The organism is Rhizobium leguminosarum bv. viciae (assembly GCF_012276115.1).
Taxonomy (GTDB): domain Bacteria; phylum Pseudomonadota; class Alphaproteobacteria; order Rhizobiales; family Rhizobiaceae; genus Rhizobium; species Rhizobium leguminosarum_T.
In genome coordinates this window covers 168,283-225,953 of the sequence record NZ_WIEU01000007.1, presented here as the reverse complement: position 1 = coordinate 225,953, position 57,671 = coordinate 168,283, and the positions used below count along the sequence as shown (strand labels likewise).

The following is a 57,671-nucleotide window of genomic DNA, read 5'->3' as shown; positions in this document are numbered from 1 at the left end:
CGTCGCCCTGCCAGCGGTAATCGATGCCGTCGACGCCATTGCCAAGTGCCTTGATCTTGCCGCCGAGCGCGATGACCTCATCCCAGGTCTTCGGCGGATTTTCAGGATCGCCGCCAGCCGCCTTCACGAGATCGGCGTTGTAGTACATGATCGGGTTGGAGGTCGCGAAAGCCAGGCCGACCTGCTTGCCTTTGACCTGGGCGAGCTTGAGGATCGTGTCGGAGAAGCCCTGCTCGGCCATGTTGCCGTCCTTCTGGACGAGCGGACCGAGGTCGATGGCGACGTCACGTTCGTCGAGCATGCGCAGGCGGTTGAGGCCGATGAAGGTGATATCGGGCATTTCGCTGGTGCCGACCTGGCGAAGGATCGTCTGGATGCCTTCTTCATAGGTGGCCGACGGGCTGGCGAACTGGATCTTGATATCGGGATTTTCTTCCATGAACTTCTTCGAGATCGTGTCCATCACGTCCTTGAAGAAGCCCGGCATCGGGTAGTGAACCGTCAGCGTCGTCTCGGCATGCGCGGGAAGCGCGATTGCCATTGATACGGCCGCTGCGGCGAGAAGCTGGGTGATATGTTTCATCGCTCGTTCTCCTGGGTTGAAACCGGTCAGCCTTTGAGACCGGTCATGGTGATGCCCTCGACGAAGCGCTTCTGCGCAAGCAGGAAGGCGATGACGAGGGGAAGGGTAATGGTGAGGGTCGCCGCCATCAGCGCGCCGTAGTCGTCGCCGGCCTCGGCGGCGCGGAAATACATCAGGCCAAGCGGCGGTGTGGCATAGTCCTGCTTGCTGATCACGATCAGCGGCCAGTAGAGATCGTTCCAATGGGCGACGACCGAAAAGATGGCGAAGGCCGTGACCGCCGGCCAGGCATTCGGCACGATGACGCGGGCGACGATTCCGAGTTCCGACATACCGTCGAGACGCGCGGCATGGATGAGATCATCAGGCATGGCGCGGAAGAACTGCAGGAACATGAAAATTGCGAAGACCGAAATGGTGAAGGGCGCGACCAGGGCGGCATAGCTGTTGAGCAGCGCGGCGCGGTCGAAGGCGACATAGAGCGGCAGCGCGGTCGCATGGATCGGCACTAGCAGGCCGAGCATGACAAGCACCATCATGGCGCGGGCGGCGCCGAAGCGCAGCTTTGCCATGGCGTAGGCGCAAGGGATCGCCACCAGCACCTGGAAAAAGAAGATCAGCCCGCAGACGACGACGCCGTTCCACAACAGCTGCGCCATCGGTACCCGGCTCAAGGCCTTGGCGAAATTTTCGGCATAGGTGAAGTGCGCCGGGATCAGCGACAGCGACGAGGTGAAGATGTCGCTTTGGGCCTTGCCGGCCGTCGAGATCATGAAGACATAGGGCGACAGGAAGATGATTGCGCCGAGCGAAAGCAGCGCCAGGCGGATGATCCTGCCGAGGGAAGAAGCGTTCGTCATCATGTGTAATGCACCCGGCGATCGAGAACGCGGTACTGCAGGAACATCAGCACCACCAGGATCAGCAGAAAGACCACCGTCATCGCCGAGGCATAACCGACGCGCAGATAGACGAAGCCTTCCTGGTAGATCGTGAAGAGCAGCACCTCCGACGCCTTGTTCGGGCCGCCCTCGGTCAGCGTCTTCACCGTCTCGAAGACCTTGACTGAATTGGTGATGCTGATGGTGATGACGAAGAGCGTCGTCGGCCCGAGCATCGGCCAGGTCACCAGCAGGAAACGGTCGAGGGAGGATCTGGCGCCGTCCACCTCGGCGGCCGCGTAAAGCTCGCGCGGGATCGCCGTCAGTCCGGCCAGGAACAGCACCATATTGAAGCCGGCCGATTGCCAGACGCCGATGATCGAGAGGCTGTAAAGCACCGTGCCGGAGCTGCCGAGCCAGTTCGGGCCGGGAATCCCGACGAGGGCGAGCAGTGCGTTGAGCGGGCCGATTGTGGGGTGGAACATATATTGCCAGACGGTCGCCATGGCGACGATCAGCGAGGCGACCGGGAGGAAATAGGCAGTGCGGAAGAAGCTGCGCGCCTTCGTCTCGCTCTCGATCAACATCGCGATGCCGAGACCGAGAAGGATCGAGATGGGTGCTACGATCGCGGTATAGACCGTCGTATTCCAAAGCGACTTGCGAAACGTGCGGTCGGTGACCAGATGCGCGTAATTCTCGAAGCCGACGAAACGGAACTTGCCGTAGCCGAGTTCGAAATCGGTGAAGCCGAGCACGATGACTGATGCAACCGGCAACAGCACGAAAAGGAACAGCAGGACCATCGCCGGCATCACCAGCATCCAGGCGATGCGGGCCTCGCTGCGCCGATGCGCAACGGCGGCATCCTGCGGCAGGTCCATGGAGACGATACTAGCCATGCGCCCTCTCCCGCTGGGCGTCGCCTATCTCGGCATCGGCAGCGCCGAGCCCGGCATCACCCGTTGCAACGCCGCCGGCCAGCCGGCTGCCGTCTTCGGCAAAGATCAGCGTGCGACCGGGCGAAAGCCGCAGCCCGACCGGATCGCCGGCCACAAGGCCGGAGGCTTCGGCCGGTTGAACCTTGGCGATGATAGTCTCGCCGATCGCCTCGAGTCGGCAATGGAGGATGACTTCGGAGCCCAGGAATTCGACGCGTTCGATCCGGGCGGCAAGGCCGTCATGCCGGCTCTTGGAGACAAAGACGAATTCCGGGCGAATGGCGAGCGTGACCGGCATCTTGCCGCCGGGCGCATTCTCAAGCGCCAGGCGCAGGCCGCCGCAGAGAATGACGCCGCCTTCGGCAAAGGCCGGCAGCAGATTGATGCGCGGCTGGCCGATGAAGCGGGCGACCTCGATATGGGCGGGATCGTCGTAGATGACCTCGGGGCTGGCGATCTGCAGCAACTTTCCGCCCATCATCACGGCGACACGGTCGGCCATGGAAAGCGCTTCCGCCTGGTCGTGAGTGACATAGAGCGTCGGCACGCCGGCGCGGCGATGCAGGTCGACGATCTCGCCTCGGGCGTGAACGCGCAGATTGGCATCGAGATTGGAGAGCGGTTCGTCCATCAGGAAGATGCTCGGCTGGCGCACCATGGCGCGGGCCAGCGCCACGCGCTGACGTTGGCCGCCCGACATCTGGCCGGGCTTGCGGTCAACCAGGTGGTCGATCTTCAGCGACGTCGCCATATCCCTGACGTCGCGGGCGATCGCCGCGCGGGTGGCGCGCTGGCCCGGCATCAACGACCCGATGAAGGGCAGCCGCTGCATCCTCGACAGCCGGCGCATCGCCAAAGGCACGGCGATATTCTCAGAGGCCGTCAGATGCGGATAAAGCGCGTAGGACTGAAAGACCATGGCGATGTTGCGGTCGGCGGCTACGACGCCGGACATATCCTTGCCGCCGATCAGGATCTCGCCGCGATCGGCATGGTCGAGGCCTGCAAGGACGCGCAGCAGCGTGCTCTTGCCGCAGCCGGAAGGGCCGACCAGCGCGATGAATTCACCGGCGGCGACATCCAGGCTGACGCCATCAAGGATCTGGTTGCCGCCGAACGCCTTGGTGATGCCGCGAAGCGAGAGCGCGCTCATTCGACGGGTTCCCGCTGCTTGACCGCCTGCGGATAGACCTCGTGCACGACATCGTCGAGCACATGCGCGGTCATGCCGGGAACGGCGACGATCGTGCTTTCGACACCAATATCGAACTCGTGGACGACAGCGCCGATCAGGCGCTCGCCCGGCATCTCGCGCTCCATCTTGTCGATGATGAAGGCGGCCGACGGACCCCATGTCAGCTGGGTATTGCCGAAGCGACCCTGCCAGGCCCAATGGAGATGGCCGCTTGCAAACAGCGCCACGTCATGAGCAGCGATCAGATCATAGAGCCGCCGGCGCTGAGCCGGGCGAACGCTCCAATATCCGGTATCGCCTTCGTCGGGTGCATCGACGAATAGCGGCTTGTGCGCGAACAGCGCCACGCGCCGCCCCGCCCTATTGGACAGCGCCTGGTGGAGCCATTCGAACTGCGCCTCTTCCTCGTCATCCTCATGACCGAGAAGCAATGAGTTCAATCCTATGAAGCGCCAGCCGGCCGCATCTTCCAGCCAGCGGTCGTCGCCGGCAAGGCTGCGCCAGCGGGACAGCCGCTCGGCAGTGACAGGCTGATCCGATCCCTTGAGGTGGCCGACATCGTGATTGCCGGGGACGATCAGCATCGGGATCGACACCTGACGCATCAGGTCCATTGAAAAGGTGATGTCGTCGCCCTTGTCGGCACCGTCGACAGTGAGATCGCCAGTATGGACGATCAGGTCCGCGCCGGTCGCTTCGATCCAGGTCAAAAGCGGCGCCCAATTGCCGTTGAAATGCGGCTTGCCGGGGCTGAAATGGGTGTCGGTGATCTGAATGATTTTCATGGGGGCGCGTCTCCGAGACGTCGGCAGCGCCTCACGGGCGCTCCCTTCTCGTGCCCTCTCTAGAAGGCTCCCATGTCAATCACACAGCTGGAGTTTTCACCAGCTTCTCAGTTTTGACATCAATCTGTCATGTAAGAAGAAGGCTGCCCGCGGGAACCGGGGCAGCCTTCGCCTGCATTTGGAATTGAGATCGCAGTGAAATCAGTGCCGTCGTGCGTTGGCGGGAATGGATGATACCGTTGCCGAGACAGGGTCGCTGGCAGGAAAGCTGTCCTCGAGGCCTTCATCGAGTTCCTCTTCCAGCGTTTGCCTGTCGCCGGCCGAACGCGCACTCGGCTGGCCGATCAGGCCCTTGCTGCCTTCGTCGAAATTGCCGTTGCTCAAGGCATCGTAACGGTTGATGCTGCCGTCTGCTTCCGCGCCGGCAAAGGCGGTCACCTGAACCATCATAACCTTGGCGTGGTCGACCGCCGTCGTGTCGTCGAGCTCGCCATGGGAGTTGTCGATTTTGACGGAAATCGATTCTCCTCCCTCGCCCAGGAATTCGACGGTGAAGATGTCGCCGGCCTGCGTCACCCGAGTATCGATCAGTTGCATGGAAACCTCCTGTGTTCATGCTCCTCAACGGCCATCCAGGTCCGGAGTTCCATTTCAATGCAAGCGGCCGGCCCTCGCGACGATTGACCGGCTCGGGAACAAATAATGCGGATGCGAGTTCGTTCGAGGTTCAACAGGTCGCGTCCATGTCGAAGTCACTACTGTCGCCCTCGGAAAAACGCTCGTTCTGCGATATTCAGCAGATCGGAAACGCGCATTGATATCGAGCTATTCGGAGGCGTTGCGCAAACTCGCCAGATCGGCCGAAGCGATCGGACGGGCCGACATGCTGCCAGCGCTGATTGAGGTGGCGGACGGATTGGAGAGCATGGCAGCCACGATTGCCGAGACAGAGGCCGGCGCCGAAGTGCTGGCGCGCACGGCGCGGCTGGTCCGCGCGACCGAGGGAATGCTGGCGTCGATGTCCTCGTCGTCAAACGTCCATTGAACGTTCCTGAGAACGATCGCGGCTGTCCCGCTAGGCCGATGGCGATCTCCTTTGCCGAAGACCGGCATTTATGGTTAATTTATTAATAATTGCGGGATTATGAATGGAACCAGACAACCTTTCCAACTGTTGATGCTGCGCCGTGGAGGAACCCCGATGATCCTGAAAATCCTTGCACCCAAGATCGACGCCGATTGCCATGATACCGGCACCTATCCCGATGGGATCTTTGCCGAAAACCGGATCGATCTTTCCGCTCGCCGCGACGGCCGTCGTCGCTCGCCGCATGAGCGCGACTACGGCAATGACAGAAAAGTGGAAAATCTGCCGCTCGGGTTTGTGTGACCGTTCCGCATTCGTCACAGCCTGCGAAAGACCAGAACGCCTGATGCCGGCAACACCGCATTCAGCACTCCCGCTCTTGCTCTGATTCTTCCGCCACCATTACCGACGTTCCAGCCGCCATATGTGTGAGCATCGGTATTGAAGATCTCCTCCCAGAGATCATCGCCCAGACGTTCGCTGTGCAGCCGATAGCCGTGTTCGAAGGGAGCGTCGTTCAGTGATCCCACGACGAGGAAATCCTCGCCGTCATTCCATCGATGAAACGCGATCACCCGATTTTCGTCGTGAACCAGGGGAATGGCGATGTTGCGGGAGCGAATGGCATCCTGATGGACGCTGAGCGCGATCAGATCGCGATAACAGCTGAGCATACCTGCCCCGCTGCCATCAGCTTCGCCGAGAATATTCTCCCGGTTCTCGAGGAAATCATTGTAGCGATAGGGCTTCTGGGCGCCGATTTCCTCGCCCATGAAAAACATTGGCGTACCCGGTGATAGCAGCGTCATCGCCGCCGCGAACCGGGATCTCGCCTCCGCCCACGTCCTGGTCTCACCGGCGATCGGCGCGAAATTGACGGCGATAACGGCGGTTCGCGCCGACCCTTCGCGATTGCCGCAATCGTCGTGCGACTGGTTATAGACCACCTTGGATCGCGCGCTCGTCTGCAGCGCGCCTGCAAGGGACGACATGGTCAGCGCCCGCTTGTCCCCGAATCCGGCATTCTTCAACAGCTGCGCCTGTGCGCCGCCGTGGTATTCGACGAGGTTGTGATGAAAATCGCCGTACCAGGTCGCATCGAAGCCGAGCCCGTCGCCGGTCAGGCTCGGCTCGGTCATCGCCGACCAATCCGAATAATCCTCGGCCGTCAGGAAAAGCTGCGGCTTGATCAGCCGCATCGTGCGGGTCCACTGCTTCAGGAACTTGGTCCCGAAGGCAGCGGCCCGATCGGCGCGCCGGCCATCGGCATGCAGCACCGGATATTGATGGATCGAACTGGTCTGATCGAGGCGGAAGCCATCGATATGGCAGACGGAGACGAGAAATGCCGCGCTCGAGATGAAAAGCTGGCGCACGGCTTCCTCATCGAAGCGGGGCGCCCATCCCGTGGAGATGTTGTCGATGTAGCCGCCGGTCGGATCGGCGTAATCGCCGGGGCGTCCCTCGTACCAATAATAGATGTTGCGGGTGTGATCGGTGGAATCATAGGCCCATTGCGCCCGCTCGCCATCCGGATCGAAGTGGTTGTAGCAGACATCGAGGATGACGGCGATGCCGCGCTGGTGGCAGATCTTGACGAACATCTTCAGCCGATCGGTACCGCCAGCCCCCTGGTCGGCGGCAAAGAAATGCGACGTGCCGTAACCCCAGTTGGCCCGGGTCTCGAATTCCGCAATCGGCAGCAGTTCCACGGCGTTGACGCCGAGCGCCGACAGATGCTCGACGAAGGCGATGGCATCATCAAGTGTGCCGGGCGCGGCCTTGCCGAAACCGAGTGCGCCGACGTGCAATTCATAGATCACCAGATCCTCGAGCCGCTCCGGAAGTGTTCGGCCGCCAACGAATTCGTCAGCCCAGAACGTCTCGGCGGCAACCTCCTGCCCGGATGGAAATACGACCCGCTTCGGATCGCAGACCACCGAACAGCTTTGCGGTCCGTCCAATGCCGCCGGCGATCCGTGATAGACGGCTCCATCCGGATCGAAGTCTCCGGCGCCGATCTGCATGAGGGACCAGATGTCCGTCCGACAGGCAAGCGATCCATCGTCCCTGGTGATGCGGTACATATAGGGTGTGCCGACCATGCTGTCGAAATCGGAAAGGCCGTGGTCCTGGCCGGTTTCAGCGCTCCAGAATCCATCAACGGTCCTTCGCATCCCGATGGTTGCGACCGTTCCGGTGCCGTCGTCGGCGACGTAGCCGATGGCAGGATCGGCTATCACGAGCGAAATCGCCCTGGCGTTTGGCGCCCAGACCGAAAAGCGGATGCCGTCGGAACTGTTGGGCTTCTCAACCCGGTTCGCTCCCAGACGGCCGATCCACGTCAGATAATAGGTCTGCGGCCCGATCCCCTGCTGGAGATGGAAGGAGCATTCGCGGCGCGAGGAGGCCTCATCGTCCAATTCAGCGGCGATCGCCCATAGGTCTGGAATGCCCGGCCGATCGAGTTCGATCCCCCAGCGAAAATGCGTACCGATCTCGCCATCGGGAAAGGGCACGCGGGCGATAAAAACATCATAGCCATCCTCGTCACGAGAGCGCTGCATCGGATGAGACGTCCACCCGTTCGAGGGACGGCCTTGCTCGTCCCAACTGCCGCGGAGACGGACATTGTCGAACGCCATCGAGGGCAAACCGCCACGAAACCGGAATTGAACATTGACGGTCATCGGATCCTCCAAGCCGTGTCGGATTTGCGGTCCCCGCTCATGCGGCCATCTCACTCGGGCATGATCGGCCGGCTGAATACAAAAATGCAAGCATAGATTCGGCATTCAATGCGATCCGGAACGGGCCACATTCAGGACAACATATCATGGTTAACGGGCAACACTGCGCAGCCCTCCTTCTGTATTAAATCGAATCGGCATCAGAAATGGGGATAAATTCCCATCGCCAATTCCCTCATGAACTGGGAGAGAAAAATTTGGCTCAAGCCGTTAGAATAAACGATATTATTCGTTCCTTTGGAATTGATACGCATATCGACTATACCGACGGAAAATATTCCAATGTCGGAGAAGTTGTTAAGGCGCTCGACTATCTTGGCCTTGATACGGTCCGCGATCACGCCCCCAACTCCGCTTCCGATCCCAACGGTCAAACGCATCTGGGCGATGCCGCCGAGGCCGGCGTGCAATTCGTCTTCAGTGCCCAGCGGGAAGTCGACCCCGCCACCGTCGCCCAACGGCTGCATGACTTCGTGCAGGCCCATCCCGGATCGGTCGTTGGCATCGAAGGTCCGAACGAAGTCAACAACTGGCCGGTCACCTATCATGGCCTGAGCGGCCAGGCCGCAGCAGTCGCCTATCAGAAAGACCTGTCTGCCACGGTCAACGCCGATCCCTTGCTGAAGAATATCCCCGTCCTCGGCTTTACCGGATATACGGTCGCGTCGGCCTCCGACTACACGACAATCCACACCTATGCGAAGGATGGCGACCAGCCATTCTCGTGGCTTTCTCGAGAATCCGGCGTTCAGCGCGCTGCCGATCCGGGCAAGCCGCTGGCGATCACCGAGACCGGTTACCACACCTCACTCACCGCCGACACCAATGGCGGCTGGGAAGGGGTCAGTGAAGCGACGCAGGCAAAGCTCCTCCTCAATACGCTGATGGACGGCGCGGCACTCGGATCGAAACAGACATTCATCTACGAGCTGCTGGACGCCTATTCCGATCCGCAGGGCACCAATCAGGAAAAGCATTTCGGCCTTTTTCATCTCGACTATTCGGCCAAGCCGGCTGCGACGGCGATCCACAACCTCACCGAAATCCTTGCGGACGACGGCGCCGCGAAGGCGAGCTTCAGCGCGGGGACTCTCAATTATTCGATTGACGGCATGCCGTCCTCCGCCCGCAGCCTGCTGACGGAAAAATCGGACGGAAGCTACCAGATCATCCTCTGGAACGAGCCTGATATCTGGAACCAGTCCTCTGACACCGCCATTCAGGCCGCGGCAACAGCCGTCAAGGTTAATCTCGGCTCCTCGTTCGGCTCCGTTAAGGTCTTCGACCCGGTGACCGGAACGACGGCGATCAAAAGCCTCAGCAACGTCTCGTCGCTGACACTCGATGTCGTCGATCATCCCTTGATCATCGAGGTAGCAGGCAGCGGCGCCAGCACGCCGCCGCCGGCCAACAACCATCTCTATGGCGGCACCGGCAACGACACCTTCACCGTGACCAATGCCAACCAGATCGTCGACGAAAGCCGGGGCGGCGGAACAGATACCGTCAAGGCTTCGATCAGCTTCAGCCTGGCCGATCAGAAGCATACGGTCGGAATGATCGAAAACCTCACCTTGACCGGGACGGCCAATCTCAGCGCGACAGGCAACAATACGGCCAACATTCTGACCGGCAACGACGGAAACAATTTCCTCAACGGTGGGAAAGGGAACGACCGATTGATCGGCGGGCTCGGCAACGACAAGCTGATCGGCAAAACCGGTGCTGACGTTCTCACCGGCGGAGGCGGAGCCGATTCCTTCGTCTTCGATGTGAAGCCCAGCAATTCCAGCGTCGACAAGATCGTGGATTTCTCTTCAGCCGCAGGCGATAAGCTTGTGTTCGACGATGCTGTCTTCACCGGGCTCAAGCCATCGAACTTTTCGGCCGAGAATTTCGTTCTGGGAACAAAAGCGCTCGAGGCTGATGACAAGCTGATCTACGATCAGGCCAGCGGCATTTTATCCTATGATGCGGATGGAAGCGCAGCGGGCGGGGCAATCCATGTCACCGATCTCGACAATTCCGCCGCACTTCACTTCAAAGATCTCCTGCTTGTCTGACCCTGTCGGCCCGTCTCCTTGGGGGGGGCCGGTCTCCCGCTCTTAGCCTAGATCCCGGCCACATTCTCCATTGACGCCACTCGTGCCGCAACGGTGAGGCCTTTGAGGGCGACGTTTGATATAACTAACTTGCATGATGATAGTCACTGCTGTAGTGACATCAGCCATGCAGCGGACGAGCTTCAGCGACTTCAAATGCCCGGCGGCGCGCGCGCTCGACAGCGTCGGCGACTGGTGGAGCATGCTGATCCTGCGCGATGCCTTTCAGGGGCTTTCGCGCTTCGACGAATTTCAGAAAAGCCTCGGCGTGGCGCCGAACATCCTGACGCGGCGGCTCAAACATCTGACGGAAAAGGGGCTGTTCGAACGGCGGCTCTACCATCAGCGCCCTGCCCGCTACGAATATCTGCTGACGGAAAAGGGCCGTGATTTCTTTCCTGTTCTGATGACGCTGTTTTCCTGGGGAAGCCGGCACATCCCGGAAGAGGACCTCGCCTTTCTCTTGGGCGATGCCGCTTCCGGCAGAGAGCGCCAGACGATGCTGGTCGATGCGCGGACCGGCGAAGAAGTGACACCCGAAAACACCAGCCTGCTTGCAGGCCCCGCCGCCGACGACGAGGTGCACGAGCGGATCAACCGCATGCGCGCCTGGTATCTCGGCATCGACGCATAGAAAGGACAAAAGAATGGATCGCATTGTTGTCACCGGCATGGGACTTGTCTCGCCACTCGGCACCGGTGTCGAGCCCGCCTGGAAGCGCCTTCTCGATGGTGGTTCGGGGCTGCGGGTGCTGGCGGAGGATATCGTCGGCGAGCTCTCGGCCAAGGTCGGCGGCATCGTTCCCGGTATCGAGGAAGATGCTGAGGCTGGTTTTGATCCCGACCGTTACATCACCCCCAAGGACCAGAAGAAGATGGACCGCTTCATCCACTTCGCCATGGCGGCGACGGAGGAAGCGGTGAGGCAGGCCGGCTGGATGCCGACCGACGAAGTCGAGCGCGAGCGCACGGCAACGATCATCGCGTCGGGCGTCGGCGGATTTCCGGCGATCGCCGAAGCGGTGCGGATCGGCGAAACGCGCGGCGTTCGGCGGCTGTCGCCTTTCACCGTGCCGTCCTTCCTCGTCAACCTCGCCGCCGGCCAGGTCAGCATCCGCTATGGCTTCAAGGGGCCGCTCGGGGCTCCGGTGACGGCGTGTGCGGCCAGCGTCCAGGCAATCGGCGATGCGGCGCGGCTGATCCGCTCCGGCGAAGCAGATGTGGCGATTTGCGGCGGTGCAGAGGCCTGCATCGACAAGGTGAGCCTCGGCGGCTTTGCCGCTGCACGTGCCCTTTCCACCGGTTTCAACGAGACGCCGGAGCTGGCGTCACGGCCCTTCGACACGGCGCGCGACGGTTTCGTCATGGGCGAAGGTGCAGGCGTCCTGGTCATCGAAACACTGGAGCATGCGCTTGCCCGTGGCGCCACGCCGCTCGCCGAACTCGTCGGCTATGGCACCGCTGCGGACGCCTACCACATGACCTCAGGCCCAGAAGACGGCGACGGCGCCCGCCGGGCGATGGAGGCAGCACTCAGGCAGGCGAAGATCCCCGCTTCGGAGGTCAGGCATCTGAACGCGCATGCGACCTCGACACCGGTCGGTGACAGAGGCGAGATCGCGGCGATCGGCACGGTCTTCGGCCGCAATGGCGATATTGCCGTCAGCGCGACGAAATCGGCGACCGGCCACCTGCTTGGCGCCGCCGGCGGCCTGGAGGCGATCTTCACCATCCTTGCGCTGCGCGACCAGATTGCACCGCCGACCCGCAACCTCGATGCGGCTGATCCTGATGCCGACGGCATCGATATCGTCGGCAAGACGGCGCGGCCGCTAGCGATGAACTATGCGATCACCAACGGTTTCGGCTTCGGCGGGGTGAATGCCAGCGCCCTGTTCCGCCGCTGGTCGTAAAGTCCACTTTCCTTGCGCTGAAAATCGCCTACACTTCTGCTCTATCGGCGATCCTTTCCCCGATAGAGCCGGAGGTACACCATGCGCGCCTTCTTCGCAGTTCTTATTCTGTGTGCCGCGTCCTTTCTCTCCCCTGTCTCGGCCCGCGCCGAAGATCCGATCGACACGACGCGGACGATGATCGAGGACCAGATCAAGGCCTTCCTCAAGGACGATGCCGAGACCGCCTATTCTTTCGCTGCTCCCGGCATCCGGGCACTGTATCCCGACAAGAACCTGTTCTTCGCCATGGTGAAGAAGAGCTACGAGCCGGTCTATCACCCCGGCAATTACGCCTTCGGCCGCAGCCGCTCGATCGACAATGGCGCGCTGATCTATCACGAGGTGCTGATTTCAGGCCGCGACGGCAAGGACTGGACAGCGATCTACCAGATCACGCGTCAGCCGGACGGCAGCTACAGGATCAACGGCGTGCAGATCATGCCGGACGCGGACAGCAAGGGCATCTGACGCGCTGTTTCCACTCTTCGGTGGAAACTCGACAGATTACACGGTTTCGTTGCAATAACGATTTCGAAATCCTCCTGGAGTAACAACGTGCCAACGGAGGGTTGTTGCGTTGAACGCCGGCAAACAATTTTTTACAGCTCTCGAGGCGTTGCGAGGAATTGCGGCTATCATGGTCATGTTCCTCCACACGGCTGGTACGCTGGGTCCGATCCCGGCGAATATCAGTTACCTTGCCGTTGACCTCTTCTTTCTGTTGAGCGGCGTCGTTCTTGCAAATTCATATGAGAAGCGGCTGACGGCGGGGCAGATTTCGCCCGCCGGGCTTCTGCTGCAGCGTATCATTCGGCTTTACCCTCTTTATCTCCTTTCGCTTCCGATTGGTCTTTTCAGCTATGCGCTTAAAAACGGGTTGGACTATTCCACCCTGGCGGACCTTCTGCTGAGGGCAATCCTGTTCATTCCAAGCGCAAGCCACGAAGGTATCTTTCCCTTCAACGGGCCCAGTTGGTCGCTCTTCTTCGAGCTCTGGGTCGGAGTGCTGTTCTCCGTGCTTCTGATACGACTGTCATTCAGAAGCTTGCTCGCCATCGCACTGGGAGCGGCCGGCATCACCATCTTTGGGGCATCGGTCGGAGGTAACTTCGATATTGGTCCCGAGGCAGGCGACTTCAGATTTGGCTTTTCAAGAGTGCTGTTCTCGTTCTCGCTCGGAATCTGCCTTTACAGGTTATATGACGTCCAGAAACCGAATACAGCCAATAACGGCAACGTTATCGGCCTTCTTCTCTGTGGTTGTCTGATCGTCATCACCAACATACCAGCCCGCATATTCTTCGGTTTCCCGTGTTTTGATTTCTTAATATGCCTCGTGGTCTTCCCGGCCATTGTCTGGCTTGCGATGCGCACGAGACAGACCGGCCTGGTCGAGCTGGTATTCCGTTGGCTGGGGAGGCTTTCCTATCCGATTTATATCCTGCATGGCCCCATCTTCAGTCTGCTGCAGTCGCTGCGGCAAAAGGGCTTTGACCTTCCTACCTCTCCGGCAGCCGGTATGGTCGTCGTAGTCGGAATTTTCATTGCGGCTGGCATCGCCGCCGTCCACTTCGACGAGCCAGTGCGAAAAAAACTTAGAATAATGGTTGCGCCAAACCCGGCGTCCGCAGTCCCCGCGGTAAACAACGCGGGGACGGAGTAGCCTTTACACCGGTTCGAGATCGCCCCTCGCCCATTGCTCCTGCGTTTCCGCCATGAAATCGGCGAAGCGGCCTTCGGCGATCGCCTTGCGGATGCCCTGCATCAGCTCCTGGTAATAAGCGAGATTGTGCCAGGAGAGCAGCATGCCGCCGAGCGCCTCGTTGGAGCGGACGAGATGGTGCAGATAGGCGCGCGAATAATCACGCGAGGCCGGGCAGTTCGACTGTTCGTCGAGCGGGCGCATATCCTCGGCATGGCGGGCATTGCGGATATTGACCTTGCCGCGGCGGGTAAAAGCCAGACCATGGCGGCCCGAACGCGTCGGCATGACGCAGTCGAACATGTCGATGCCGCGGGCGACCGATTTCAGGATATCATCAGGCGTGCCGACGCCCATGAGGTAACGCGGCTTTTCCAGAGGAAGCACGGGCAGCGTCGTTTCCAGCATCTGCAGCATGACATCCTGCGGCTCGCCGACGGCAAGGCCGCCGATCGCATACCCCTTGAGATCGAGCTGGGCCAGCGCCTCAGCCGAGCGGATGCGCAGCGCCGGGATATCGCCGCCCTGGACGATGCCGAACATCGCCTTGCCTGGCTGCTCGCCGAAGGCGACCCTGCAGCGCTCGGCCCAGCGCAGCGACATTTCCATGGCGCGCTCGATCTCCTTCGGCTCGGCCGGCAGCGCCACGCATTCATCGAGCTGCATCTGGATATCGGAGCCGAGCAGCCCCTGGATTTCGATCGAGCGCTCTGGCGACATATGGTGGAGGCTGCCATCGACATGCGACTTGAAGGTGACGCCCTGCTCGTCGAGCTTGCGCAGGCCGGATAGCGACATCACCTGGAAACCGCCCGAGTCCGTCAGGATCGGGTGCTCCCAGCGAATGAGCTTATGCAGGCCGCCGAGACGGGCGACACGCTCGGCCGTCGGCCGCAGCATTAGGTGATAGGTATTGCCGAGGATGATATCGGCGCCGGTCTCGCGCACCTGGTCGAGATACATGGCCTTAACCGTACCGACGGTGCCGACCGGCATGAAGGCCGGCGTGCGGATCTCGCCGCGCGGCATGGAGATTTGGCCGAGGCGTGCGCCGGCATCGGTCTTGTCAAGGGTGAATTGGAAGTTGTCTGTCATCTGTCTTTCCGGAAAAGAAGGCTCGCGTCGCCGTAAGAGTAGAAGCGGTAGCCCGTCGAAATGGCGTGTTGATAAGCCGCGTGCATGGTCTCGAGGCCGGCAAAGGCCGAGACCAGCATGAACAGCGTCGAGCGCGGCAGATGGAAATTGGTCATCAGCATGTCGACCGCCTTGAAGCGGTAACCAGGCGTGATGAAGATGCCGGTAGCGCCGGCCCAGGGCATGATCTCTCCGCTTTCCGCGGCCGCACTCTCGATGAGCCGCAACGAGGTGGTGCCGACACAGATGATGCGCCCGCCTCTTTCCCGCACGGCATTCAGCCGGGCGGCGATCTCAGCGCTGACATAGCCGCTTTCCAGATGCATCTTGTGATCGGCGGTATCGTCGGCCTTGACCGGCAGGAAAGTGCCGGCACCGACGTGCAGCGTGACGAAATGGCGTTCAATGCCGGCCCTATCGAGCGCTTCGAACAGGCCCGGTGTGAAATGCAGGCCGGCGGTGGGGGCGGCAACGGCGCCCTCCTCGCGGGCATAGATCGTCTGGTAGTCGGCGCGGTCGCGTTCGTCCTCGGGACGTTTGGCGGCTATATAGGGCGGCAGCGGGATATGGCCGACGGCGGCGATCGCCTCATCAAGCGCCGGGCCTGAGAGATCAAACAGCAGCGTCACCTCGCCGGCCTCGCCCTTTTCCTCGACGGTGGCATCGAGCGAACCGAGGAAGCAGCTTTCGCCGGAATGGCCGAAGGAGATGCGGTCGCCCTCCTTGATGCGCTTGCCGGGCTTGGCAAAGGCCTTCCAGCGGTTGGGGCCGATGCGCATGTGCAGCGTGGCAGACACCTGCTGGCCGCCGGCGCCGTCGCGACGGCGGATGCCCTCGAGCTGAGCCGGAATGACCTTGGTATCGTTGAAGACCAGCGCGTCGCCGGCCCGCAGGAAGGAGGTGAGATCGCCGACGCGATGGTCTGACAGGTGGCTTTCCGCATTCGGATCGATGACGAGCAGGCGCGCGCTGTCGCGCGGCTCGGCGGGCCTCAACGCTATACGTTCGTCGGGCAGATCGAAATCGAAAAGGTCTACGCGCATCAGGGCACTTTCAGGCAAAGCGAAACCCGCCCCGCGCAGCTATGCGCAAGGGCGGGTTTCAGCAGAAATCACAATCAGACGTCGGCGGCAACCCGCATGGAGACGATCGAGTCCGGATCGGAAACCGGCTCGCCGCGCTTGATCTTGTCGACGTTGTCCATGCCTTCGATGACCTGGCCCCAGACGGAATACTGCTTGTTCAGCCAAGGCGCGTCGGTGAAGCAGATGAAGAACTGCGAATTGGCCGAGTTCGGGTTCTGCGAACGGGCCATCGAGCAGGTGCCACGCGTATGCGTGGTCGCGGAGAATTCGGCCTTCAGATCCGGCTTCGAGGAGCCGCCCATGCCGGCGCGGCTGGGATTGAAGGTTTCCGAGCCCTTCTTGCCGAATTCGACATCGCCCGTCTGGGCCATGAAATCCTGGATGACGCGGTGGAAAACGACGCCGTCATAGGCCTTCTCGCGCGCGAGTTCCTTGATGCGGGCGACATGCTCCGGCGCAACCTGCGGCAAAAGCTGAATGACAACCTTGCCCTTGGTGGTTTCCAGAATGACGGTGTTTTCGGGATCCTTGATCTCGGCCATTGTCTTCTCCTCTAGTTTTCTCTCGTAACTTACTTGTTGCCCAGGGTGACCTTGATCATCCGGTCGGGACTTTTGACTTCGCCGTTCTGGCCTTCGCCCTTCTTGATCTTGTCGACGTTCTCCATGCCGGAGACGACCTTGCCGACGACGGTGTACTGGCCGTTCAGGAAGGAACCGTCGGCGAACATGATGAAGAACTGCGAATTGGCGGAATTCGGATCCTGCGAGCGAGCCATGCCGACCGTGCCGCGCACGAACGGGGTCTTGGAGAATTCAGCCGGGATGTCAGCCATGTCAGAGGAGCCGGTGCCGGCGAGACTCGCATCGAAGCCCTTTTCCATGTTCCCGTATTTGACGTCGCCGGTCTGAGCCATGAAGCCATCGATGACGCGATGGAAGGCGACATTGTCGTATTCGCCCTTCTTGGCCAGCGCCTCGATCTGGGCAACATGCTTCGGCGCCACCTCAGGCATGAGTTGGATGACAACAGGGCCATTCTTCAGCTGGATGGTGAGATAATGATCGGCCGACTGGGCGAAGGCATCCCCCGCGAAGGAGGCGAGATACAACACGCCGGCAAATGCGAGATAAAAGAGTTTCATATGAGCTCCATTGCGGCGGGTTCCGCCTAGTCTTTGCGCTTGCTAGTCTTGCTAGTTTGGGCGCTTGGATGTGAGGGCTTGCAAGACGGCGGCCGGCACGAAAGCGCTGACATCGCCGCCCATGGCGGCGATCTGGCGGACCAATGTGGCGGTAATGGGCCGCGAGGCCGTGCCCGCCGGCAAAAAGATGGTCTGAATATCGGGCGCCATCGTCCGGTTCATGCCGGCCATCTGCATTTCGTAATCGAGATCGGTGCCGTCGCGAAGACCGCGGATCAACAGCGTGGCGCCATGGGTGCGGGCGGCATCTACGACCAGATTGTCGAAGGCGACGACGGTGACGTCGCCGGTCTTGCCAGGCAGCGCTTCAGCCAGAGAACGGCGGATCAGCTCAGCTCTCTCCTCAAAGGAAAAGAGCGGCGCCTTGCCGGGATGGATGCCGATCGCGACGATCACCTTTTCGGCGACGTTGAGCGCCTGGACCAGAACATCCACATGCCCATTGGTGATCGGGTCGAAGGACCCCGGATAGAAAGCTGTCGTCATGTGGCCCGACCGTTGGTTTGACGCCTTTTGTCACGGATGACGCCTTCTCGCAAGTGATTTGGCCAGTCGTTCCGGGCGGCTGAACGGCGGATGAATGTGCCGTTCAAGGCGGTTTCAGACAGGATCTGCTTAACTCGGATCATCAAGGCAGCCGATGCCGTTCTGGCATCCGGCGCTCCCCGAAAGACCAGGTCCATGCTGATCGTGCTCGTTGCACTTGCCGTCGTTTCCTCCCTCGCCGCCGAGATGGCCTATGGCTATTTCGCCGATCGATACGAGATGAGCTGGGTGCGGCCGGAGCTTGCCGAGCATGCGGCGATCGTGCGCGCTCAGGGCCGGCTGCGCGAAAAAAACGAGCTTCGAATCTGAATGCCAGATGAACGAGACATTCAAGGTCGCTTCAGATCGGCATTGGTAAACACCCGATCAACATCCGGCGGAACCATTTACAGACGGATGCGTTCATTCAACCGATACATAGAGCGGCGCGGAAGGAATAAAAATGCCCGGCAAGATTACGATGATTAACGTGCTCTGGATGGTAATGGTCACGGGCATGCTGACCGCAACTGTCGCTCTCTATGATCAGAAGGTCGATACGTCCAAGGTTTATGGTCCCTATGCTTCGGCCCGTACGGCCGTGCTGGGCCAGTACTGAGGGGCGAGAACGCAACTCCCCAGGAAAGGAATGCCTATGTTCACGTCTTGACAATGCTCACCGCCCTCATCAGCGTCATGTTCATCGTGTCTGTGGCCTCGACGATTTCAGCGCTCCGGCGCGAAGGCGAAGAGGTGAAGGCTCTGAACGAAAAACATAGAGCATTCTGACGTTTCTTTCTCTCCTCTTCCCACCCTTGAGCGGCACCCTTCCGTCGCCAGGGCCATTCAAAGCCGGATGCACCCAGCGTCCGGCTTTTTCTTTGGGTGTCGTCCTCAACCATCATCGGGTTTGAAAAGAAAAAGGGCGGATTGAACAGAAAAGGGCGGCTCGAAGCCGCCCCGTTCACTGATCATTCCTCGGCAGGCCCGGCCGGATCGCCATCGGCAATCGGCGCCTCGTCGCCGCCAATTTCGTCGGCAGGACCTTCGTCGATAGCAGGAGCGCCTTCGGCGACCTCGACAGCCTCTTCCGTCTCCTCCTCCTCCGGCTCGCTGATGCGCTCGACCGAGACGACCTTCTCGTCCTTGGCCGTCGAGAAGATGGTGACGCCTTTGGTGGCGCGGCTGGCGATTCGGATGCCGCCGACCGGCACACGGATCAGCTGGCCGCCATCGGAGACCAGCATGATCTGGTCACCGTCATCGACAGGGAAAGCCGCGACCAGCTCGCCGATCTCGGCGGTCTTCGACGTGTCAGTGGCGCGGATACCCTTGCCGCCGCGGCCGGAGATACGGAAGTCGTAGGAGGACGAACGCTTGCCGAAGCCCTTTTCGGAGACGGTGAGGACGAATTGTTCGCGTGCTCTCAACTCGTCATAGCGCTCGTCGGAGAGTTGTCCCTCCTCGGTGACTTCTTCACCGACCAGCGCAATATCCTCTTCATCCACACCCGTCGCCCGGCGTTCGGTGGCGGAACGCTTGAGATAGGCAGCACGCTCCCACGGCTCGGCATCGACATGACCAACGATCGTCATGGAGATGATGCGGTCGCCATCGCCGAGATTGATACCGCGCACGCCGATCGAGTTGCGGCCGGCAAAGACCCGGACGTCGTCGACGGAGAAGCGGATGCACTGGCCGAGCGCCGTCGTCAGCAGCACGTCGTCATCTTCCGTGCAGGTCTCGACGGAGAGGATTTCGTCGCCCTCCTCCTCGAGCTTCATGGCGATCTTGCCGTTGCGGTTGACCTGGACGAAGTCCGACAGCTTGTTGCGGCGAACCGTGCCGCGCGTCGTCGAGAACATGACGTCGAGATTGTCCCAGCTTGCCTCGTCCTCGGGCAAGGGCAGGATCGTGGTGATGCGCTCGCCGGGTGCGAGCGGCAGCATGTTGATCAGCGCCTTGCCGCGCGAGGTCGGCGTGCCGATCGGCAGGCGCCAGACCTTCTCCTTGTAGACGATGCCGCGCGAGGAGAAGAACAGTACCGGCGTATGGGTGTTGACGACGAACAGCCGGCTAACAAAATCCTCGTCGCGGGTGGTCATGCCCGAGCGGCCCTTGCCGCCGCGGCGTTGGGCGCGGTAGGTGGTGAGCGGCACACGCTTGATATAACCGAGATGCGAGACAGTGACGACCATGTCTTCGCGGGCGATCAGATCCTCGTCGTCCATTTCGAGACCGCCATCGACGATCTCGGTGCGGCGCGGCGTGCCGAACTCGTCGCGGACGGCGATGAGTTCATCCTTGACGATGGTCTGGATGCGGACGCGCGAGGAGAGGATGTCGAGATAATCCTTGATTTCCTCGCCGATCTTGTTGAGTTCGTCGCCGATTTCGTCGCGGCCAAGCGCCGTCAGGCGGGCAAGGCGCAGTTCGAGGATGGCGCGGGCCTGCTCTTCGGAGAGGTTGTAGGTGAGATCCTCGTTGATGCGATGGCGCGGATCGTCGATCAGACGGATCAGGCTTTCGACATCTTCCGCCGGCCAGCGGCGGGTCATCAGCTCTTCGCGGGCCGACTGCGGATCGGGCGCATGGCGGATAACGCGAATGACTTCGTCGATATTGGCGACGGCAATGGCCAGACCGACCAACACATGGGCGCGGTCACGCGCCTTGCGCAGCAGGAATTTCGTTCTCCGGCTAACGACTTCCTCGCGGAAGGAGACGAAAGCGCGCAGCATGTCGAGCAGCGTCAGCTGTTCGGGCTTGCCGCCGTTCAGCGCCACCATGTTGCAGCCGAAGGAGGTCTGCAGCGGCGTATAGCGATAAAGCTGGTTGAGGATGACCTCTGCGTTGGCATCGCGCTTCAGCTCGACGACGACGCGATACCCCTGGCGGTCGGATTCGTCGCGCAGATCGGAGATGCCTTCGATGCGCTTGTCGCGCACCAACTCGGCCATCTTCTCGATCATCGTCGCCTTGTTCACCTGGTAGGGAATCTCGGTGATGATGATCTGCTCGCGGTCACCGCGCATCGGCTCGATGGCAGCGACGCCGCGCATGATGACGGAGCCGCGACCGGTTTCATAAGCCGAGCGGATGCCGGCACGGCCAAGGATCTTCGCACCCGTCGGGAAATCGGGGCCGGGAATGATCTGGATCAGTTCCGGCAGCTCGATGGCCGGGTCGTCGATCAGCGCGATGCAGCCGTCGATGACTTCGGAGAGATTGTGCGGCGGGATGTTGGTCGCCATGCCGACGGCGATGCCGCCGGCGCCGTTGACGAGAAGGTTCGGGAACTTGGCGGGCACCACCACCGGCTCGGAGAGCGTGCCGTCGTAGTTGTCGCGGAAATCGACGGTTTCCTTGTCGAGATCGTCGAGCAGCGAGTGGGCAGCCTTTTCCAGGCGGCATTCGGTATAACGTTCGGCCGCCGGCGGATCACCATCGACCGATCCGAAATTGCCCTGACCATCGATCAGCGGCAGCCGCAGCGACCAGGGCTGCGCCATGCGGGCGAGCGCATCATAGATCGCGGAATTGCCGTGCGGATGGAATTTACCCATCACGTCACCGGTGACGCGGGCGCATTTGACGTATTTCTTGTTCCAGTCGATGCCGAGTTCGGACATGCCGTAGAGGATGCGCCGGTGCACGGGCTTCAGACCGTCGCGCACGTCGGGCAGCGCGCGGCTGACGATGACGCTCATGGCGTAATCGAGATACGACCGCTGCATTTCCTCCATGATGGAGATGGGCTCGATGCCTGGCGGGAGCTTCCCGCCGCCGGGGGGTGTTTGCTCAGTCAAAACAGATCACGATCTCTTCTAGAATCACTTGAAGATTTATAGCGGAAAGCCTGTTGCCGCGCCAATTTCACAGCGCGTTTTGAACAGGCTTTTGCGGCTTAAAGAGGGTAAAACATGCAAGTTGCGCGGCCGGACCGGACAAATCCGCTGCGGCCCGCCGCGGGATATTTGCCAAATCGAAATCCCCGCTTCACAATCATAAAAACCACGCACCCATATGGGGTTCCGGAGAGCCGATGGCAAGCGCCGACCAATTGATCAACGCCTTCACGACGCTGCTTGTCACCATCGATCCACCAGGGCTTGCGCCGATCTTTCTGGGCCTGACGACAGGCATGAGCCGGACCGAGCGCACGCAGGTGGCGCTGCGTGGGTCGGTCATCGCCTTCATCATCCTTGCCGTCTTCGCGCTGTTCGGCGCCGGCGTGCTCGGCGTGCTCGGGATTTCGATCGGCGCCTTCCGCATCGCCGGCGGGCTGCTGCTGTTCTGGATCGCCTTCGAGATGGTGTTCGAGAGGCGGCAGCAGCGCAAGGAGAAGGCGACCGAGGCGGCGATCACCAAGGATCATATCGAGAATATCGCCGTCTTTCCCCTCGCCTTGCCGTTGATTGCCGGCCCGGGTGCGATCTCGGCGACGATCCTACTGGCCGGCACGCTCGCCACCTCGATCGGAAAAGCCCAGCTGATCGGCGTCATTGCCGCCAATCTGCTGCTGACCTTCGTCATGCTGCTCATCGCCGAAAGGCTGGACCGTTTCCTCGGCGTCACCGGCCGGGCCATCCTGACAAGGCTCCTCGGCGTCATTCTCGCAGCGCTTGCCGCACAATTCGTCGTCGACGGGGCTAAGTCGGCGTTCAATCTGATCAGCGCGACACCGCACTGAAACTAGAGCGCCTTCCAATCTAAACTGCGAGAAGTGGGAACGCCTCATCCGGCGTTTCAGGAACCTGCTCCATAGTCAACGCGCGCACGATAGCTCTCGTCAACTCGCGAAAAACATCTATGGACGAACCTATGTCCGAATGTGCCATGCGCTCAAAGGAGAGAACTCCAAAGCTGGGTAGTGCACCCTCGCCAAGATTCTCTATCCCCTTGAAAAGGCCCGGCATGTATTCCGCGGCAAATCCGGTAAGCACTTTGTGGTGACTTGGAGCAAGTGATAGGGACCAACTCTCTCCCTTGGTACGTTCAATCGGGACATTCACCTGCAGACCTTGCGTTTTAATGGACTGATCCAGGGTGACTGACAGCAAACCATATACCGTCATGCCTCCAACCGGCCGAGCTATTTCCGCAGCCACGCTTTTCCGATGAGGTATCCCTTCTCCGCTGACGAAAACTTTGCTCTCCCACAGATGGCATCGCGTTGAATCCATCGACGGCGGTGCCTCGTCCAACCAAAGTCGGAGGCGCGTACCGGAATCTTTCTTAAAGATGTGGCAGCTCATTCCGAAATAATTCCCCAAAATAGTGCGAAATCATTCAGGCGGATGTGGTCTGAAGCATCTGCCGCGAAATCAAAGAAAAAGAGCATGACGCCATCCAAGGCATCATGCTCTCTCACGTCTTTCACAAAGCCCGGAAAGGCTATCGATCAGAACGGGATATCGTCGTCGAGATCCCGCGAGAAGTTGCCGCCGCCGCCACCGCCGCGGCTCGGCGATGAAGCGGGAGCCGGGGCGCCGTAATCGTCGCCATAATCGTTGCCGCCACCGGCACTGCCACGGCCGCCGCTCGCGCCGCCGCCTTCACCGCGGCCGTCGAGCATCGTCAGCGTCGAACCGAAACCCTGCAGCACCACTTCCGTGCTGTAGCGATCCTGGCCCTGCTGGTCCTGCCATTTGCGGGTCTGCAGCTGGCCTTCGATATAGAGCTTGGCGCCTTTCTTCACATATTGCTCGACGACCTTGCAGAGGCCTTCGTTGAAGACGACGACAGTGTGCCATTCGGTCTTTTCGCGGCGCTCGCCGGAATTGCGGTCGCGCCAGGTCTCCGAGGTTGCAAGACGGATATTGGCGATCGGCCGGCCATCCTGAGTGCGGCGGATTTCCGGGTCCGCACCGACGTTTCCAATCAGAATTACCTTATTCACACTACCAGCCATGCTTCTCACCCTGCCTGCCGCCCTGCCCGGCGGCGTTTAATCGATCGGCGCACCTTAAACCATCACGGACCGCCGATGCGCATGGGCGGCATTTAATCCACATCTTTATCCATCAGAAAGCCGCATGCATTCATCAGGAATTTTGTTCTTTATTTGTTCTAGTTTATCCGTATGATCCTGTCAACAGAATCGAAAACCTTGAGCCCTTGCGGATATTCAGCCTCGACTCGCCCGTCGGCATCACTAAATAAGGGCTGTCATCCAGAAAACCAAAGCAGAGACGATGAGCGAACTGAAGACGATCTCCATCCGCGGCGCGCGCGAGCATAATCTCAAGAGCATCGATCTCGATCTGCCGCGTAACAAGCTGATCGTCATGACCGGGCTTTCGGGTTCCGGCAAATCCTCGCTCGCCTTCGACACGATCTATGCCGAGGGCCAGCGGCGCTATGTCGAGAGCCTGTCGGCCTATGCCCGGCAGTTTCTCGAGATGATGCAGAAGCCCGACGTCGACCAGATCGACGGGCTGTCGCCGGCGATCTCGATCGAGCAGAAGACCACCTCGCGCAATCCGCGATCGACGGTCGGCACCGTCACCGAGATCTACGACTACATGCGCCTGCTTTTTGCCCGCGTCGGCGTTCCCTATTCGCCGGCGACCGGCCTGCCGATCGAGAGCCAGACCGTCAGCCAGATGGTCGACCGCATCCTGGATTTCGGCGACGGCACCCGTCTTTATATCCTTGCGCCGCTCGTGCGCGGGCGCAAGGGCGAATACAAAAAAGAACTGGCCGAGCTGATGAAGAAGGGTTTTCAGCGCGTCAAGGTCGACGGTCAGTTCTATGAGATCGCTGAAGCGCCGGTGCTCGACAAGAAATATAAGCACGATATCGACGTCGTGGTCGACCGCATCGTCGTGCGCTCGGATGTCTCTGCGCGGCTGGCCGACAGTCTGGAGACTTGCCTGAAACTCGCCGACGGGCTGGCGGTCGCCGAATTCGCCGACAAGCCGCTGCCGCCGGAAGAGACGTCGGCCGGCGGCTCGGCCAACAAGTCGCTGAACGAGACGCATGAACGCGTGCTGTTTTCGGAGAAGTTCGCCTGCCCGGTTTCCGGCTTTACCATTCCCGAGATCGAGCCGCGGCTGTTCTCCTTCAACAACCCGTTCGGCGCCTGCCCGACCTGTGACGGCCTCGGCGCCCAGCAGAAGATCGATCCGGATCTGATCGTGCCCGAGCCCGAGCGGACGCTGCGCGACGGGGCGATCGCGCCCTGGGCCAAGTCGACCTCGCCCTATTACAACCAGACGCTGGAAGCGCTCGGCAAACATTACGGCTTCAAGCTCGGCACCCGCTGGAACGATCTTTCCGACGAGGCCAAGGACGTCATCCTCAACGGCACCAACGACAAGATCGAATTCCACTATGCCGACGGCGCCCGCTCCTACACGACGCAGAAGAATTTCGAGGGCATCATCACCAATCTCGAGCGCCGCTGGAAGGAGACCGATTCCGCCTGGGCACGCGAGGATATCGAACGCTTCATGTCGGCCGCCCCCTGCCCTTCCTGCAACGGCTTCCGCCTGAAGCCGGAGGCCTTAGCGGTGAAGATCAACACGCTGCAGATCGGCGAAGTGACCGGTATGTCGATCCGTGTCGCCCGCGATTGGTTCGAGACGCTGCCGGCAAGCTTCAATGCCAAGCAGAACGAGATCGCCGTGCGCATCCTCAAGGAAATTCGCGACCGGCTGCGCTTCCTCAACGATGTCGGCCTGGAATATCTCAGCCTGTCGCGCAATTCCGGCACGCTGTCGGGCGGCGAAAGCCAGCGCATCCGGCTCGCCTCGCAGATCGGTTCGGGGCTGACGGGCGTGCTTTACGTGCTCGACGAACCGTCGATCGGCCTGCATCAGCGCGACAATGCCCGGCTGCTCGACACGCTGAAGCACCTGCGCGACATCGGCAACACCGTCATTGTCGTCGAACATGACGAGGATGCGATCCTGTCGGCCGACGACGTGGTCGATATCGGCCCGGCCGCCGGCATTCACGGCGGCGAGGTCATCGCCCACGGCACGCCGCAGGATATCATGGATAATCCGAAGTCGCTGACTGGCAAATATCTCTCCGGCGAACTCGGCGTTCCCGTTCCCGACGAGCGCCGCAAGCCGAAGAAGGGCCGCGAGATCAAGGTGGTCGGCGCGCGCGGCAACAATCTGAAGAACGTCACGGCGTCGATCCCGCTCGGCGTGTTCACGGCGGTGACCGGCGTTTCCGGCGGCGGCAAATCCACCTTCCTGATCGAAACGCTCTATAAGTCGGCGGCAAGGCGCGTCATGGGCGCGCGTGAAAACCCGGCCGATCACGACCGCATCGACGGCTTCGAGCATATCGACAAGGTGATCGACATCGATCAATCGCCGATCGGCCGCACGCCGCGCTCGAACCCGGCGACCTATACCGGCGCCTTCACGCCGATCCGCGACTGGTTCGCCGGCCTGCCGGAGGCAAAGGCCCGCGGCTACCAGCCGGGCCGTTTCTCCTTCAACGTCAAGGGTGGGCGCTGCGAGGCCTGCCAGGGCGACGGCGTCATCAAGATCGAGATGCACTTCCTGCCCGATGTCTACGTCACCTGCGACGTCTGCCACGGCAAGCGCTATAACAGAGAGACACTCAACGTCACCTTCAAACAGAGGTCGATCGCCGACGTGCTCGATATGACCGTGGAGGAAGGTGTCGATTTCTTCGCGGCGGTGCCTGCGGTGCGCGACAAGCTGCAAGCGCTGAAGGATGTCGGTCTCGGTTATATCAAGGTCGGCCAGCAGGCGAATACGCTCTCGGGCGGCGAGGCGCAGCGCGTCAAGCTTGCCAAGGAACTGTCGAAACGCTCGACGGGGCGCACGCTCTACATTCTCGATGAACCGACGACCGGCCTACATTTCCACGACGTCGCCAAGCTGCTCGAAATGCTGCACGAACTGGTCAACCAGGGCAATTCGGTGGTGGTGATCGAGCATAATCTCGAAGTCATCAAGACGGCCGATTGGGTGCTCGATTTCGGCCCCGAAGGCGGCGACGGCGGCGGCGAGATCGTCGCGACCGGCACGCCGGAAGCGATCGTCAAGGAAAAGCGCTCCTATACCGGACACTTCCTGAAGGAATTGCTGGAACGGCGGCCGGCGAAGAAGGCGGTTGCGGCGGAATGACGATGAGACCAGCGTCGCCCGATAATCTGGAAACGATCGCGACGCTGACGTCAGCCGCCTATCGGCCCTATACCGAGCTCTTCGGCGCTCCGCCGATGCCGGTGACGGAGGATTACACGCCGCGGATCGAACGCGGTGAGGTCTGGCTGCGCGAGATCGGCGGGCAAACGGCCGGCCTGGTGGTCGTCGAGCAGCATTCCGATCACCTCATGCTGTTCAGCATCGCGGTCTCGCCGGCGGTTCAGGGTGCCGGACATGGACTGGCGATGCTGCGCTGGCTGGAAGGCAAGGCACGGGAATGGGCCGTGCCGGAGATCCGGCTCTACACCAATGCGCGGATGGAGCGGAATATCGCGCTCTACAGCGCCTTCGGGTTTCAGGAAACGGGTCGCCGGCCGAACCCTTATCGGCCAGGATGGACGCTCGTCGACATGACGAAAGAGATCAATGCGGCCTGAGCGGCTGCGAATGGGGAGGACGACATGACGAAATCCGGCACTATCCGCACCGGCATCGGCGGCTGGACCTTCGAGCCCTGGCGCGGGCATTTCTTTCCCGAGAGCCTGAAGCAGAAGGACGAGCTGAATTATGCCAGCCGCCAGCTGAAGGTCATCGAGGTCAACGGCACCTATTACAGCACGCAGAAGCCTGCGGTCTTTGCCAAATGGGCGGCTGACGTGCCCGACGGTTTCATCTTTTCGCTGAAGGCGACGCGTTTCGTCACCAATCGGCGGGTGCTTGCCGAAGCCGGTGAATCGATGGAGCGGTTCCTGTCATCGGGCATCAGCGAACTCGGCGATCATCTCGGGCCGCTGCTGTGGCAGTTCGCACCGACGAAGAGGTTCGATCCGGACGATTTCGAAGCCTTCCTGAAGCTGCTGCCGGAAAAGCAGGACGGACTGCCGCTCCGCCACGTGGTTGAGGTGCGGCACGATTCCTTCAAGGTGCCGGAGTTCGTGGCGCTGCTTTCGAAATACGGCGTGGCGCCGGTCTGTGCCGAACATTTCGAATATCCGATGATCGCCGACGTGACGGCCGATTTCGTCTATGCCAGGCTGCAGAAAGGATCAGACGACATTCCGACCTGCTATCCGGAAAAGGATCTGAAGGCCTGGGCAGCCCGGCTGGAGACCTGGGCCGAAGGCAAGGTTCCTGATGATCTGCCGCTGATCGATGAAGATCGCAAGGTGAAGACCGAGCCGCGCGACGTCTTCGCCTTCATGATCCATGAGGGAAAGGTCAATGCGCCGCACGGGGCGATCGCCCTGCAGCAGGCGTTGGCGAAATAGGCGGGGCTCGATAGTCACAAAAGGATCGTGACCTTGTGGGTATCACATCGTCAGACACGCATTGCATGAGGGCATCATGAGCGTGGTAACCCGGGAGCCCGCATGAGCGTTGCCGCATCCTATCTCTATCGCGACGGACGCCGGGTCGAGGCTGTCCCTTTCGAGGCTGCCTCCATTCCGGCGACGGATAACGAATTCATCTGGATCGGCCTGCACAAGCCCAGCCGGGACGAACTCCTGCTGCTGCAAAGCCGTTTTGGCCTTCACGAACTCTCGATCGCCGATGCGCTCAGTTCCCTGCAGATGCCGAAGCTCAGCGTTTATGACAACCAGCTGTTCGTCATCGCAAAGACGGCGCAGCTCGAGGGAGACCATATCACCTACGGGGAAACCGCAATTTTCGTCGGCAAGCGCTATATCATCACCGTGCGGAATGGTTCCGAGCGCGGGCACGGAGAGCTGCGCGGCCGGCTGGAGACTTCGCCGAAGACGCTGTGCCACGGCACCGATTATATTCTGCATGCCATTCTCGATTTCATTATTGACGGCTATCTTCCCATCGTGCGCACGATCGAGGATGCCGTTCTCGAGATGGAAAGAAAGATGCTGGATGCGTTTCTCGACCGCAGCCAGATCACCCGGATTTTCAAGTTGCGGCGGGAAGTCATTCTGTTTCAGCGGGTGCTGGACGCGATGCTCGACCTTTGCGGCAAGCTCTACCATCTCGACCTGCCGTCGCTCGACAGGGAAGCGAAGCCCTATTTCCGCGATGCGCTTCAGCACATGCACCGTGTCGAGACGATGGTTGCAAGCTTGCGCGACGTGATCACATCGGTTTTCGAAGCGAGCAATCTGCTTGAACAGCAAAGACAGGGCACGATCACCCGGCAGCTGGCGGCCTGGGCTGCTATTCTCGCCGTTCCAACGGCAATCGCCGGCATCTACGGCATGAATTTCGACAATATGCCCGAGCTGAAAACCAGCTACGGTTATTTTATCGTCCTGGCAGTCATCGCCGTCATGTGCATCGCGCTTTTCATCCGTTTCAAGCGCGCCCGCTGGATATGACGCCTTGCTCGCCGATACCGGCAGGCTTTATTTTTTCCCGTCCGCCAGCGCCTCTTTCCGGCGGCGCGGCAGGAGCGATTTGAGGTACCGCCAGATCGGCGAGACGATGTAGCCGGCGACCGGAATAGCGATCAAGCCGGCGACGATACCGATGATGCCCGCTCCTGCGGCCTCGACGATCCAGCTGAGCACGGATGCCAGAGCGGGAATGGCATGCGCGGTCGCCTCGCCGGCATCATGGATCAGATGTGCAAGGCCACCGATACCATAGGCTTCGAGGCCGTGAACGATGATGCCGCCGCCGACCCAGATCATGGCGGCCGTTCCAACAATGCCGAGCACTTTCAGAAAATAAGGCATGCCTGTGACAAGCCCCTTTCCGATCGTACGCCAGAAGGCGCCCACCGCAGATGCCGTCCGCACACGTGCCAGCATCAGACCGAGATCATCGGCCTTGACGATAAGCGCCACGCCGCCATAGACCAAGACCGTTATGCCCAGTCCAACGACGGCAAGGATGAGGGCCTGCGTGAACATGCTGCCTGACGGCACCGCGGCGAGCGTAATCGCCATGATTTCGGCCGACAGGATGAAATCCGTCTTGATCGCACCGGCGACCTTTTCGTCCTCTACCGATTTGGCATCGAGGCTTGTCGTCTCGAGTGCCGATTCATGGGCGTGAGCTGCATGCGGCAGCACCAGCCCGTAGACTTTTTCCACACCCTCGTAGCAGAGATAAAGTCCGCCGATCATCAGCAGCGGTGTGATCGCCTGCGGGGCGACAAGGCTCAGGATGAGTGCTGCGGGCAGCAGGATCAGAAGCTTGTTCTTCACCGAGCCGAGGGCGATCTTGCCGATGATCGGCAATTCGCGCGCTGCCGAGAATCCGGTGACGTAACGCGGCGTGACCGCCGCATCGTCAATGACGACGCCGGCCGCTTTCGCGCCTGCCTTGGCAGCCTGGCCGGCAATATCGTCGAGCGATGCCGCAGCCACCTTGGCCAAAGCCGCGATATCATCAAGAAGGGCGATCAGGCCAACACTCATTCGAGCCTCCGTCGGGAAGACAGACTTATGCAGCAAAAACGGAAGGCCCGTCAACGAGACGTGGCATCCTCCGCCGGGAAGATGCCACGCAAGGATCGCGACGACGATGGCCGTTATTCAGCCGGCATCGGGCTCAACCCGCCCTCGTCCAGCGGCGGACGCGCCTGTCGTTCCCGTTTCTGCGAAACCCGCGACAGAACGCTCTGCCGGTTCACGGATTTGCGCTCCTCGTCGATGCGGCGGATCAGGATCTCCGCGCGCTCGACCGAGCCGAGAAGCGCCAGGATCGTGCCGCGTTCGGCCGCGCCGGCATTCGGGCCAAGTGCCAGTGTCTGTTCCCGCAGTTCAGTGACATTGGGAAGGCTGACATGGCCGGCCGGCATGGAGGGACGAACCACGCCATAGTCGGGCATGATATCCTGCAGAGAGGCATCGAGCTTGCTCAGTGCCAGATTGACGATCGCCAAAGCGGGCTCGCTGAATTTTTCACGCTTCACGCGCCGGGCGACCTGATGCATCGATTCCGTCAAGGCAGCGGTGAAATCCGCCTCCTCGATCAGGCTGGCGACAAGATCGAGTTGCTCGTAAGGCAGATCCTCCTTCATCAGCGATGCGGTATAATCGCGAATGTCGCGGCTGAGGATATCGGTGGCAAGATAGTGTTCGCCCGGATCGGATGGCGCCGACTTGGCAGACCGGGCAATATCCAGGAACATCGCGCCGGCCTGCAAATGCCGCGCGGTCTCCTGCTGGACCGCCGGAACGGCCCGCGCGAAATCGCTTGTGAGCCTGCGGTCGAGGAATTTCGGCGTCGAATAATCTTCAACATCCTCGGCGTCGATGCGGCCGATGCGCGACAAGACACGTTCGAAGACGCTGACGAAAGGAAACAGCAGCGCTGTGTTGAAGACGTTGAAGAAGGTCGAATACAGACCGACAGCGACCGGGACCAGCGGAAATGTCTCCTTGCCCTCGACCACGACCGGAACGCCGGGATCGCCGCCGAACCACTGCATCGCCCATGCCAGAACGTCGATCGAGACGAAGAACAAAGGCACCGTGATGCAGACGCCGATAATGTTGAAGGACATATGGGCATAGGCAGCGCGTTTGGCATTCTTCGACAGATTGAGCGAAGCAATCCAGGAGGTGATCGTGGTTCCGAGATCCGCACCCAGCGAGAAGGCAACCGCCGTCGTCCAGTCAAGGACACCGGCCGCGCCGAGCCCCATGACGATACCGATCGTCGCCGACGAGGAGTGGATCATCGCGGTGACGCCGGCGGCGATCAGCACGCACTTGATCAGGTTATAATAGGAGTCGGCGGTCAGCGTCGACAGAACGTCCATGACCTCCGGTATGTTGCGCAGCGGCCGAAGGCCGCCGGTCATCAGATTGAGACCGTAGAAAATCAGCGCGAAGCCCATGCAGGCAAGCGCGACGTTGCGGATCCGCTCGCTCTTGGCAAAGCAGTAGACCAGCGAAAAAACGCCCGCAAAGATCAGGCCAAGAGGACCGAGCGGCAAGGCGATCAGGCCGTTTCCGAGCGTCGTTCCGATGTTGGCGCCCATGATGACGCTGATCGCCGGACGCAAGCCGACAACGCCGGCATTGACGAGGCCGACGACCATGACCGTCATTGCGGTGGATGACTGGATGACACCGGTAATGAGCGTTCCCGCGATGACGCCCTTGATCGGCGTGCCTGCGGCTCTCGCGAGAAATGCGCGCATCTTGTTGACGGAGAGTGCCTGGATGCCGTTCGACATGAACTCCAGACCGAGCATGAATATCCCCAGCCCGCCAATAACAGGCACAAGAATATCCTTGAAAATGTCGATGTTCATTACGCCTTACCCCCTTGGCGCCAAAATGGCGCGCTTCAACGACGCCCCCGCGTCTCACATGCCCGATTTGATACGGTCGGGGATGCCCCGACCGCGTATCATGCGCGCCCGAACGACTTACTGGCTCGCGGATGCATCCTGCTTCAGCCAGTATTTGACGATCTGACTGACGAGCTGCGGCGGCAAAGGCACATAGCCCAGCGCCTCGGCGTCCTTACTGCCTGCCTCGAACGCCAGACGGAAAAAATCATGCACGCGGCGATAGCGATTGGGCGCTTGTCCCGTGATTGGAACGACAGCAAATGTTGCGCCGCTGATCGGATAGGCCGCCTCTCCCGGTTGATCCGCGAGCGATACCGAAAAATCCTTCGCTTCATCCCATGAGGCAGTGCTGGCGGCAGCCCGCACGCCATCCGGTCCCGGTTTTACGAACTGGCCGGATTTGTTCTGAACAGCGGCATAGGGCAGGTTTGCACGCTCGACCTGGCCAAAATCGGCATAGGCGATCGCCCCCTTGGTTGCCTGCACCGCGCGAATGAGATCCCCCGTTCCCTCGACACTCGTCCCCACAGGCCAGGCGATCAGCGTATCCGCTCCATGTGCCGCCTTCCATTCCGGGCTTGTCGAGGACAGGAATTCGGTGAACATGAAGGTGGTGCCTGATCCGTCCTTGCGGGTAACCGGGCTGATTTTCTGATCGGGAAGGCTGATCTCCGGGTTGATCGCCTTGATGGCAGGGTCAGCCCACGACTGGATCTTGCCGAGATAGATATTCGCAAGCAGCGGGCCAGTCAGGTTGATACGGCCATTGTCGATACCGTCAAGATTGACGGCAATCGCCACGCTGCCGAGCACGATCGGAAACTGCTGGCGGCCATGCTTTAAAAGCTCGTCGTGGGAGACAGGCACATCGGTCGCAGCGAAATCCAGCTCCGGCTGATCAAGGCGCATCAGGCCTGCCAGCGAACCGACGAGCTCGTAATCTACCGTCCAATCGGGTGAGCTGAAGTCGCCGTCATCCATCCGCGCCTTCTCGTAGATCTCTGCCCACTTCGCGATGATGGGTGCCGCGAATGTGGAGCCGGCGCCGCGAATGGGCTCGGCCATGGCTGCAGGAGCGATGAAGAGTGAACCGACAACTGCCGCAAGTCCGCTAAAGGCGGCGGCGGTCGTCACTCTGTGGACTTGCCGAAAAAAACGTTCCATCGACGCTTCCCCTCGCAACCGTTGACTGCGCACTTCGATCAGAATTCAAACCAGATCAGCTCAGGACCCACTGTCCAAACCCGTGTTCCAGCCGACAGGAATTCCTGACACGACTAAGTATTTCCATTAATTAACATTTTAATGACAGTTTAGTTTTGCGGGTTGCTGATTCTCCGCGCAGGACATTCTTGGACTGATCGATGTCGCTCTAAAAATTCGAAATAAAACCGTCACTCAACTGACACATCGGCCGCATTTATAATGGTAAAACAACGCAGCCTGCGCCACGGCCAGACCGACGGTGCGGATTGCTTCTGCGTTCGAGGTGCAAGAGGATGCGGCGGCGCTAAAGCGGCAATACCTCGGCTGCAAGCTCCTCCGCCGTCAGCCCCTTGCCGGCGCGTTGGCCGGCCTCGCCGTGCAGCCAGACGCCAGCAGCGGCGGCTTCGAAGGCAGGCAGGCCCTGGGCGAGCAAGCCGCCGATGATGCCGGCAAGCACGTCGCCGGAACCGGCGGTGGCAAGCCAGACGGGAGCGTTGGTATTGATGAGCGCACGTCCATCAGGCGCGGCAATGACGGTATCGGCGCCTTTGTAAATGATCGCGGCATTGGCGCGGCGGGCAGCGGCCACAGCCTTATCCACCTTGCCGAGGCCATCGTCGCCGCCGATATCGGGAAAGAGCCGCGCGAATTCGCCCTCGTGCGGCGTCAGCACCAGACGCGGCTCACCCCGGAAAAGATCAAACAGCTGTTGCGGATCGTCCTTGAACGAGGAAATGCCGTCGGCATCGAGCACCAGATGACGATCGCCAAGGGCCGAGACGAAGCCGCGCGCCCTGGCGCCGATGCCGAAACCAGGGCCGAGGACGAAGGTCTGCAGCCGCTTGTCGGAGAGCCACTCGCCGAGCTCGGCCTCGTCGTCGATGGCATGCAGCATGACGGCGGTCAGATGCGCGGCATTGGCGGCCATCGCCGCGCGGGGGGCGGCGATCGTCACCAGGCCGGCGCCGGCCTTCAGGCCGGAGATCGCCGACATCCGCGCCGCACCGGTCTTGTCGGCCTCGCCTGAGAAGACGACCAGATGACCGCGCTTGTATTTGTGGGTTTCCAGATGCTTGGTCGGCAGCGCACTCTTCCAGGTATCCGGCCTGTTCTCGGCGATGATACCGCCTGCCTCGGCGCGGATGATGCGGGCGGGGATACCGATGTCGAAGACCTCCAATTCACCGCAAAACTCCCTGCCCGGCATCAGCAGATGGCCGGGCTTGCGGGTCATGAAGGTGATGGTGTTGCAGGCCCGGAAGGCGGCACCCAGCACCTTGCCGGTGCGGCCATCGAGGCCGGAGGGCAGATCGATGGCGAGCACGGGAATAGCGACCTCGGTGACGCGCTCGATCAGCGCGCACACATCGGCCGACACCGCGCGGCCAAGCCCCGCCCCGAACAGGCCATCGATGACGACGTCGCCGGGTTCCGGCCGATAGAGGCCGAGTTCCTGTCCCTTGAGCGCGCAGCCCATGCGGGCGCGGGCGGCATCGCCCTTCAGCCTCATGGGATCGCCGAGGTGGAAGAGCGCCACCCTCGCCCCGCTTTCCTGCAGATGGCGGGCTGCGACATAGGCGTCGCCGCCATTGTTGCCGGGTCCGCAGAGTATGACGAAACGCAAAGCTCCGGGATGAAGGCGCAGAGCAGCAGCTGCGACCGCGGCACCTGCCCTCTCCATCAGGCCAAAAGAGGCGATGCCGGATGCGGCAGCGGCCGCGTCGACGGCGGCCATTTCGGCAGGAGTGAGAAGAAGGTCGGACAGATGTTTGCTCATCATCCTATTCAAATCAAAAAACGCCTAAAAAACAACCGTCTGAAATACCAAAGAGAAGGACTCAATTTAGGCATTTGCCTACATTTTCATCTCAACGTGACGCGTATTCGCAGTTGCGAAAATACATGAGTTTTTCCGTTTCCGATGGGATTTTGATCGGGAGACAATGTTTTTCCATCTGACCGTCGGCAAAACCACACAGAATTCCCTACAAACTCGCCGGTTTTGGCAGAATCGACGTCTTTTTTCGACAGGATGGATTTCAAACTGGCACGATATCTGCATCATATCCCGCGAGCGGGAAAATTCCTGCCATAACAAGAGAAGCGGAGAGACATTTTCTCATGAAAAAGATCGAAGCGATCATTAAGCCTTTCAAGCTGGACGAAGTGAAGGAAGCCCTTCAGGAAGTTGGCCTGCAGGGTATCACGGTCACGGAAGCCAAGGGTTTCGGCCGTCAGAAAGGCCACACGGAACTCTACCGTGGAGCCGAATACGTCGTCGATTTCCTGCCGAAGGTCAAAGTCGAGGTCGTATTGGCCGACGAGAACGCGGAGGCCGTTATCGATGCGATCCGTAAGGCGGCGCAGACCGGCCGAATCGGCGACGGAAAGATCTTCGTCTCCAATGTCGAAGAGGTTATCCGCATCCGAACCGGCGAGACCGGTATCGATGCCATCTGACCACTTTGCCAATCGCGCAAAGTCCGTTACCGTCACCGCCGACCTACACCGTCATCGCAAATCGGAGGAAACTACTTAATGGCGACCGCAAGCGAAATTCTGAAGCAGATCAAGGAGAACGACGTAAAGTTCGTCGATCTGCGTTTCACCGACCCGAAGGGCAAGTTGCAGCATGTGACGATGGACGTTGTCTGCGTCGATGAAGACATGTTCGCTGATGGCGTGATGTTCGACGGCTCGTCGATCGGCGGCTGGAAGGCCATCAACGAGTCCGACATGGTGCTGATGCCCGATACCGAAACGGTGCATATGGACCCATTCTTCGCCCAGTCGACCATGGTTATCGTCTGCGACATCCTCGATCCGGTTTCCGGCGAGGCCTACAACCGCGATCCGCGCGGCACCGCCAAGAAGGCCGAAGCCTACCTCAAGGCATCCGGCATCGGCGATACGGTCTTCGTCGGCCCTGAAGCCGAATTCTTCGTCTTCGACGACGTCAAGTACAAGGCCGATCCCTACAATACCGGCTTCAAGCTCGATTCGACCGAACTGCCGTCGAACGACGATACCGATTACGAAACAGGCAACCTCGGCCATCGCCCGCGCGTCAAGGGCGGCTATTTCCCGGTTCCCCCCGTCGACAGCGCCCAGGACATGCGTTCGGAAATGCTGACGGTGCTCTCCGAAATGGGCGTCGTCGTTGAAAAGCATCACCATGAAGTCGCGGCCGCCCAGCACGAACTCGGCATCAAGTTCGATACACTGGTGCGCAACGCCGACAAAATGCAGATCTACAAATACGTCGTGCACCAGGTGGCCAACGCCTACGGCAAGACGGCGACCTTCATGCCGAAGCCGATCTTCGGCGACAATGGCTCGGGCATGCATGTGCACCAATCGATCTGGAAGGGCGGCAAGCCGACCTTTGCCGGCGACGAATATGCCGGCCTTTCCGAGAGCTGCCTGTTCTATATCGGCGGCATCATCAAGCATGCCAAGGCGATCAACGCCTTCACCAATCCGTCGACGAACTCCTACAAGCGCCTCGTCCCGGGTTACGAAGCCCCGGTGCTGCTGGCCTATTCGGCCCGCAACCGCTCGGCTTCCTGCCGCATTCCGTTCGGCTCCAACCCGAAGGCTAAGCGCGTCGAAGTCCGTTTCCCGGATCCGACCGCCAACCCCTATCTCGCCTTTGCCGCCATGCTGATGGCCGGCCTCGACGGCATCAAGAACAAGATCCATCCCGGCAAGGCCATGGACAAGGATCTCTACGACCTGCCGCCGAAGGAATTGAAGAAGATCCCGACCGTCTGCGGCTCGTTGCGCGAAGCACTCGAAAGCCTCGACAAGGACCGCAAGTTCCTGACGGCCGGCGGCGTCTTCGACGACGATCAGATCGATGCCTTCATCGAGCTGAAGATGGCTGAGGTGATGCGTTTCGAAATGACGCCGCATCCGGTCGAATACGATATGTACTATTCGGCCTGATCGGCCGCGAACACAGAAAGTCCCGGCCCGCCGGGGCTTTCGCCTCCCAGGTCATGGACGCCACTACGGCGCCGCGCGTCTATCAGACGCGCAAAGGACGCTGTAGAACTTGGAGTGCTGCATAATTTTGTCCTTAAATCGGTTCCGATTTAAGGAGTTATGCAGAAGGAGGATATGACGTTCATGTGACGAACTCGCGCAAAAATCTTGATTTGCGCGGCACCAATCACCAAATTTGGTGATGAAAGGAAGTCGTACCATGAAAGAAAGAGTAGCAAAGTTCAGTATCGGCGAAGTGGTTCGGCACAAGGTTTTTCCGTTTCGCGGCGTCATCTTCGACGTTGATCCGGAGTTCGCGAATACGGAGGAATGGTGGAATTCCATTCCCGCCGAGGTGCGTCCGAGCAGGGACCAGCCCTTCTATCACCTGCTCGCCGAGAATGACGAAAGCGAATATGTCGCTTACGTCTCCGAGCAAAACCTGACGAACGACGAAAGCGGCACGCCGCTTCGCAACCCGCAGATCTACCAGATTTTCGATCAGGCCCCGTCAGGGCAGTTCAAACCCAAGATGAGCTTCGCCCACTAACCCACTCGTGCCGATCGTTGAATCAAGGCCTCGCTTCTCCCGGCGAGGCCTTTTCTTTGCGAAACAAAAAACCCGGCGCGAAGCCGGGTTTCTGTTTCAAAGAAAGTGGCAGGATTACTGCGCCTTGGCTGCCTTCTGGGCGTCTTCCAACTTCTTGCGGGCTTCTTCGGCCTTCTTCTGCATGCCTTCCTGGAGGCTGCGCTGGCTTTCGGCGAGCTTGGATTCGGAAACCGGTTCGCCGTCGTAAGCGCCGGTGAAGCCTTCAAGCGAGATCTTGATCGGGTTCGGGGCGCGGCGGAAGTTGATCGAAGTGAAGATCACGTCGCTGCCCTTCTTGAGGCTGGCGATCATCGCGTCGGTCAGCGGAATTTCGGCGGTGCACTTGTCCGGCAGGCAGACGGCGTAGTCGAGCTTCTGGCCCTTGCCGCCGTCGATCTGCATGATGACGCCGGGAGGAACCAGGCGTGCCGTGGGAACCGAGACCTGCAGGAGCTTGCGGTTGATCTTGCCGGAAACCGAGATCAGGCCGACGGCCGTGACGAGCTGGCCGCCATTGGCGAGGATCAGGTTCTGGACAACACAGATGTCGTTGTCTTCCTGCTTGCTGCAGGTCTTGTACCAGCCGAGCTTCGGCGCTCCTGCGGCCTGTGCCGGGGCATCGGCCGGAGCCTGTGCCGCCGCATCCTGTGCGAAGGAGGAGACCGGAGCCGAAGCGCCGAACACCACTGCCAGAACGGACAGTGCTGCCCGCATTTTCTTTTCAGACTTGAACATCATAACGAATTCCGTCTCCTGATATCCGTTCGGGGCAGCGGTTTGCCGCCCCAACCATCGGGTCGTTCGGCACTCCACCTCTTAAAAAAATAAGGCAAATGCATGACCCCTAAACTTCGGGTTCACCTGTTACATCGCAGCGTTCAAGATATCCAGCTTTTCTTTGGCAATTTGAGGTGCATTTCGTCGCGAAGCCAAAGAAATCGCCGATCCGTGTTGGAATCGGTCGACCCCATGATAATCTTGGCGTGAATCATGCCCCGTTTTTCACGGCTCAAGGATTGCCGAATGCTCCGGATCGTCGTCCCCCTCGTCCTCTCGCTGCTGCTGTGCGGCACTGTCGCTGCCGAGCCGCTGCACGGCATCGCGATGCACGGCGAGCCGGCCTTGCCGGCCGACTACAAACACTTCCCTTACGTCAATCCCGACGTGAAAAAGGGCGGCAAGATCACCTATGGCGTGGTCGGCACCTTCGACAACCTCAACCCGTTCATCCTCAAGAGCATGCGCACGACGGCGCGCGGCATGTGGGATCCTGATTATGGCAATCTCGTCTACGAATCGCTGATGCAGCGCTCCAGGGACGAGCCCTTCACGCTCTACGGCCTGCTGGCCGAGACGGTGGAATGGGACGACGACCGGAGCTTCATCCAGTTCAACCTCAATCCGAAGGCGAAATGGGCCGATGGCCAGCCGGTGACGCCCGAGGATGTGATGTTCACATTCGAGCTGATGCGCGACAAGGGCCGCGTGCCCTTTGCCAACCGCCTCAACGTCGTCGCCAAGATGGAGAAGGTCGGCGAACACAGCGTGCGCTTCACCTTCAACGACAAGGCCGACCGCGAGACGCCGCTGATCTTCGGCCTGTTCCCGGTGCTGCCGAGACATGCGATCGATCCGGCAACCTTCGACCGTTCTTCGCTGACGGCGCCGGTCGGCTCCGGTCCCTACAAGGTGAAGACGGTGAAGCCCGGCGAGAGCATCACCTATGAGCGCGATCCGAATTACTGGGGCAAGGACATTCCCGCCAAGGTCGGCACCGACAATTACGACCAGATCACCGTCCAGTATTTCCTGCAGGACACAACGCTGTTCGAGGCCTTCAAGAAGGGCGATGTCGACATCTATCCCGACGGCAATCCCGGTCATTGGGCCAATGCCTATAATTTCCCCGCCGTCACCTCGGGGGTTGTGGTCAAGGACGTGTTCACACCGAAACTGCCGAGCGGCATGCTCGGATTCGTGTTCAACACGCGCCGGCCGATCTTCGCCGATCCCAAGGTGCGCGAAGGTCTGTCGCTGGTGTTCGACTTCGAATGGGCGAACAAGAACCTTTATTCCGGCGCCTATAAACGCACGCAGAGCTTCTGGCAGAATTCCGAGCTGTCGAGTTTCGGCGTTCCCGCCAACGCGGCCGAGCTTGCCCTGCTCGGGCCGATCAAGGACAAGATTGCGCCGGAGATTCTCGACGGCACCTACAAGCTGCCGGTCACCGACGGTTCCGGCCGCGACCGCAATGTGCTGAAACAGGCCGTCGAGCAGTTGAAACAGGGCGGCTATACGATCCAGGGCGGGAAGATGAACGACGCCTCCGGCCGCCAGCTCGCCTTCGAGATCATGACGCAGAATGCCGACCAGGAGAAGCTCGCCCTCGCCTATCAGCGTTCGCTGCAGACGATCGGCATCGCCGCTTCGATCCGCACCGTCGACGATTCGCAGTATCAGAGCCGGACGAACAGCTTCGACTACGACATGATCATGAAGTCCTACACGTCCTCGCTGTCGCCCGGAAACGAACAGCTCGGCCGCTGGTCTTCGGCCGCCAAGACCCGCGAGGGCAGCGACAGCTTCGCGGGCGCTGCCGACCCCGATCTCGATGCGTTGATCGATCACCTGCTCCGGGCGCGCACGGCCGAGGATTTCACCGCGGCGGTGCGCTCCTACGACCGGCTGCTGCTGTCCAGCCATTACGTGCTGCCGCTCTATCATATGGGTCAGCAATGGGTGGCGCGCAGCAAACGCATCGGCCATCCCGACACGGTGCCGCTCTATGGCTATCAGCTGCCGCTATGGTGGGATACGAGCGCCCAATAAGAAGCAGCCGAACCGCCCCGGCTTAAATGTCTCCCTGGAGACGCACAGAATAAGGAAAATCATCATGGAGCGCATCACCATCGACGTCGTCTCGGATGTCGTCTGCCCCTGGTGCTATCTCGGCAAGGCGCGGCTGGAACTCGCCATCGCCGAGGTGCAGGACCAAATCGGCGTCGACATCAACTGGCGGCCGTACCGGCTCAATCCCGACTACCCCAAGGAAGGCGTCGACCAGAAGAAGGCGCTGGCGGAGAAGCTCGGCGGCGAGGAGCGCGTGGCGCAGGCGCACAAGATGCTCACCGATTATGGCCGCGAGGTCGGCATCGCCTTTAATTTCGAGGCGATCAAGATCGGCCCGAACACGCTCGATGCGCATCGGCTGATCCACTGGGCGATGATCGAAGGACGCGAGAAGCAGGACAAGGTCGTTGCCGCGCTGTTCAGGGCGAATTTCGAGGATGGCCGCAATGTCGGCGACCATGCTGTGCTGCTCGATATCGCCGAGAAGGCCGGCCTCGACCGTTCAGTCATCGCCTCGCTGCTTGCCTCCGATGCCGACCGTGATCTGATCGTCGCCGAGATCAAGGCGGCGCAAGAGATGGGCGTCAACGGCGTGCCATTCTTCATCTTCGATCAGCAATATGCCGTCAGCGGCGCACAGACGCCTGACGTGCTGGCAAACGCGTTGCGCGACATCGCCAAGGCGAAAGCCGAGGCGCGATCGAGCCTCAACTAACGTCACCGGCCATGCCAATCGAGATCGAACAGCCGCGGGAAAGTTGTCCGCGAGAGCCAGCGATACCGTTTATATTTTCAAACACGACTTGGAACGAAGCATGAGTGGCGCCAGAGCGAAACCTCAAGGAATTTATATACTTGATTCAAATGGAAATTATGGCTGGGAATTCGCAAACCGGGGCATGCTCCAGCCAGATAGCGGCTACCTCGGCTTGAATTACAGCCGAACTCCATGGCCGGATAGCATGCTCGATTTGCCGCGCGGCCCGTGGCAAATACCCGAGTATGCTGAAACGCCAAAACTGATCTTTGATCCAAAGCGGAAGGTGCAAGATATTTATGCTTTGGAGTATTTCCTTTTCATCTCCGACAAAATGAAGAGCTTACTCGATGAGTTCGCTCCAAAGTCATGCGAATACCTCCTTTGCGAGACCGAGTTTTCGAACGGAAAAACCGGTCCGAGAATCTGGCAGTGCAGCGTTCTCGATTCATACCGCAAGGCGGTGGATGTCGAGAGCTCCCCTTTAATTCGTGTCACAAGAGCGGGCGGCTATATGATATCGGGCGGGGCCGACTGGTGTTTTCTGCCAGCTGTCCTCAACGGCGCGCACGTGTTTCGCTTGGTTGAATATGCTGGCCCATTTTTTTGCGATCAAACATTCAAGAACATATGCAAAGACAGAGGTATTAGAGGTACTGCTTTCCAACAAGTTGGCTTTTACCAAAATAGCTGAGACGCTTCGGTGAAGAGCACAATCTGAGTCGCTGTAAAACGAAGTTGGACGATTTCCTACCTGAAACGGCCCCGCTCAGCCCAGAACCGGAACGCAGCGCACCTCAGTCTTCACCGAATTGGCGATGAAACATTCGTCGTGGGCGCGATGGTGCAGGCTTTCCAACTCGCTTAGCGAGGGCTGCTTTTCGCCGCTGAAGACGACATGCGGACGGAGGGTCACGACGGTCATGGCAAGGCGGCCTTCGGCATTCTTCTCCATGATGCCCTCGGCGGCATCGGTGTAGCTGTCGACGCAAAAGCGCTGTTTGGCGGCGATCGACAGGAACCAGAGCATGTGGCAGCTGGAGAGCGAGGCGACGAAAGCCTCTTCCGGATCGACGGCATCCTCGGCGGAATAGGGCAGCGGAACGACGTGCGCGGAAGAGGAGGCCCTCACCTCGATGCCGCCGTCGAAGGTCCAGCGGTGGACGCGGCTGTAGCGGTTGTCGGTGAAGGTCTCGCCGTTGCGCTGCCAGGCAATCGTTGCGCCGTATGTTGCCATCCTTGTCTCCTTTTTCCACACAATTCCGGACGCAAAACCGCGGCACAGTTTTGCTGGAATTGCTCTATTTCGCGAATTCGGCCAGCTGCGTCATGATGACGGCGGCGCCCTGCAGGCGTTTTTCCGGCGTCGGCAGGTCTCGGGTCAGGAACAGGCTGTGATCGGGGCGGATCTTCGCCATCGTGCCCTGCTTGCCGATATAACCGACGAGGTTGGCCGGATTGGGGAATTCCTTGTTGCGGAACTGCACGACGACGCCCTTCGGGCCGGCATCGAGCTTTTCGACATTGGCGGTGCGGCAGAGCGACTTGATGTAGACGATCTTCAGCAGGTGCTGGACTTCGATCGGCATCGGGCCGAAGCGGTCGATCATCTCGGCGCCGAAGCCGTCAATCTCCTTGAGCTCGGTGATTTCGCCGAGACGGCGGTAGAGCGCCATACGCAGGTGCAAATCGGGCACGTAGCCTTCCGGGATCATCACCGTCGTGCCGACCGAGATCTGCGGCGACCAGCCGGTGTCGTGGATCTCGTCGACACCCTTGACCTCGGCGACCGCCTCTTCCAGCATCTGCTGATAAAGCTCGAAGCCGACTTCCTTGATATGGCCGGACTGCTCCTCGCCGAGCAGGTTGCCGGCGCCGCGAATATCGAGGTCGTGGCTCGCCAGCTGGAAACCGGCACCGAGCGTATCCAGCGACTGTAGCACCTTGAGGCGACGTTCGGCGGTGGCCGTCAGCACCTTGTTGACCGGCAGGGTGAAGAGCGCGAAAGCACGCACCTTCGAGCGGCCGACGCGACCACGCAACTGATAGAGCTGGGCAAGGCCGAACATGTCGGCGCGATGGACGATCAGCGTGTTGGCTGTGGGCACGTCGAGGCCGGATTCGACGATGGTGGTCGACAACAGCACATCGTAGCGGCCTTCATAAAAGGCGTTCATGATGTCTTCGAGTTCGCCGGCCGGCATCTGGCCATGGGCGACGGCGACCTTCAGCTCCGGCACATCCGACTGCAGGAAGGCATGCACATCCTCGAGATCGGCAAGCCTGGGGCAGACATAGAAGCTCTGGCCGCCGCGATAATGCTCGCGCATCAGCGTCTCGCGGATGACCAGGCTATCGAAGGGCGAGATGAAGGTGCGCACCGCCATGCGGTCGACCGGCGGCGTGGTGATCAGCGACAGTTCGCGCACGCCAGTCATGGCAAGCTGCAGCGTGCGCGGGATCGGCGTTGCCGACAGCGTCAGCACATGCACGTCGCTCTTCAGCTCCTTCAGCCGCTCCTTGTGCTTGACGCCGAAATGCTGCTCCTCGTCGATGACGAGCAGACCAAGATTGGCGAATTTGATGCCGGCGCCGAGCAGCGCATGGGTGCCGACGACGATATCGGTCTTGCCTTCCGCCACTTCCTTCTTGGTCAGCGCCAGCTCCTTGGCGCCGACGAGCCGCGAGGCCTGCTGGATGCGCACCGGCAGACCGCGGAAACGGTCGGAGAAGGTCTTGAAATGCTGGCGGGAAAGCAGTGTCGTCGGTACGACGATGGCGACCTGGGCGCCGTTCATCGCTGCGACGAAGGCGGCGCGCAGCGCCACTTCGGTCTTGCCGAAACCGACGTCGCCGCAGACGAGGCGATCCATCGGCCGGCCGGCGGCGAGATCGGAGCGCACGGCCTCGATGGCGTTTTCCTGGTCCTCGGTCTCGTCATAGGGGAAGCGGGCGGCGAATTCGTCGTAAAGGCCTTCCGGCGTCGTCAGCATCGGCGCATGGCGCGTCAGGCGCTCGGCGGCGATGCGGATCAGCGCATCGGCCATATCGAGCAGGCGCTTCTTGAGCTTGGCCTTGCGCATCTGCCAGGCGCCGCCGCCGAGCTTGTCGAGCTGGGCTTCGGTGCCCTCGCCGCCGTAACGCGAGAGAAGATCGATGTTTTCGACCGGCAGGAACAGCTTGGCCTCGTCGGCATATTGCAGCTCGAGGCAGGCATGCGGCGCGCCTGCGGCCTCGATGGTCCTCAGCCCGATAAAGCGGCCGATACCGTGTTCGGCGTGGACGACGATCGAGCCCTCGTCGAGGCCCGCGACTTCCGAGATGAAATCGGCGGCGCGCTTGCGGCGCTTGGAGCGGCGCACCATGCGGTCGCCGAGGATATCCTGCTCGCCGATGACGACGAGGTCGCCGGCCTCGAAGCCTGCTTCGAGACTGAGCACGGCAGCGGCCGCCTCGCCTCTCGCCAGCGAGCCGACATCCTTCAGCGCCTCGATCGGCTTAACCTTTTCCAGGCCATGTTCGTTCAGCACCTGCAGCAGGCGTTCCAGCGAGCCTTCGGTCCAGGCGGTGACCAGCACTTTCGCGCCGGCGGCACGACGGTCGGCAATATGCTTGACCACGACGTCGAAGATGTTGATGCGTTCGGCATCGCCGCCGCCTTCGGCATTGGAGCGGGCCCAGCGCTGGCCCTGGCGGGCGTCTATGTTGACAACCCTCCGCGCCTCGCCCTCATGCTCGTTGAAGGGGCTGATGCGGATCGCGCCGAGCGCGTCGAGGGTTTTGACGAAAAGCTTGCTGTCGAGATAGAGCTGGCCCGGCGTCACCGGCTTGTAAGGCGTGCCCTGCGTCATCCCCTTGGCCGGCTGGCCGGAGTTCAGGCGGGCGTCGTAATAGTCAAAAACAAGCTTGGAGCGCTCTTCGGCTGCTTCACGCACCGTATGATCGATGACGATCCGGAAGCCGCTCAAATAATCGAAGACGGTATCGAGCTTCTCGTAGAAAAGCGGCAGCCAGTGCTCCATGCCGGGATAACGGCGGCCTTCGGAGACGGCAAGATAGAGCGCGTCGTCGCGTGTGGTCGCGCCGAAAGCGGAGAGGTAATTCTTGCGGAAGCGACTGATCGTATCGGGCGTCAGCGTCACCTCGCTCATCGGATTGAGATCGAGGGAGCGCACCTGCCCGATCGTGCGCTGGCTGGCCGGATCGAAGCTTCGGATGCTCTCCAGCGTGTCGCCAAAGAAATCGAGGCGAACCGGTTCTTCGGAACCCGGCACGAAGACATCGAGAATGCCGCCGCGCACGGCATATTCGCCGACCTCGCGAACGGTCGCGACCCGCTCGAAGCCGTTGCGCTCCAGGCGGCCGGCGAGATCGTCCATGCGCAGCTGGTTGCCGGGACGGGCCGAAAAGCTCAGGCTTTCGATGACATCCTGCGGCGCCACCTTCTGCAGCATGGCATTGGCGGTGACGAGCACGATTGCCGCATGCGGCTTCTTGCGATGGGCGATGAGGCCGCCGAGTGCAGCCAGCCGGCGGGCAGAGGTGTCGGCACTCGGCGAGACGCGGTCATAAGGCAGACAGTCCCAGGCCGGCAAGGTGAGAACCGGAATGTCGGGGGCGACGAAGCCCAGCATCTGCTCCAGATCGGCCATGCGGTGGCCGTCGGACATGACATAGGCGACCGGCCCTCCCGTTCGGGCGAGCTCGGCGAGCAGCAGCGTTTCAAGACCTGCCGGCACATTGCCGATCGTCAGCGGCTCGGCAATGGCCGCAAGCTTCTTCGCATCGAAACCAGGGATCATTCCGGCGTCCTGAGGGGCTTGTCAAAATCGGGCTTGTAGGCGGCGATGCGGGCAAACATCGGTGTCTGGAAACGCTCAGGCACCGGCCATGTTCCCATGATCCAGCGGACGAGATCATTGTCCTCTTCCGCCATGATCGTCTCGAACTCGTCGAGCTCGGCTTCCGACAGCGCCGCCACCTCAGCTTCGGCGAACTGGCCGAAGACCAGATCCATCTCGCGGATGCCGCGATGCCAGCAACGGAAAAGGATCCGGCGGCGGCGCGGGTCGAGACCGGCACTCGTGAGCGTGACACCTGTCATGGCATTACCTTCCTGTTGATGCGCCTCTATAGACCCTCGAAAGCGGCTTGTCAGCCTTGCCAAGGCCGCATTATTCATCGCATTTTGGCCGCATGCGCCCCGCCATTCTCGATCCTCTGTTTTCCCCCATTTCGGGCCTTCCGGGCGTCGGACCGAAGATCGCCGAGCTGCTCGTCAAGCTGCTCGGGCGCGAGACGCTGGAGGATTGCCGGGTGATCGATCTGCTCTTTCACGCGCCCTTCTCGCTGATCGACCGGCGCAACCAGCCGGGCATCGCCCGCGCGCCGCAGGGCGCGATCGTAACAATCACGGCGCGCGTCGACCGGCACCAGGTGCCGCCGCGCGGCAAAAGCAATACTCCCTATCGCGTCTTCCTGCATGACGAGACCGGCGAGCTGACGCTGGTCTTCTTTCGCGGACAGGCGGCATGGCTGGAAAAGCAGCTGCCTGTTGACGCGGAGGTGACGGTCAGCGGCAAGATCGACTGGTTCAACGGCCGCGCCTCGATGGTGCATCCGGACTATATCGTCAGGGCCGACGAGGCGGAGAGCCTGCCGCTGGTCGAGCCGATCTATCCGCTGACGGCGGGGCTTTCGCCGAAGACGCTACGCAAGATCATCGACGCCGGCCTGCCGCGTTTTCCCGAGCTGCCGGAATGGATCGACCTGGCGCTGGCCGAGAAACAAGGCCTGCCGTCGATCCGCGACAGTTTCCACATGCTGCACGAGCCTCGCGACCCCACCGATATCGACCCGCAGGCCCCTGCCCGGCGGCGGCTTGCCTATGACGAATTCCTCGCCGGCCAGCTGTCGCTGAGCCTGGTGCGGCAGAGGCTGCGCAAGGTGGCGGGCCAACCGGTGCATGCCACCGGCGCCATCAGCAGCAAGATCCTGAAGAGCTTGCCCTTCTCGCTTACCGGCAGCCAGAACGAGGCGATCGCCGAGGTTTTGAAGGATATGGCCGGCAACGAGCGCATGCTGCGGCTGCTGCAGGGCGATGTCGGTTCTGGCAAGACGCTGGTGGCGCTGATGGCGATGGCGGCGGTGATCGAGAGCGGCGGCCAGGCCGTGCTGATGGCGCCGACCGAAATCCTGGCGCGGCAACACCACGCGACGATCTCGAAATTCGCCGCCTCCGCCGGGCTCAGCATCGAGGTGCTGACCGGGCGCACCAAGGGACGCGAACGAGAGGAAATCCTGGAGCGAATCGCCTCGGGTGCTGCCCAGATCATCATCGGCACGCATGCGCTGTTCCAGGACAGCGTCGCCTACGCCAATCTGATGCTTGCCGTCGTCGACGAGCAGCATCGTTTCGGCGTGCATCAGCGCCTGCGGCTGACCGCCAAGGGCCTCTCGCCGCATATGCTTGTCATGACGGCGACGCCGATCCCGCGCACCCTGGTGCTTGCCGCCTTCGGCGATATGGACGTCTCCAAGCTCACCGAGAAACCGGCCGGCCGCAAGCCGATCCAGACGATCACCGTGCCGATGGAACGGACCGGCGAAATCGTCGGCCGACTGCAAGGCGCGATCGCCGAGGGCAAAAAGGCCTACTGGATCTGCCCGCTGGTCGAAGAGTCCGAAGAGCTCGACCTGATGTCGGCCGAGGAGCGGCATGCGACGCTGGTCGCCGCACTTGGCCCCGGCATCGGCCTGATCCACGGCCGCATGAGCGGGCCGGAGAAGGACGCGGCGATGATGGCGTTCAAGAACGGCGAGACCCGGCTGCTCGTCGCCACGACCGTCGTCGAGGTCGGTGTCGACGTGCCGGATGCGACGATCATGGTGATCGAGCATGCCGAACGCTTCGGCCTGGCGCAATTGCATCAGCTGCGCGGCCGCGTCGGGCGCGGCGACGAGGCCTCGACCTGCATCCTGCTCTACAAGGGGCCGCTCGGCGAGACCGGCCATGCCAGGCTTTCGATCATGCGCGAGACGGAGGATGGCTTCCGCATTGCCGAGGAGGACCTGAAGCTGCGCGGTGAAGGCGAATTGCTCGGCACGAGGCAATCCGGCACGCCGGGTTTCCGCATCGCCAGCCTCGAGGCGCATGCGGACCTGCTGGAGATCGCCCGTAAGGATGCGGCTTACCTGATCGAGCGGGATCCGGAATTGACCACCGAGAGGGGAACGGCGATCCGCACCCTGCTTTATCTTTTCCGCCGCGACGAGGCGATCCGGTTCTTGAGAGCGGGTTAAAGCGCGCCGAGGCGCGCTTTAAGTCTTTGTTCCATGCATGTCGTTACCCCAAAACCGCCGAACACTTTTGGGCGACATGCATCAGTCAGCCTTGGAAACCGCCACCGGCTTCGGCCGCGGCAAATGCTTCTGCTTGGGATCGGCCGGCTTATGTTCGGGCGCCACAAGCCCGCCTGAAATCAGGAACTTGGCGGCGTCTTCCGGCGACATATCGAGCATGACGATTTTTTCGCGCGGCACGAAGATGAGGAAGCCGGCCGTCGGCACCGGCGTCGGCGGCAGGAAGACGGCGACCATGTCCTGGCCCATGGCATTGAACTTCGAAGCGATTTCGCCCTTGGCGTCGGTGGCGATGAAGATCAGTGCCCAGAGGCCGGGACCCGGATATTCGATGAGGCCGACCTTTTTGAAGGAGTTCGCCTGTTCCTTCAGCACGGTTTCGAAAATCTGCTTCACGCTTCTGTAGATCGTGCGCACCAGCGGCATGCGCTGAACGATCGATTCGCCGAACCGGACGATGCTCTGGCCGATGAGGTTCTTGCCGAGGAAGCCGACGACGGTGATCAGCACGACGGCGATCAGCAGGCCGAAGCCGGGAATGGCGAAATTGAGATAGCTTTCCGGATTCCAGCGCGCCGGAATATAGGGCCGGACCCAGCTGTCCGACCAATGGATGAAGGTCCAGGTCAGCCAGATGGTAATCGCGATCGGCGCGCAGATGATCAGTCCTGCGAGAAAATTATTCCTCAGCCGCGTCGCGACCGGCATTCTGGGGGTGTTGTCGGCCATCGTTTCCTGATGAACTCCATCTCAGTCCTGGACGGGCCGGAACGCCGGCCCTTCCCCCTTGTCCGCAGACCAAAATTGCCAGAATTCGGGGCGCCGCACAATATGTTTCGGCACGGCGCTCCCGGCGTTGCAGGCTTATTCCACGGTCACGGATTTCGCCAGGTTGCGCGGCTGATCGACATCGGTGCCCATGAAGACGGCGGTGTGATAGGCGAGCAGCTGGATCGGCAGCGAGAAGATCATCGGCGCGATGATTTCGTCGACCACAGGCAGGGTAATCGTCGCCATGGTCGGCAGTTTCGAGGCCGCCGCACCGGCCTCGTCGGTGATGAAGATGATGCGGCCGCCGCGGGCTGCGACCTCCTGCATGTTCGAGACGGTCTTTTCGAAGAAACGGTCGTAAGGGGCGATGACGATAACAGGCATGTTCTCGTCGATCAGCGCGATCGGGCCGTGCTTCAATTCGCCGGCGGCGTAACCTTCGGCGTGGATATAGGAAATTTCCTTGAGCTTCAGCGCACCTTCCATGGCAAGCGGGAAGCTGGTGCCGCGGCCGAGATAGAGTACGTCCTTGCACTTCGACAGCTCGCGCGACAGGCCTTCCATCTGCGGCTGGATGAGGTTCAGCACCCGGCTCATGATCCGCGGCATCTCGGCGAGATGGCGCACCAGCGCCCTCTCCTCGTCAGCACTCACCGTGCCGCGCGCCTTGCCGGCGCCGATCGCCAGCGCTGCCAGCACGGCAAGCTGGCAGGTGAAGGCCTTGGTGGAGGCGACGCCGATTTCGGGGCCAGCCATGATCGGGAAGACGGCGTCGGATTCGCGCGCGATCGTCGATTCGCGAACATTGACGACGGCGCCGATCTTCAGCCCGTTGTCCCGGCAATAACGCAAGCATGCCAGCGTATCGGCGGTCTCGCCGGACTGCGAGATGAAGAGAGCGGCCTGTGACGGCGACAGCGGCATTTCGCGGTAGCGGAATTCGGAGGCGACGTCGATTTCAACAGGCAGGCGGGCATAACGCTCGAACCAATATTTGCCGACGAGGCCAGCGAGATAGGCGGTGCCGCAGGCCGAGATCGCAAGGCCGGTCGCCGCCTTGAAGTCGATCGCGGCGGCATTGGCGCCAATCGTGTTCTCGGCGAAATCGACATAGTGGCTGAGCGCGTGGGAGATGACCTCCGGCTGCTCGTAGATTTCCTTTTCCATGAAATGGCGGTGGTTGCCCTTGTCGACGACATAGGCGGTCGCCTGCGAGATCTGCCGGGCGCGCTTGACCGGCTTGCCGGCGAAATCGAGCACCGCGACACTGTCGCGGGTGAGGATGGCGCAATCGCCGTCGACGAGATAGGTGATCTCGTTGGTGAAGGGTGAGAGCGCGATCGCGTCCGAGCCGAGGAACATCTCGCCGCGGCCATAGCCGACGGCAAGCGGCGGGCCGGAACGGGCGGCCATGATCGTGCCGGAATCGGCCTTGAGCATGATGGCCAGCGCATAGGCGCCGGTTACCCGGTTCAGCATCTTCAGCATGGCGGCGCGCGGCTCCAGGCCTTCGCGCAAATATTTCGCCATCAGATGGGCAACGACTTCGGTGTCGGTCTGGGTTTCGAAGACCGAACCCTCTTCGGTCAACTCGTCGCGAAGCTCGGAGAAGTTCTCGATGATGCCATTATGGACGACGGCGACGCCTTCGACGAAATGCGGATGGGCATTGGTCTCGTTCGGAACGCCGTGGGTCGCCCAGCGCGTGTGGGCGATGCCGACGGTGCCGGGCAGCGGTTCGCTGTCGAGGCGCTTTTCCAGATTGAACAGCTTGCCCTCGGCGCGGCGGCGATCCATCACGCCGTCATGAATGGTGGCGACGCCGGCGGAATCGTAACCGCGATATTCGAGACGCTTCAGCGCATCGACCAGGCGCCCGGCAACAGGCGCAGTTCCGACGATCCCCACAATGCCGCACATATAGTATCCCCATAAAGGCTTCGACAACGAGGCCAGTCCTAACGATTCCTGCTTATTTCTCAATCACCTCGGCGGTCACTTTCAATTTCCGCCGGTTACGCAAGGCTGGTTGCATAAGGAAACCCAAACGTTCCGCGCTTCCGTCCAGGCGGCGGGGCGAGGAACGAGGCAACCGGCGATATGTCCATCCGCCGAGCCTGGTACCCGAAGACATCGCCAGGGGCTACCTCCGCCATGTTCCCATGGGCTTGAAAATAGCCGGAGGACGACGGAGAACATGCGAACTGAAGTAGCGAATGCCACCAATCTCCGTCAAACGTCAGGGACGGGGAATGCGCCAAAGGCGGTCATTCATTCGTAGCAGCAAACTGCTTCTATCTCACCTCAGTGGAAAGCCACATTCGGCCGAGAAAGACTGACAGCACTCCATGAGCCGCGACTGCTGGCCACAGCAGAACGCCTGTGAATCCACCCACGAGACCCAAGTAAGCAAGATAAAGCGTGACCACTGCGCTGTAGGTCAGCATGCCAAGTAGTGGTGAGTTTCGCCAGCAGGCAACCGCCAACGCGATCAGGGCTGTGCCTGCCACGCGGGCGACGGCATTTGCCATTCCAGTCAGGGCCTCGCCGAGCAACAGCTCGCCGACACTCGACGGTACAATGAGCAAAGCCGCCCCGGTAGCGGCCTCGCCGATCGCGGCCAACGCCAGTGGCCATTTCATTGAGGCGATCATCAGGCTGCTCTCCCGATAGTGCATATCTTGACGAGACGTTACTAGGGCTTCGCTTTCGCCTCTTCGGCCAACTTGAAGGTCAGCTTGTCGATCTTGCCTGTGAACTTGAACGGAGCGTCATAACGATACTCCACCAATGCGACCCCGGTGCGAGTGTCCTGACCAATGTCAAAGGTTTCGTCCTCCGGGAATGTGACCGGAGTGCCATGTTCCAATGAGTTCCTGGCCACTTCCTGGCCGTCCACGGACAGGATGCCGGCACCACCCTTGCCCAAACCAGGACCGTCCGATTTGAAGTCGAAGACGATGGTGTGCTTGCCGGGTTCCAGTTCTGGCCCTTCCCACATCGTGCGCTTGAGGTCGAGGAGGTTGTAGAGGAACACGACCCGGCTCCTGCCGACGCCAAAGTCGCCCTTGCTGAGGAACAGGCCGTAGCCGCCGAACCGTCCTCCCTCGGTAACGATCATGCCTTCCGCGCCGCCATCGGGTATCTCGACCTCGGCGGTGATAGTGTAGGACTTGTTCAAGATGCTCGGGGCTGCGCTCTTCGGCACGCCGATGAGTTCGCCCGCATAGGAGAACTCCGTCCGTCCAGCAGTGAGGTCTGGGCGTGGGGCATTCCACCGCGCAAGCGTCGAGTTGTCGAGTGGCAGCACGTGGTACTTCTTCGCCTCGGAGTAGAAGAGATCCTGCATCTGCTTGAGCTTGTCAGGCATCTTGGCGGCGAGGTCGTTGGATTGGGTGGGGTCATCGTTGACATCATAGAGCTCCCAGTTGTACCCGGTAATGACATCAGGGGGCGTCTTGGTGCTCAGTTCCCATGGGAGCGTGGCCGGTGTCGTGGCTGCCACCCATCCGTCCTGATAGATCGCGCGATTGCCGAGCATCTCGAAGTATTGCGTCGTGTGCTTGGTCGGGGCATCGGCGCTCACCTTGTCCCAGGTGTACATCATGCTTGTGCCTTCAATAGGTTTCTGATCGATGCCGTTGATCTTGTCAGGCGCAGGAATTCCCGAAGCCTCGAGGATTGTCGGCACGATGTCGATGACGTGCGAAAACTGGCGGCGGATGCCGCCGAGGTCCTTGATGTGACCGGGCCACGACATGACCATGCCCTGCGCGGTGCCACCGAAGTGCGACGGCACCTGCTTCACCCACTTGAATGGTGTGTCCATCGCCCAGGCCCACCCTGCCGCGAAATGCGGAAACGTCCGTTCCGATCCCCAGAACGGATACCAGAGGAATTGGTCCTTGACCGGCACGGAAACGCCGTTGAAGGTGGTGAACTCGTTCGGCGTGCCGTTGAGCATGCCTTCGGCACTCGCGCCATTGTCGCCGCCGATGTAGATAATCAAGGTGTTGTCGAGCTCGCCGAGGTCGTCGACCGCCTGGATGAGACGCCCGATCTCATTGTCGGCATAGGCCAGGTAGGCCCCGTAAACATCCGCCTGCTTGATGAACAGCTTCTTCTCCTCGAAGCTGAGCGTATCCCATGTAGGCAGACTGTCTGGCCAAGGCGTCAGCTTGGCGTTCTCGGGCATGATGCCTAACCGCTTCTGGTTTGCGAAGATCGTCTCCCTCAGCTTGTTCCAGCCGCCGTCGAAGAGGTGCATGTCGCCGATCTTTTTGATCCATTCCGGCGTAGGGTGATGCGGCGCATGGGTGGCACCAGGCACGTAGTAAACCATCCATGGTTTGCCTGGCGCGATCTCCTTCAATTGCCTGACGTGCTGGATCGCCTCGTCGGCCATCGCCGTTTCCATGTTCCAGCCGGGATTGCCCTCGAACGGGTAGATGGCCGTCGTGTTGCGGAAGAGGTTCGGTTGCCATTGGCTGGCGTCACCGCCGACGAAGCCGTAGAAATAGTCGAAACCCATGCCGGTCGGCCATTGATTGAATGGCCCGGCCTGGCTCGACTGATACGACGGCGTGTTGTGGTCTTTGCCGAACCACGACGTCGCATAGCCGTTCTCCTTTAAGATTGTGCCGATGGTGCCTTTCTCAATCGGAATGATCGAATCGTAACCTGGGTAGCCCGTCGCTATTTCGCCGACAACGCCGTACCCGACGGAGTGATGGTTGCGTCCCGTAATCAAAGCCGCCCGCGACGGTGAGCAGAGCGACGTCGAATGGAAGTTCGTGAAGCGTAGCCCCTGGTTCGCGATGCGATCCATCGCAGGGGTGGGTATAACGCCGCCGAATGTGCTTGGAGCGCCGAAACCCTGGTCATCGGTCATAATGAGGAGCACGTTGGGAGCGCCTTTCAGCGGCACCACGCGCGGGGGCCACCATGGCTTGGAGTCCGAGGCCTTCTCCTCAATGACGCCGCCGAATTTCGGATCAGGCGGCGGAAGCTGGCGTCCGTCAATTGTCGTGGTTGCCCCTGGTGACCCTTGCACCCCGGTCGGCTGTTGGGCCAGCGCCGAGACGCATCCAATAGCGAAGAAACCCGCGCTCGCGAGCAAGCTAAAGCCGATTCTCATTTGAAAGCCCCCCGTCCGGAACGGACACCAGATATATTAGGCTATACTAAATTATAGATCGCAACAATAGGTCGAGCTGAATCTCACGCATGAAGGTTGGTTTAGCCATGCTCGCAAGGAAGGTCACTGCGGGTCGCGACTCTTTGCAACTCTTGCGGCGATGTTTCAGCGGCAGCTAGGGGGCAAATGCTGCCCCGTGCGCTGGTGGCGTTTTGCCTCCCAACTCCGACAACATCTGTGGATCAGTCGGCCACCGCTGCGGCCTGACGCGACATAGCTCAGCGAATCTGGCCTGATCCAAACCTCGTTGATAATCCGTCCTCCGCCCCGAGGGCCGCTCGTCCCTCGATTTGGGGACAGATTCCCTCCCTCGATAGACTATTAGTAGCGTCTACCTGTGCGGACGGGATAAGCCATTAAATTGCTAACCGGACTTTTAGCGATGCCTTTTTTGGATGCTCCGATTGTTCTTGTGCATGGCCTCTTTGGAAATTTAGCGGAGCCGGAGATCTTGGCCGCTTTTGGCAAAGTGGAGATTCAGGCACCCGACCTGATCGGATACGGACGACATCAGGACAGAAATGTCGAGAACCTGGCTCTTAGTGATCAGGCAAATCATATCGCGGAGCACATTCACCGATCAGGGGGCAATAAGGTACACTTGGTCGGTCATTCTGTTGGAGGTGCGGTATCCGCGCTTGTCTGTGCGCTGTACCCCGATCTGGTGGCGTCCTTCACGAGCGTTGAAGGCAATTTCACACTCAAGGATGCATTCTGGTCCGGGCAGATAGCCGAAAAGCCGGAAATGGAAGTCACTGAAATCATAAACGGCTACAAGGCTGATGCTGACGCTTGGATCGCCGCTGCTGGCGTGCCAATAAATCCTTGGACTTCAGCACTTGCAACACGTTGGCTTTCCAATCAACCTGCGTCTACTATCAAGGCACAGGCGAAAGCTGTCGTCGCCGCCACCAGTCATGACAGCTATCTCGCGGGCATCCGTAACCTGATAGCGTCCTCGATTCCGGTGTACCTGATTGCGGGCGCGCGCTCGGCCAGCGGTTGGAATGTTCCTGATTGGGCCAACGAGGCCTGCACCATGCGAATAAACATTCCCGATACCGGCCACCTCATGATGGCGGAAGCACCCACCCTTTTTGCAAAATCGGTTCTCACCTGCCTTTCCTACCGGTAGACGGCAGCTTGGAAGCCCTCCTAATGCAAAATACCAATTTGTCCGGCATTCCGTCAAACTGGAATGCTGGAAAATCCGTTCGAAGGGTCAGGCTTTCGCCTTCTTCGCCGCCTTGATGGCGAGCGCACGCTCGCGCAGCAGCGCCGCACGGCCGGGCTTGATCTCCTGCCGGGCACGGCCGAGCGCCAGCGCGTCGGCCGGTACATTGGCGGTGATGACGCTGCCGGAGGCGATATAGGCGCCGTCGCCAATCGTCACCGGCGCGACCAGCGAAGAATTGGAACCGATGAAGGCGTTTTCGCCGATCACCGTCTCGCTCTTATTGACGCCGTCATAGTTGCAGGTGATCGTGCCGGCGCCGATATTGCTGCCGGCGCCGATGACGGCATCACCGATATAGGTGAGGTGGTTGACCTTGGCGCCCTCGCCGAGCCGGCCGTTCTTGACCTCGCAGAAATTGCCGACCTTCGAACCGGTGCCGAGATCCGCACCCGGACGCAGCCGCGCAAAGGGGCCGACGGTCGCGCCCTGGCTGACATGCGCGCCTTCGATATGCGAGAAGGCATGGATGACGGCGCCGCTGTCGATCACCGCGCCGGGACCGAAGACGACGTTCGGCTCGATCAGCGCATCCTGGCCGATGACGGTATCGTAGGCGAGAAAAACCGTTTCCGGCGCGATCATGGTGACGCCTGAAAGCATCATCTCGTGGCGGCGGCGCTCCTGCCAGAAGCGCTCGATGACGGCGAGTTCGGCCCGGTTGTTGCAGCCGGTCATCTCGATCTCGGGAGCATCGACCGCGGTGACGCGTCCGCCGAGCGAACGGGCGATCTCGACGAGATCGGTCAGATAGAATTCGCCCTTGGCATTGGCATTGCCGATGCGCGAGAGAAGATCGAGCGCCTTTCTGCCGTTGATCGCCATCAGCCCGCTGTTGCACCAGGTCACGGTGCGCTCGGCATCGGTCGCATCCTTTTCCTCGCGGATGGCGATGAGTTCGCCGTCCTTGACGAGCAGGCGGCCGTAGCCGGTCGGGCGGTCGGTGTGGAAGCCGATGACGACGACATCGCTGCCATCGGCAAGGCCCTGGCGGGCGGCCTTCAGCGGTCCGTCGGTCTGCAGCGGCACGTCGCCATAGGTAACGAGGATATCGTCATAGCCCTTACCGATCGCTTCGCGCGCGGCCAGCACCGCGTGGCCGGTGCCGAGGCGTTCCTTCTGCAGATAGGATTCGATGTCGACGCCGCCGATGCTCGCCGCCTTTGCCACGTCCTCGGCATCACGGCCGACGACAAGGGCGACCGATGAGATGCCGGCGGAGGCGACCGCCTCGACCACGTGGGCGATCATCGGCCGTCCGGCGACCGGATGCAGGACCTTCGATTTCGAGGACTTCATCCGCGTGCTGTCACCGGCGGCAAGGATGACGGCAAGACAAGTGCGTTCCATGATTTGCTCCGCGAATCCGCGCCGTAA

The 57,671-nt window shown here is 60.9% G+C and carries 50 protein-coding genes and 1 pseudogene (1 of these 51 running past the window's edge); 22 read left to right on the top strand and 29 right to left on the bottom strand.

What is annotated here, in order from left to right:
• The 6 genes from GFM02_RS15700 to GFM02_RS15675 all read right to left on the bottom strand — a co-directional run.
• Positions 1-583, bottom strand: partial view of an ABC transporter substrate-binding protein gene (locus GFM02_RS15700; RefSeq protein ID WP_168322096.1) — the 5' end (the start) only. Its footprint begins 683 nt before the window's first position; only the first 583 of its 1,266 coding nucleotides appear in the window; its start codon is at positions 581-583; its stop codon lies off the left edge, out of view.
• A gap of 26 nt (positions 584-609) precedes the next feature.
• Positions 610-1,446: a carbohydrate ABC transporter permease gene (locus GFM02_RS15695; RefSeq protein WP_168322095.1), complete on the bottom strand. Its 837-nt coding sequence runs from the start codon at positions 1,444-1,446 to the stop codon at positions 610-612.
• The gene (locus GFM02_RS15690; RefSeq protein WP_168322094.1) at positions 1,443-2,366 is read right to left on the bottom strand and encodes a carbohydrate ABC transporter permease; all 924 of its coding nucleotides are present in this window, start codon (positions 2,364-2,366) and stop codon (positions 1,443-1,445) included. Before GFM02_RS15690 ends, GFM02_RS15695 begins: the two co-directional genes overlap by 4 nt.
• Entirely contained in the window at positions 2,359-3,558 is a 1,200-nt protein-coding gene (locus GFM02_RS15685) for an ABC transporter ATP-binding protein (protein WP_168322093.1), read from the bottom strand. Before GFM02_RS15685 ends, GFM02_RS15690 begins: the two co-directional genes overlap by 8 nt.
• Positions 3,555-4,385 (bottom strand): metallophosphoesterase family protein, encoded by an 831-nt coding sequence (locus tag GFM02_RS15680; RefSeq protein WP_168322092.1) that lies wholly within the window; start codon positions 4,383-4,385, stop codon positions 3,555-3,557. The genes GFM02_RS15685 and GFM02_RS15680 overlap by 4 nt, the downstream gene beginning before the upstream one ends.
• A 201-nt stretch (positions 4,386-4,586) precedes the next feature.
• Complete coding sequence (locus GFM02_RS15675; RefSeq protein WP_131642669.1) at positions 4,587-4,982, bottom strand: hypothetical protein; 396 nt, start codon at positions 4,980-4,982, stop codon at positions 4,587-4,589.
• A gap of 146 nt (positions 4,983-5,128) precedes the next feature.
• Between GFM02_RS15675 and GFM02_RS15670 the strand changes: the two are divergent.
• Positions 5,129-5,430: pseudogene (locus tag GFM02_RS15670) on the top strand (hypothetical protein).
• Between the two features lie 156 nt (positions 5,431-5,586).
• A complete protein-coding gene (locus GFM02_RS15665; RefSeq protein ID WP_168322091.1) occupies positions 5,587-5,775 on the top strand; it encodes a hypothetical protein in 189 nt (62 codons plus the stop codon).
• Positions 5,776-5,789: 14 nt separating this feature from the next.
• On the opposite strand, the gene GFM02_RS15660 is transcribed toward GFM02_RS15665, so the two are convergent.
• The gene (locus GFM02_RS15660) at positions 5,790-8,162 is read right to left on the bottom strand and encodes an alpha-amylase family glycosyl hydrolase (protein WP_168322090.1); all 2,373 of its coding nucleotides are present in this window, start codon (positions 8,160-8,162) and stop codon (positions 5,790-5,792) included.
• 257 nt (positions 8,163-8,419) lie between these two features.
• Here GFM02_RS15660 and GFM02_RS15655 point away from each other — a divergent pair, with 257 nt between their 5' ends.
• The 5 genes from GFM02_RS15655 to GFM02_RS15635 all read left to right on the top strand — a co-directional run bounded on the left by GFM02_RS15655 (position 8,420) and on the right by GFM02_RS15635 (position 13,942).
• Positions 8,420-10,285: a calcium-binding protein gene (locus tag GFM02_RS15655; RefSeq protein WP_168322089.1), complete on the top strand. Its 1,866-nt coding sequence runs from the start codon at positions 8,420-8,422 to the stop codon at positions 10,283-10,285.
• 166 nt (positions 10,286-10,451) lie between these two features.
• Complete coding sequence (locus GFM02_RS15650) at positions 10,452-10,958, top strand: winged helix-turn-helix transcriptional regulator (RefSeq protein WP_168271828.1); 507 nt, start codon at positions 10,452-10,454, stop codon at positions 10,956-10,958.
• 13 nt (positions 10,959-10,971) lie between these two features.
• The gene (fabF, locus tag GFM02_RS15645) at positions 10,972-12,237 is read left to right on the top strand and encodes a beta-ketoacyl-ACP synthase II (RefSeq protein WP_168322088.1); all 1,266 of its coding nucleotides are present in this window, start codon (positions 10,972-10,974) and stop codon (positions 12,235-12,237) included.
• Between the two features lie 81 nt (positions 12,238-12,318).
• Positions 12,319-12,747 (top strand): DUF4864 domain-containing protein, encoded by a 429-nt coding sequence (locus tag GFM02_RS15640; RefSeq protein ID WP_020049925.1) that lies wholly within the window; start codon positions 12,319-12,321, stop codon positions 12,745-12,747.
• A gap of 109 nt (positions 12,748-12,856) precedes the next feature.
• Positions 12,857-13,942: an acyltransferase family protein gene (locus tag GFM02_RS15635; protein WP_168322087.1), complete on the top strand. Its 1,086-nt coding sequence runs from the start codon at positions 12,857-12,859 to the stop codon at positions 13,940-13,942.
• Positions 13,943-13,945: 3 nt separating this feature from the next.
• On the opposite strand, the gene tgt is transcribed toward GFM02_RS15635, so the two are convergent.
• The 5 genes from tgt to coaD all read right to left on the bottom strand — a co-directional run bounded on the left by tgt (position 13,946) and on the right by coaD (position 17,890).
• The gene (tgt, locus tag GFM02_RS15630; RefSeq protein WP_168271832.1) at positions 13,946-15,076 is read right to left on the bottom strand and encodes a tRNA guanosine(34) transglycosylase Tgt; all 1,131 of its coding nucleotides are present in this window, start codon (positions 15,074-15,076) and stop codon (positions 13,946-13,948) included.
• Positions 15,073-16,158 carry a tRNA preQ1(34) S-adenosylmethionine ribosyltransferase-isomerase QueA gene (gene queA / locus GFM02_RS15625; RefSeq protein WP_168303020.1) on the bottom strand — a complete coding sequence of 362 codons (1,086 nt, stop codon included), beginning with the start codon at positions 16,156-16,158 and terminating at the stop codon, positions 15,073-15,075. The genes tgt and queA overlap by 4 nt, the downstream gene beginning before the upstream one ends.
• 74 nt (positions 16,159-16,232) lie before the next feature.
• Positions 16,233-16,742: a peptidylprolyl isomerase gene (locus GFM02_RS15620; RefSeq protein WP_003539661.1), complete on the bottom strand. Its 510-nt coding sequence runs from the start codon at positions 16,740-16,742 to the stop codon at positions 16,233-16,235.
• 29 nt (positions 16,743-16,771) lie between these two features.
• Complete coding sequence (locus GFM02_RS15615) at positions 16,772-17,344, bottom strand: peptidylprolyl isomerase (protein WP_025394545.1); 573 nt, start codon at positions 17,342-17,344, stop codon at positions 16,772-16,774.
• Positions 17,345-17,395: 51 nt separating this feature from the next.
• Entirely contained in the window at positions 17,396-17,890 is a 495-nt protein-coding gene (gene coaD, locus GFM02_RS15610; RefSeq protein WP_020049920.1) for a pantetheine-phosphate adenylyltransferase, read from the bottom strand.
• Positions 17,891-17,980: 90 nt separating this feature from the next.
• Between coaD and GFM02_RS15605 the strand changes: the two genes are divergently transcribed.
• Entirely contained in the window at positions 17,981-18,259 is a 279-nt protein-coding gene (locus GFM02_RS15605) for a hypothetical protein (RefSeq protein ID WP_168322086.1), read from the top strand.
• A gap of 133 nt (positions 18,260-18,392) precedes the next feature.
• Positions 18,393-18,548 carry a hypothetical protein gene (locus tag GFM02_RS15600; protein WP_003539654.1) on the top strand — a complete coding sequence of 52 codons (156 nt, stop codon included), beginning with the start codon at positions 18,393-18,395 and terminating at the stop codon, positions 18,546-18,548.
• A gap of 40 nt (positions 18,549-18,588) precedes the next feature.
• Here GFM02_RS15600 and GFM02_RS15595 read toward each other — a convergent pair whose 3' ends face one another.
• Together GFM02_RS15595 and gyrA are read right to left on the bottom strand one after the other, a co-directional pair.
• Entirely contained in the window at positions 18,589-18,897 is a 309-nt protein-coding gene (locus GFM02_RS15595; RefSeq protein WP_168321994.1) for a hypothetical protein, read from the bottom strand.
• 3 nt (positions 18,898-18,900) lie between these two features.
• Positions 18,901-21,738, bottom strand: coding sequence for a DNA gyrase subunit A (gene gyrA / locus GFM02_RS15590; protein WP_168322085.1), 2,838 nt, complete (start codon positions 21,736-21,738; stop codon positions 18,901-18,903).
• Positions 21,739-21,974: 236 nt separating this feature from the next.
• Here gyrA and GFM02_RS15585 point away from each other — a divergent pair, with 236 nt between their 5' ends.
• Entirely contained in the window at positions 21,975-22,622 is a 648-nt protein-coding gene (locus tag GFM02_RS15585) for a MarC family protein (RefSeq protein WP_168303017.1), read from the top strand.
• 19 nt (positions 22,623-22,641) lie between these two features.
• Here the strand turns inward: GFM02_RS15585 and GFM02_RS15580 are convergent, their stop codons facing one another.
• Positions 22,642-23,187, bottom strand: coding sequence for a hypothetical protein (locus tag GFM02_RS15580; RefSeq protein WP_168322084.1), 546 nt, complete (start codon positions 23,185-23,187; stop codon positions 22,642-22,644).
• A 146-nt stretch (positions 23,188-23,333) separates the two neighbouring features.
• Positions 23,334-23,843 carry a single-stranded DNA-binding protein gene (locus tag GFM02_RS15575; protein WP_020049916.1) on the bottom strand — a complete coding sequence of 170 codons (510 nt, stop codon included), beginning with the start codon at positions 23,841-23,843 and terminating at the stop codon, positions 23,334-23,336.
• 283 nt (positions 23,844-24,126) lie between these two features.
• Between GFM02_RS15575 and uvrA the strand changes: the two genes are divergently transcribed.
• The 4 genes from uvrA to GFM02_RS15555 all read left to right on the top strand — a co-directional run bounded on the left by uvrA (position 24,127) and on the right by GFM02_RS15555 (position 29,405).
• On the top strand, positions 24,127-27,048 hold the full coding sequence (uvrA, locus tag GFM02_RS15570) for an excinuclease ABC subunit UvrA (protein ID WP_168271839.1): 2,922 nt from the start codon (positions 24,127-24,129) through the stop codon (positions 27,046-27,048).
• Complete coding sequence (locus tag GFM02_RS15565) at positions 27,045-27,506, top strand: GNAT family N-acetyltransferase (protein ID WP_168271840.1); 462 nt, start codon at positions 27,045-27,047, stop codon at positions 27,504-27,506. The genes uvrA and GFM02_RS15565 overlap by 4 nt, the downstream gene beginning before the upstream one ends.
• A gap of 24 nt (positions 27,507-27,530) precedes the next feature.
• Positions 27,531-28,337 (top strand): DUF72 domain-containing protein, encoded by an 807-nt coding sequence (locus GFM02_RS15560; RefSeq protein ID WP_168271841.1) that lies wholly within the window; start codon positions 27,531-27,533, stop codon positions 28,335-28,337.
• Positions 28,338-28,439: 102 nt separating this feature from the next.
• Complete coding sequence (locus GFM02_RS15555; protein WP_168271842.1) at positions 28,440-29,405, top strand: magnesium and cobalt transport protein CorA; 966 nt, start codon at positions 28,440-28,442, stop codon at positions 29,403-29,405.
• A 27-nt stretch (positions 29,406-29,432) separates the two neighbouring features.
• Here the strand turns inward: GFM02_RS15555 and GFM02_RS15550 are convergent, their stop codons facing one another.
• From GFM02_RS15550 to GFM02_RS15535, 4 genes are all read right to left on the bottom strand, one after another.
• Entirely contained in the window at positions 29,433-30,452 is a 1,020-nt protein-coding gene (locus tag GFM02_RS15550) for a DUF808 domain-containing protein (protein ID WP_168322083.1), read from the bottom strand.
• 113 nt (positions 30,453-30,565) lie between these two features.
• Positions 30,566-32,299, bottom strand: a complete 1,734-nt coding sequence (locus GFM02_RS15545; RefSeq protein WP_029875192.1) for a Na/Pi cotransporter family protein — start codon at positions 32,297-32,299, stop codon at positions 30,566-30,568.
• Between the two features lie 117 nt (positions 32,300-32,416).
• Positions 32,417-33,505 carry a phosphate ABC transporter substrate-binding protein PstS gene (gene pstS / locus GFM02_RS15540; RefSeq protein ID WP_168271844.1) on the bottom strand — a complete coding sequence of 363 codons (1,089 nt, stop codon included), beginning with the start codon at positions 33,503-33,505 and terminating at the stop codon, positions 32,417-32,419.
• Between the two features lie 346 nt (positions 33,506-33,851).
• Positions 33,852-35,324, bottom strand: a complete 1,473-nt coding sequence (locus GFM02_RS15535; protein ID WP_168322082.1) for an NAD(P)H-hydrate dehydratase — start codon at positions 35,322-35,324, stop codon at positions 33,852-33,854.
• A 344-nt stretch (positions 35,325-35,668) separates the two neighbouring features.
• Here GFM02_RS15535 and GFM02_RS15530 point away from each other — a divergent pair, with 344 nt between their 5' ends.
• The 3 genes from GFM02_RS15530 (at position 35,669) to hspQ (ending at position 38,084) form a co-directional block, all read left to right on the top strand.
• Positions 35,669-36,007: a P-II family nitrogen regulator gene (locus GFM02_RS15530; protein ID WP_003539626.1), complete on the top strand. Its 339-nt coding sequence runs from the start codon at positions 35,669-35,671 to the stop codon at positions 36,005-36,007.
• A gap of 78 nt (positions 36,008-36,085) precedes the next feature.
• Positions 36,086-37,495, top strand: coding sequence for a type I glutamate--ammonia ligase (gene glnA, locus GFM02_RS15525; protein WP_011651961.1), 1,410 nt, complete (start codon positions 36,086-36,088; stop codon positions 37,493-37,495).
• Positions 37,496-37,754: 259 nt separating this feature from the next.
• Positions 37,755-38,084 (top strand): heat shock protein HspQ, encoded by a 330-nt coding sequence (gene hspQ / locus GFM02_RS15520; protein ID WP_020049907.1) that lies wholly within the window; start codon positions 37,755-37,757, stop codon positions 38,082-38,084.
• 114 nt (positions 38,085-38,198) lie between these two features.
• Here the strand turns inward: hspQ and GFM02_RS15515 are convergent, their stop codons facing one another.
• On the bottom strand, positions 38,199-38,861 hold the full coding sequence (locus tag GFM02_RS15515; RefSeq protein WP_020049906.1) for an invasion associated locus B family protein: 663 nt from the start codon (positions 38,859-38,861) through the stop codon (positions 38,199-38,201).
• A gap of 285 nt (positions 38,862-39,146) precedes the next feature.
• Between GFM02_RS15515 and GFM02_RS15510 the strand changes: the two genes are divergently transcribed.
• The 3 genes from GFM02_RS15510 to GFM02_RS15500 all read left to right on the top strand — a co-directional run bounded on the left by GFM02_RS15510 (position 39,147) and on the right by GFM02_RS15500 (position 42,424).
• Positions 39,147-40,952, top strand: coding sequence for an extracellular solute-binding protein (locus tag GFM02_RS15510; RefSeq protein ID WP_131666057.1), 1,806 nt, complete (start codon positions 39,147-39,149; stop codon positions 40,950-40,952).
• A 64-nt stretch (positions 40,953-41,016) separates the two neighbouring features.
• Positions 41,017-41,688, top strand: coding sequence for a DsbA family oxidoreductase (locus GFM02_RS15505; protein ID WP_168271847.1), 672 nt, complete (start codon positions 41,017-41,019; stop codon positions 41,686-41,688).
• A 100-nt stretch (positions 41,689-41,788) separates the two neighbouring features.
• Positions 41,789-42,424: an imm11 family protein gene (locus GFM02_RS15500; protein ID WP_168271848.1), complete on the top strand. Its 636-nt coding sequence runs from the start codon at positions 41,789-41,791 to the stop codon at positions 42,422-42,424.
• Between the two features lie 75 nt (positions 42,425-42,499).
• Here the strand turns inward: GFM02_RS15500 and GFM02_RS15495 are convergent, their stop codons facing one another.
• The 3 genes from GFM02_RS15495 to GFM02_RS15485 all read right to left on the bottom strand — a co-directional run bounded on the left by GFM02_RS15495 (position 42,500) and on the right by GFM02_RS15485 (position 46,834).
• Entirely contained in the window at positions 42,500-42,967 is a 468-nt protein-coding gene (locus tag GFM02_RS15495; protein ID WP_168322081.1) for an OsmC family protein, read from the bottom strand.
• A 64-nt stretch (positions 42,968-43,031) separates the two neighbouring features.
• Positions 43,032-46,532, bottom strand: a complete 3,501-nt coding sequence (gene mfd, locus GFM02_RS15490) for a transcription-repair coupling factor (protein ID WP_168322080.1) — start codon at positions 46,530-46,532, stop codon at positions 43,032-43,034.
• Positions 46,529-46,834 (bottom strand): succinate dehydrogenase assembly factor 2, encoded by a 306-nt coding sequence (locus tag GFM02_RS15485; RefSeq protein ID WP_020049899.1) that lies wholly within the window; start codon positions 46,832-46,834, stop codon positions 46,529-46,531. The genes mfd and GFM02_RS15485 overlap by 4 nt, the downstream gene beginning before the upstream one ends.
• Positions 46,835-46,926: 92 nt before the next feature.
• On the opposite strand from GFM02_RS15485, the gene recG reads away from it, so the two are divergent.
• On the top strand, positions 46,927-49,032 hold the full coding sequence (gene recG / locus GFM02_RS15480; protein ID WP_168322079.1) for an ATP-dependent DNA helicase RecG: 2,106 nt from the start codon (positions 46,927-46,929) through the stop codon (positions 49,030-49,032).
• 81 nt (positions 49,033-49,113) lie between these two features.
• On the opposite strand, the gene GFM02_RS15475 is transcribed toward recG, so the two are convergent.
• The 4 genes from GFM02_RS15475 to GFM02_RS15460 all read right to left on the bottom strand — a co-directional run bounded on the left by GFM02_RS15475 (position 49,114) and on the right by GFM02_RS15460 (position 55,000).
• Positions 49,114-49,821 (bottom strand): DUF502 domain-containing protein, encoded by a 708-nt coding sequence (locus tag GFM02_RS15475; protein WP_168266048.1) that lies wholly within the window; start codon positions 49,819-49,821, stop codon positions 49,114-49,116.
• A 135-nt stretch (positions 49,822-49,956) separates the two neighbouring features.
• Entirely contained in the window at positions 49,957-51,783 is a 1,827-nt protein-coding gene (gene glmS, locus GFM02_RS15470; protein WP_168322078.1) for a glutamine--fructose-6-phosphate transaminase (isomerizing), read from the bottom strand.
• 374 nt (positions 51,784-52,157) lie between these two features.
• Positions 52,158-52,517, bottom strand: a complete 360-nt coding sequence (locus tag GFM02_RS15465) for a hypothetical protein (RefSeq protein ID WP_246729051.1) — start codon at positions 52,515-52,517, stop codon at positions 52,158-52,160.
• 41 nt (positions 52,518-52,558) lie between these two features.
• A complete protein-coding gene (locus GFM02_RS15460) occupies positions 52,559-55,000 on the bottom strand; it encodes an arylsulfatase (protein ID WP_168271853.1) in 2,442 nt (813 codons plus the stop codon).
• A gap of 442 nt (positions 55,001-55,442) precedes the next feature.
• On the opposite strand from GFM02_RS15460, the gene GFM02_RS15455 reads away from it, so the two are divergent.
• Positions 55,443-56,195 carry an alpha/beta fold hydrolase gene (locus tag GFM02_RS15455; RefSeq protein WP_168271854.1) on the top strand — a complete coding sequence of 251 codons (753 nt, stop codon included), beginning with the start codon at positions 55,443-55,445 and terminating at the stop codon, positions 56,193-56,195.
• A gap of 87 nt (positions 56,196-56,282) precedes the next feature.
• Here the strand turns inward: GFM02_RS15455 and glmU are convergent, their stop codons facing one another.
• The gene (glmU, locus tag GFM02_RS15450) at positions 56,283-57,644 is read right to left on the bottom strand and encodes a bifunctional UDP-N-acetylglucosamine diphosphorylase/glucosamine-1-phosphate N-acetyltransferase GlmU (RefSeq protein WP_168271855.1); all 1,362 of its coding nucleotides are present in this window, start codon (positions 57,642-57,644) and stop codon (positions 56,283-56,285) included.
• Positions 57,645-57,671: the final 27 nt, after the last annotated feature.

Bases quoted from the DNA above. Each gene is read 5' to 3' on its own strand.
- GFM02_RS15695 (WP_168322095.1), bottom strand. From the start codon at position 1,446: ATGATGACGAACGCTTCTTCCCTCGGCAGGATCATCCGCCTGGCGCTG.
- GFM02_RS15690 (WP_168322094.1), bottom strand. From the start codon at position 2,366: ATGGCTAGTATCGTCTCCATGGACCTGCCGCAGGATGCCGCCGTTGCG.
- GFM02_RS15685 (WP_168322093.1), bottom strand. From the start codon at position 3,558: ATGAGCGCGCTCTCGCTTCGCGGCATCACCAAGGCGTTCGGCGGCAAC.
- GFM02_RS15680 (WP_168322092.1), bottom strand. From the start codon at position 4,385: ATGAAAATCATTCAGATCACCGACACCCATTTCAGCCCCGGCAAGCCG.
- GFM02_RS15675 (WP_131642669.1), bottom strand. From the start codon at position 4,982: ATGCAACTGATCGATACTCGGGTGACGCAGGCCGGCGACATCTTCACC.
- GFM02_RS15665 (WP_168322091.1), top strand. From the start codon at position 5,587: ATGATCCTGAAAATCCTTGCACCCAAGATCGACGCCGATTGCCATGAT.
- GFM02_RS15660 (WP_168322090.1), bottom strand. From the start codon at position 8,162: ATGACCGTCAATGTTCAATTCCGGTTTCGTGGCGGTTTGCCCTCGATG.
- GFM02_RS15650 (WP_168271828.1), top strand. From the start codon at position 10,452: ATGCAGCGGACGAGCTTCAGCGACTTCAAATGCCCGGCGGCGCGCGCG.
- fabF (WP_168322088.1), top strand. From the start codon at position 10,972: ATGGATCGCATTGTTGTCACCGGCATGGGACTTGTCTCGCCACTCGGC.
- GFM02_RS15640 (WP_020049925.1), top strand. From the start codon at position 12,319: ATGCGCGCCTTCTTCGCAGTTCTTATTCTGTGTGCCGCGTCCTTTCTC.
- tgt (WP_168271832.1), bottom strand. From the start codon at position 15,076: ATGACAGACAACTTCCAATTCACCCTTGACAAGACCGATGCCGGCGCA.
- queA (WP_168303020.1), bottom strand. From the start codon at position 16,158: ATGCGCGTAGACCTTTTCGATTTCGATCTGCCCGACGAACGTATAGCG.
- GFM02_RS15620 (WP_003539661.1), bottom strand. From the start codon at position 16,742: ATGGCCGAGATCAAGGATCCCGAAAACACCGTCATTCTGGAAACCACC.
- GFM02_RS15615 (WP_025394545.1), bottom strand. From the start codon at position 17,344: ATGAAACTCTTTTATCTCGCATTTGCCGGCGTGTTGTATCTCGCCTCC.
- coaD (WP_020049920.1), bottom strand. From the start codon at position 17,890: ATGACGACAGCTTTCTATCCGGGGTCCTTCGACCCGATCACCAATGGG.
- GFM02_RS15605 (WP_168322086.1), top strand. From the start codon at position 17,981: ATGAATGTGCCGTTCAAGGCGGTTTCAGACAGGATCTGCTTAACTCGG.
- GFM02_RS15600 (WP_003539654.1), top strand. From the start codon at position 18,393: ATGCCCGGCAAGATTACGATGATTAACGTGCTCTGGATGGTAATGGTC.
- GFM02_RS15585 (WP_168303017.1), top strand. From the start codon at position 21,975: ATGGCAAGCGCCGACCAATTGATCAACGCCTTCACGACGCTGCTTGTC.
- GFM02_RS15580 (WP_168322084.1), bottom strand. From the start codon at position 23,187: ATGAGCTGCCACATCTTTAAGAAAGATTCCGGTACGCGCCTCCGACTT.
- GFM02_RS15575 (WP_020049916.1), bottom strand. From the start codon at position 23,843: ATGGCTGGTAGTGTGAATAAGGTAATTCTGATTGGAAACGTCGGTGCG.
- uvrA (WP_168271839.1), top strand. From the start codon at position 24,127: ATGAGCGAACTGAAGACGATCTCCATCCGCGGCGCGCGCGAGCATAAT.
- GFM02_RS15565 (WP_168271840.1), top strand. From the start codon at position 27,045: ATGACGATGAGACCAGCGTCGCCCGATAATCTGGAAACGATCGCGACG.
- GFM02_RS15560 (WP_168271841.1), top strand. From the start codon at position 27,531: ATGACGAAATCCGGCACTATCCGCACCGGCATCGGCGGCTGGACCTTC.
- GFM02_RS15555 (WP_168271842.1), top strand. From the start codon at position 28,440: ATGAGCGTTGCCGCATCCTATCTCTATCGCGACGGACGCCGGGTCGAG.
- GFM02_RS15550 (WP_168322083.1), bottom strand. From the start codon at position 30,452: ATGAGTGTTGGCCTGATCGCCCTTCTTGATGATATCGCGGCTTTGGCC.
- GFM02_RS15545 (WP_029875192.1), bottom strand. From the start codon at position 32,299: ATGAACATCGACATTTTCAAGGATATTCTTGTGCCTGTTATTGGCGGG.
- pstS (WP_168271844.1), bottom strand. From the start codon at position 33,505: ATGGAACGTTTTTTTCGGCAAGTCCACAGAGTGACGACCGCCGCCGCC.
- GFM02_RS15535 (WP_168322082.1), bottom strand. From the start codon at position 35,324: ATGAGCAAACATCTGTCCGACCTTCTTCTCACTCCTGCCGAAATGGCC.
- GFM02_RS15530 (WP_003539626.1), top strand. From the start codon at position 35,669: ATGAAAAAGATCGAAGCGATCATTAAGCCTTTCAAGCTGGACGAAGTG.
- glnA (WP_011651961.1), top strand. From the start codon at position 36,086: ATGGCGACCGCAAGCGAAATTCTGAAGCAGATCAAGGAGAACGACGTA.
- hspQ (WP_020049907.1), top strand. From the start codon at position 37,755: ATGAAAGAAAGAGTAGCAAAGTTCAGTATCGGCGAAGTGGTTCGGCAC.
- GFM02_RS15515 (WP_020049906.1), bottom strand. From the start codon at position 38,861: ATGATGTTCAAGTCTGAAAAGAAAATGCGGGCAGCACTGTCCGTTCTG.
- GFM02_RS15510 (WP_131666057.1), top strand. From the start codon at position 39,147: ATGCTCCGGATCGTCGTCCCCCTCGTCCTCTCGCTGCTGCTGTGCGGC.
- GFM02_RS15505 (WP_168271847.1), top strand. From the start codon at position 41,017: ATGGAGCGCATCACCATCGACGTCGTCTCGGATGTCGTCTGCCCCTGG.
- GFM02_RS15500 (WP_168271848.1), top strand. From the start codon at position 41,789: ATGAGTGGCGCCAGAGCGAAACCTCAAGGAATTTATATACTTGATTCA.
- GFM02_RS15495 (WP_168322081.1), bottom strand. From the start codon at position 42,967: ATGGCAACATACGGCGCAACGATTGCCTGGCAGCGCAACGGCGAGACC.
- mfd (WP_168322080.1), bottom strand. From the start codon at position 46,532: ATGATCCCTGGTTTCGATGCGAAGAAGCTTGCGGCCATTGCCGAGCCG.
- GFM02_RS15485 (WP_020049899.1), bottom strand. From the start codon at position 46,834: ATGACAGGTGTCACGCTCACGAGTGCCGGTCTCGACCCGCGCCGCCGC.
- recG (WP_168322079.1), top strand. From the start codon at position 46,927: ATGCGCCCCGCCATTCTCGATCCTCTGTTTTCCCCCATTTCGGGCCTT.
- GFM02_RS15475 (WP_168266048.1), bottom strand. From the start codon at position 49,821: ATGGCCGACAACACCCCCAGAATGCCGGTCGCGACGCGGCTGAGGAAT.
- glmS (WP_168322078.1), bottom strand. From the start codon at position 51,783: ATGTGCGGCATTGTGGGGATCGTCGGAACTGCGCCTGTTGCCGGGCGC.
- GFM02_RS15465 (WP_246729051.1), bottom strand. From the start codon at position 52,517: ATGATCGCCTCAATGAAATGGCCACTGGCGTTGGCCGCGATCGGCGAG.
- GFM02_RS15460 (WP_168271853.1), bottom strand. From the start codon at position 55,000: ATGAGAATCGGCTTTAGCTTGCTCGCGAGCGCGGGTTTCTTCGCTATT.
- GFM02_RS15455 (WP_168271854.1), top strand. From the start codon at position 55,443: ATGCCTTTTTTGGATGCTCCGATTGTTCTTGTGCATGGCCTCTTTGGA.
- glmU (WP_168271855.1), bottom strand. From the start codon at position 57,644: ATGGAACGCACTTGTCTTGCCGTCATCCTTGCCGCCGGTGACAGCACG.